The following is a 56,662-nucleotide window of genomic DNA, read 5'->3' as shown; positions in this document are numbered from 1 at the left end:
GCCGGCCGAGATGGACCGGCAGCACCTGGCTGCGGTACCACGCACTGGCGATCGCATCGGTGATCGGCTCGGTACCCTCCGTCGCGACGGCGAGTGCATCGGCGATACCCTCTGATGTCCGCGGCTTGCCGATCAGCGCTGCCTCAACTGACGTAGCGCGCATCGGCCGGTCGGCCATGCAGCCATAGGCCACGCGGGCGCTCGAAATTTTGCCTTCATTCTCCTCGATGACGGCGACGATGGTGACGACCGACACGCCCTTGGGCTTGACGCGCGCGGTCTTGGCGAAGCGCAGCGCGCCCGTCGCGGGCAGATTGAAGCTGACGCTCTTCAGAACCGAGCGCGCATGCACGGTGTCGCGACCCCCAAGAAACTGCCCGAGCGGCAGCGACGTGCCGCCGATCTCGACCGTTGCATCGAGCGCAAGCAGCGCGACGCCGAGATCGCCATAGGGCGCAGGCGCGTAAAGATTGCCGCCCACCGTGGCCATGTTGCGGATCGCCGGGCCGCCGACGGAATGGGCAGCCTTGGCGAGACAGTTCAGTCGCTCGTCGGCGATGATCCGGCCCATCGTGACCGAGGCGCCGAGGGTGGCGCGGCCGCCGTCGAGAGTGATCGCGTAGAGAGCCGGATCGATCGCCCGGACATAGGTCGAGAAGGATATGTCTCCCTCATTGGCGCTGCGGACGACCAGGGTGCCGCCGCCGAGATAGCGGCTCGCGCCGTCGGCGGCGAGCGCCGCACCGGCAGCATCCGTGGTCGGGAAGGTCTGGAGCGTAAGAGCCATCGGATCCGCCTCAAGTATTTTCGGTGAAATGGGTCTTCAGCGCGTTGAAGCCGCCCTGGAACACATTGGTGCCCATGCCTTCGGCGACCTTGTCGGCCTCCTCCGCCGGCGCATCGAAGGTGGCCGACCATTCGGCATAGGTGCGGTCGCCGTCGGTCACTTTGCGCAGCGTGAGTGTCGCCTTGTGATTGCTGATCGGCTGCGGGGTTTCGACGATCGAGTAGCTGACAGAATGGTCGGCGTCGGAAAAGGCGAGCAGCTTCTCGCGCACCGTGGCACCGGAGACGATCTGGAAATTCCGGACGCAGCCGATCTCGGTGGCGGCACGCCCGTCCTCGATCTTGCTCGCGACCATGCGCGGATGCCAGAACGGCAGGCCATTGAAATCACGGATGCGCGCCCAGACCTTCTCGATCGGCGCGTCGATGACGGAAGAAATCGTAATGCTCGGCATGGCTTGGCTTCCCTGTCGTAACCCTTGATGGTCGGATGATAGGGACGGGTGGTCGGAGCGCTTATCGAAGGGTCTGGTCGGCCTATCGCTCAGTCTGAAAATGCGACGGGAGGCTCGTTCCCTCTTCTCCCCGTCGGGGAGAAGGTGGCCCGTAGGGCCGGATGAGGGGGTGCGCGAAGCGCCAAAGGGTGTCGCAAAGACCCCCTCATCGCCTCGCTGCGCTCGGCACTTCTCCCCGCTGGGGAGAAGAGGGAGATCCTATCACGGACAGAGTTCCGCCCCACCACCGCGCTGGGCGGCAACAAACCGCCCCTCGCTGGCTGCCTCCCGATAGACCGTCGGCGGCACGCCGGTATGTTCGCGGAAGAAGCGCGAAAAATTGCCTTGCGAGGTGAAGCCGAGCGTGCAGGCCACCGAGATCATCGTCTCGTCGGAGGACTGCAGACAGCGCATCGCCTCGGCAATCCTGAGCGTGTTCCAGTAGACATTCGGCGTCACGCTCATCTGCTCCTTGAAGAGCGCGAAGAAATGGGGGCGCGACAGGCCGACGGCACGCGCCACCTCATCGAAACAGATGCGCTCGCCGACATTGGCTTCCATCAGGGCAAGCGCCTTGCGGATGCGGAAGTCGCTCGCGGCACGCGGGGGATTCGTGGCATCCGTGGGCCGCGCGGAGTCGGCCGTATCCATGATGTGATCGATGAAGCGCTCGACCTCGTAGCCGACCATGTCGTCCTCGCCGTCGATCAGCCGGTCCGGCAGCATGCGGGCGGAATCGGCAAGCCAGCGGTCGAGCACGATGAGCGGCGCGGCAAAAGCCGGCATGCCCGTCCTGAGGCCGCGTCGGGCGGCGAGCCATTCCCAGTCGATGTAGAAGGCAAGGAACTGGCCCGGCATTTCGCCTTCGGCAAAAGTATGGCTGTGCGGCTCGAAGGAATTCACGCCGACGGCAACGCCGGGCTCCGGCAGCACCGTGCGACCGCCCACCGTCATCGTGCCGGCGGAACCCGCCAGCCACAACACGATATGGACCTCCTGATGCGCGTGGGTGACGAGATTGCCGCCCACATTCAGGAGAGAGACATGCCCGAACGGGCCCCGAAAGAGCCTGATGGATTCCGTCATCCGTTCCTCCCGCGAATGAAACCTCCGGTTTCGACGCGCCGGACTGAGCCCGGATGCGCCGTCATTCGCTTGTGTGAGAGTGTGCGGCGTCGGGACGGTTCCGTCAACCCGGCGTCGCGTGGCACGGGTGGACGAGGGGCCAGAATTTCAGACTGTGCGATCGGCGGCGGGCGCAGAGCGCAGCCGGCCGAGCAAGTCCGAAATGACTTGCGATTCTCGCGGGAATGGTGTGAAGCGAGGCCGAAACCTGCGGGATCGAGAGCATGCGGCTCATCTACATCGCCATCGGCTGCATCGCTGTTGCGCTCGGCGTGATCGGCATTTTCCTGCCGCTCCTGCCGACGACGCCGTTCCTCCTGGTCGCTACCTGGGCTTTCGCGAAATCATCGCCACGACTCGAGGTCTGGCTCACCCATCATCCCAGACTCGGCCCACCGTTGCGCGACTGGAACGAGCGCGGCGCCATTCCGGTCCGGGCAAAGGTCATCGCCGTCGCGGCCATGGCGGCGAGCCTGATCTACATCCTGCTTGTGCCGTCGATACCCGCCTATGGCAAGGGCGCCGCGGCGCTGCTTCTCGCGTGCTGCGCGACCTTTATCGTCACGCGCCCTTCGAATTAGGAGGAGGCGCTCGCCGTCATCTTCTCGCCGAAGGTCGTGAAGAATTTTTCCGCCAGGCTCTTGGCCGTCGAATCGATCAGGCGTGCACCAAGCTGGGCGATCTTGCCGCCAACATCGGCTTTCACCGAATAAGTGAGCAATGTCGTGCCGTCAGGCTGCTCGGCGAGCGAAACATCGGCGCCGCCCTTGGCGAAACCCACCATACCGCCCTTGCCCTCGCCCGAAATCGTGTAGGAATGCGGCGGATTGAGATTGGAAAGCTGCACCGCACCCTCGAACCTGGCTTTCACCGGTCCGATCTTCAGCACCACGGTGGCGGTCATCTCGGTGTCGGAAGTTTTCTCCAGCGTTTCGCAGCCGGGAATACACTGACGCAGGATGTCCGGATCGTTGAGGCCGTTCCAGACCAGATCCAACGGCGCATTGATCGTCGCGCTGCCATTCATATCCATTGATGTCCCTCCCTGTCGTCAGGCTCCGGATCCGCCATCTCCAGGAGACGAAGGCAGATCGATACCTTCACGTCGGACCAAACGCGGCCAATATCAAGCCCTGTCGATGCACTGGGTATCGGAGGCGTCTCAAATCGGCGTCACTCGAAGCATTTTTCGCTGAGTAAGATGGATCCGGGACGATGCAATGCGGATGCCGCCAGGCGGGAGGCATCCCTTTTTTCCGCGGTCGTGTTCAGTGGGAGATGTCACGATCAGGCGACCCGTTCGCGCCAGGCCGTGTGGCCGACGATATGGTTCATGCCGGCGATATATTCGTCCTCCGAGGTCGTCCAGCGCAGCCGGGCATATTCCTCGACATCAGGCCCGATAACATAGCGCAGGCGGTTGGTGGGATCGCTGGCCGCGCGATAGACCGTCTCGACCACGGCCTGTTCCTCCGTCGAGTCGAAGGGATAGTCGATCATCGCCTGCAGGGCGTGGTCGAAATAATCCTTGTACTCGGCTGGCACCGGCGCCTCCTGGGAGAGCGACATGCCGCTGGCGGTGAAATTGGTGGTGCGGATGGCGCCTGACTCGACGAGCTTCACCTTGATATTCTGCGATTCCAGCTCATAGGCGAGGGATTCCGACAGTCCCTCCGTCGCCTGCTTCGAGGCCACATAGAAGGAAAGCAGCGGCACAGCGGCGATGCCGACGCCCGAGGTGACATTGACGATCGCACCACCGCCGCGCTGGCGCAGCCGGGGGAGTGCCGCGCGGATGACATTCATCACGCCGAAGACATTGGTCTCGAAGATCTTTCGGCCGATGTCGTCGGGCGTCGCCTCGAAGATCGACAGGATGGTGATGCCGGCATTGTTGATCACGACATCGATGCCGCCGAAACGCTGGATGCCAGCCTCGATCGCGGCTTCGATGCTGGCGGGGTCGGCGACATCGAGCGGCTGGACCAGCATGTGGTCCGGGAATTCATTCGCCAGCTCCGGATCCGGCTTGCGCATGGTGGCGACGACATTCCAGCCCTGCCGGGCGAAGTGGCGGGCGGCCGACTTGCCGACGCCAGAGGAACAGCCGGTGATGAAAACTGTCTGGGTCATTTGAAATCTCCTGTTTGCGATGACCCATGACTAGCGCGGCAAGCAGAAACGATCTATAACGAAAAATCTTCTTTTCATTACGGATCGTCTCAATGGATGCCCTGACCGATGTGATTCAGTTGCTGCGGCCACAGACCGTGCTGCTCGGCAAGATGGCCGCCTGGGGCCGCTGGGGCGTTCAGGTCCCGCCGCAAACAGGCCCTACCTTCTATTTCGTCACCAAGGGACGTTGCTGGTTCCGGGAATATGAAGGCGAGCTTATCGAACTGGCGGAGGGCGACTACGTCCTTTCCGCCCGGCCCACCGCGGATGTGTTCTTCAGCGAACCCGGCGTGCCCGTCATTCTCTCCGACGATGCCTTCAAGGAGAGCCATAGCGTCGAGGGCGAGATTCACATCGGCGAGGCTGGGGAAGGAAAGATTACGCGCATCCAGGGTGGCCTCATCATCTGCGATCCCGCCAATGCGGACCTGTTGGTCGAACTCATGCCGCGCTATGTCCATCTCTGTGCATCCGAGGAAGGCAGCAGCCGGCTGCACTTCTTGATCAGCGCCATCCTTGACGAGGCGGAAAGCGCGCGCCCGGGCCGCGACGCCGTCCTCTCGCGGCTGATCGAAGTGATGCTGATCGAGACGCTGCGCCGCGAGGCGGACTCGTCGCTCCCCCATCCCGGCGTGCTCGGCGGCCTCGCCGATCCGCGCCTTGCCAAGGCACTGGCCAATATCCACGCCGATGTCGCCCGCCGCTGGACTGTCGAGGATCTCGCGCGTCGCGTCGGCATGTCGCGCGCCGTCTTTGCCCGCCGCTTCGCCGAGGCTGTCGGTTCCGCACCCGTTGAATACCTGCTGCGCTGGCGGATGGCACTGGCCAAGGACGCGCTGCTGCATGGTCGCGGCACGCTCGAGGAGATCGCGCTGAGGATCGGCTACCAGTCGGCAAGCGCCTTCTCCACCGCCTTCAGCCAGAAGGTCGGCTGCCCGCCAAGCGAATATGCCGGACGCATTGCCGCCGCGTAGACGGCCTTTGAAAAGAAATGAAAAATATCCCTTGACCTTCCCATTGTTGGAAGGATTATCTACATATGCAGTTACCTGAAGGGGCCATCCCATGACTGCATTGAAACAACTGGAAAACGTGGCCGTCGACACATCCTGGGCCGACTTCGGCATCGAGGGCATGACCTGTGCCTCCTGTGTCCGCCGCGTCGAAAAGGCCATTGCGGCCGTGCCCGGCGTGCAATCGGCCAATGTCAACCTCGCCACCGAGCGCGCCACCGTCGGCTTCAGCGATCCGGCTGCGGCCGGTGCCGTGCTCGAAGCGATCTCGAAGGCGGGCTATGAGCCTCGCATCGAGACCCGCGACCTCCAGATCGAGGGCATGACCTGCGCCTCCTGCGTCCGTCGTGTCGAAAAAGCCCTTGCCGCCGTCCCCGGCGTGCTCGAAGCCTCCGTCAATCTCGCGACCGAGAAGGCCACCATTCGTTTCACCGGCGGCGATGTCGCTGCGCTCGAGGGCGCAGTCCGCAAGGCCGGCTACGAGGTCATCCATCCGCGCGAGGCGACTGATGCAACCGAGCATGACCACAAGGCGGCGGAGGCCCGCGAGCTCAGCCGGTCCCTCGCTTTCGCGGCGGCGCTGACACTGCCGCTCTTCGCGCTGGAAATGGGTTCCCACTTCGTCCCCGCCATCCATATGTGGATCATGGACAATATCGGCATGGCCGAGAACCGCTATCTGCAGTTCGTCCTTGCCTCACTGGTGCTGTTCGGGCCGGGCCTGCGCTTCTTCCGCAAGGGCGTGCCCAACCTGCTGCGCTGGACGCCGGACATGAATACGCTCGTCGTGCTCGGCACGTCGGCGGCCTGGGGTTACTCCGTCGTCGCGACTTTCTTCGCTGGCGTGCTGCCGGCGGGGACGGTCAATGTCTACTACGAGGCGGCTGCCGTCATCGTCACGCTGATCCTGCTCGGCCGTTATCTCGAAGCCCGCGCCAAGGGCAAGACCAGCCAGGCGATCAAGCATCTTGTCGGCCTCCAACCCAAGATCGCTTTCGTCGAGCGCAATGGCGAACTCGTCGAGATCCCGATCACTGATGTGCGGCTCGGCGAAATCGTCCGCATCCGTCCAGGTGAGAAGATCCCTGTTGATGGTGAGGTCGTCGATGGCGAAAGCTACGTCGATGAATCCATGGTCACGGGCGAACCCGTACCGGTGAAGAAGGCGGCAGGCGCCGAGGTCGTGGGCGGCACGATCAACCAGACCGGCTCCTTCACTTTCCGCGCCACCAAGATTGGCGGCGACACGCTGCTCGCCCAGATCATCCGCATGGTCGAGGTGGCGCAGGGCTCGAAGCTGCCAATCCAGGCGCTGGTCGATCGCGTGACGGGCTGGTTCGTACCGGCGGTCATCGCTGCTGCCATTGTCACCTTCCTTGCCTGGCTGACTTTCGGCCCGTCACCCGCGCTCAGCTTCGCGCTGGTCAATGCCGTGGCCGTGCTGATCATCGCCTGCCCCTGCGCCATGGGCCTGGCCACGCCGACCTCGATCATGGTCGGCACCGGCCGCGCCGCCGAGGCCGGTATCCTGTTCCGAAAGGGTGAGGCGCTGCAGAGCCTGCGCGACGTCACCATCGTCGCACTCGACAAGACCAGCACGCTGACCCGTGGGAAGCCGGAATTGACCAATTTCGACGTCGCCGGCGGCTTTGAACGCAACGAAGTTCTGCGCCTCGTCGCCAGCGTCGAAGCGCGTTCCGAGCATCCGATTGCCACGGCGATTGTCGCTGGCGCCAAGGCGGAAGGCATCGCGACCGCCGATGTCCTGGATTTCGCCGCCGACCCCGGCTCCGGCGTCAGCGGCACCGTCGATGGCCACAAGGTTCTCGTCGGCGCCGACCGCGCCCTGCAGGCAGCCGGCATCGATGTCTCGGCCTTCACGGCGAAAGCCGAGAAGCTCGGCGCGCTGGGCCGCTCACCGCTCTATGCGGCCGTCGACGGCAAGCTCGCCGCCGTGATCGCCGTCGCCGATCCGATCAAGGACACGACGCCTGATGCCGTCAAGGCACTGCATGCGCTCGGCCTGAAGGTTGCCGTCATCACGGGCGACAACGCTCACACCGCCCGCGCGGTCGCCAGCCAGCTCGGCATCGACGAGGTCGTGGCCGAAGTCCTGCCCGGCGGCAAGGTCGATGCGCTCAAGCGCCTGCGAGAAGGCGGCCGCAGGGTGGCCTTCGTCGGCGACGGCATCAACGATGCGCCGGCACTGACCGAGGCCGATGTCGGCATCGCCGTGGGAACCGGTACTGATATCGCCATCGAAAGCGCCGATGTCGTGCTGATGTCGGGCGATCTCGGCGGCGTGCCGCGGGCGATTGCGCTCAGCCAGGCGACCATCCGCAACATAAAGGAAAACCTGTTCTGGGCCTTCGCCTATAATGTGGTGCTGATCCCGGTCGCAGCCGGCGTGCTCTATCCGATCAACGGCACGCTCCTGTCCCCCATCTTCGCTGCCGCCGCCATGGGCATGTCGAGCGTCTTCGTGCTCGCCAATGCACTGCGGCTCCGGCGCCACCGTTTCAACTGACCCGCCTCCGCGTTCTTGCGTGGGCAGACATACAAGCAAGGAGAATCCCATGAATATCGGCGAAGCCAGCCAGGCCTCCGGCGTTTCTTCCAAGATGATCCGCTATTACGAGCAGATCGGCCTGATCCAGCCCGCGCACCGGACGGATTCGAGCTACCGCATCTATGCCGACAACGACATCCACACGCTGCGCTTCATCCGCCGCGCCCGCGACCTCGGCTTTTCGGTCGAGCAGATGAAGACGCTGCTCGCGCTCTGGCGCGATCGCGACCGCGCCAGCGCCGACGTCAAGGCGATCGCGATGGAGCAGATCGCCGAGCTGGAACGCAAGGCGGCGGCGATCGCCGAAATGACGAAAACGCTGAAGCATCTTGCCAGCAACTGTCACGGCGACGGCCGGCCGGATTGTCCGATCATCGAAGGTTTTTCCGGCGGCAAGGGTGCGATCGACAAGGCGCCGGCCAAGGAGGGCCGCAAGTTCGGTCTCGTCAATGTCTGACATACAGATTTCGGGCTCTTGACCTTACCATGGTGGGAAGCCCCATATTGATCTCAATCCCAGGAATCACGGAACACCAGCATGTATGAATATGACATTCCCGATATGAGCTGCGGCCATTGCGTCGCCACCGTGGAGAAAGCGATCAAGGCCGCCGACCCGAAGGCCAGTGCCGAGGTTGATCTGATGAAGCGCCGGGCGCTTGTGACCTCGGCGGTCGACCCCAAGGCGATTGCGGCTGCGATCGATGATGCGGGGTATCCGGCGACTTTCAAAACCGTTTGAGAAGCCGCGGCGATCTCCCTCTTCTCCCCAACGGGGAGAAGTGCCGAGCGCATGCGAGGCGATGAGGGGGTGGCCGAAGGCCCCGAAGTGAAGCCCCCTCATCCGACCCTTCGGGCCACCTTCTCCCCGATGGGGAGAAGGGGAGATCGGCTCTACCGCAACGGCAACCCCTCAAAACTCTTCAGCGTATCCAGCACGATCGACGTCTTCACATGCTGCACGGAATCATGCGGCAGCAGCACGTCGTTGACGAACCGCGACAGCCCCGACAGCCCCCGCGTCGCGACCTTGAGGTGGTAATCCATCTCGCCCGTCAGCGCATAGGCCTCCAGCACCTCCGGCAGGTCATTGACCAGCGCTGAGAACCGCCGGGCATTGTCCCGGTTATGCGTCGCCAGCGTCACCGAGATCACCACCAGCAGATCGAGCCCCATCTTCTGCCGGTCGAGCCGCGCCTGGTAACCCTGGATATAGCCCTCCGCCTCCAGCCGGCTGCGGCGGCGCGAACATTGCGAGGCTGAGAGCGCGATGCGGTCGGCGAGTTCGTTGTTGGTCAGCCGCCCGTCCTTCTGCAAAGCCTCGAGAATCTTCAGGTCGAAGGAATCCAGATTCTCATTCATGCGCAAAAGCTCCATTCCATGCGCGGATCATGCATAGAATGATCTATTGGCGCAGAGATTGCAAAGACATTGCATCATCTGAGGCGCATACTGTGCCAAGAATTTTCCCGAGGAGGAAGCAATATGGGTCCCTTTCCGCACGACGCCCCGCCGGCCGAGATCACCAATGATAATCCCGCCGGCACCGACGGTTTCGAATTCGTGGAGTTCTCCCATCCCGAGCCCGAAAAGCTCCGTGAACTCTTCACCCGCATGGGCTATGTGCCTGTCGCCAGGCACAAGTCGAAGGACATCACCGTCTGGCGTCAGGGCGACATCAACTACATCCTGAATGCCGAGCCAGGCAGCCACGCCATGCGCTTCGTCGATACGCACGGCCCCTGCGCGCCGTCCATGGCCTGGCGCGTGGTCAATGCCCAGCATGCCTTCGATCACGCCGTTTCCAAGGGTGCTCAGCCCTATACCGGCACCGACAAGGCACTCGATGTGCCTGCTATCGTTGGCATCGGCGGCTCGCTGCTCTATTTCATCGAGACCCATGGCGAGAAAGGTTCGGCCTATGACGCCGAGTTCGAATGGCTCGGCGAACGCGACCCGAAGCCCGAGGGTGTCGGCTTCTATTATCTCGATCACCTGACCCACAATGTCTATCGCGGCAATATGGACAAGTGGTGGGACTTCTACCGCAACCTGTTCAATTTCAAGCAGATCCACTTCTTCGACATCGACGGCCGCATCACCGGCCTCGTCAGCCGTGCGATCACCTCGCCCTGCGGCAAGATCCGCATCCCGCTCAACGAGTCCAAGGACGATACGAGCCAGATCGAGGAGTTCCTCAAGAAGTACAAGGGCGAGGGCATCCAGCACATCGCCGTCGGCACCGATGGCATCTATGACGCCACCGACAAGCTCGACGCAAACGGCCTGAAATTCATGCCCGGCCCGCCCACGACCTATTACGACATGTCCTTCGAACGCGTGCATGGCCATGACGAGCCGATCGAGCGGATGAAGAAACATGGCATTCTGATCGACGGCGAGGGCGTGGTGAATGGCGGCATGACCAAGATCCTGCTGCAGATTTTCTCCAAGACCGTGATCGGCCCGATCTTCTTCGAATTCATCCAGCGCAAGGGGGATGAAGGTTTCGGTGAGGGCAATTTCCGCGCGCTGTTCGAGTCGATCGAGGCGGACCAGATCAAGCGCGGGGTTATTGCTGCGGAGTGAAGCTGGCTCCAGCCTTCCCTTCTCCCCTTGGGGAGAAGGTGGCGCATAGCGCCGGATGAGGGGTTCCATGAACGCCGAATATGCCTCTGAAAACCCCCCATCTGCCCTTCGGGCATCTTCTCCCCAAGGGGAGAAGCGAAGCCATACCGCGAAACACATCACCCAAAAACCACTGGCGGCTCAGTCCCCGGGCTGCTAGCTTCCCATCCGGAGGAGTACCATGGAGCAGACCAAGAGAGGCACGCGCCCGGTCGGCAGCCAGAGCACGGAAGCCCCGCGCTACATGCCCGGCTTCGGCAACGATTTCGAGACGGAATCGCTGCCCGGCGCCCTGCCGCAGGGCCAGAACAGCCCGCAGAAGCTGAATTACGGCCTCTATGCCGAGCAGCTCTCAGGCTCTCCGTTCACGGCGCCACGCGGCACCAACGAGCGCTCCTGGCTCTACCGAATCCGGCCGAGCGTGCGCCACGTCAGGCGCTTCTCCAATTCGTCCTACCCCTATTGGAAATCTGCGCCGATCCAGGACGAGCATTCGCTGCCGCTCGGCCAGCTGCGCTGGGATCCGATCCCGGATCCCACGGAAAAGCGCGATTTCCTCGCCGGCATCCGCACCATGACCGCGGCTGGCGATACGCAAACGCAGGCCGGCATGGCGGCGCATGCCTATGCCTTCAACAAGGACATGGTCGACGACTATTTCTTTAATGCCGACGGCGAACTGCTGATCGTGCCGCAGGTGGGCCAGATCCGCGTCTTCACCGAAATGGGCATCATGGATGTCGAACCGCTCGAGATCTGCCTCATGCCGCGCGGCATGATGTTCAAGGTGTCACGGCTGGGCGAGGGCTCCGTCTGGCGCGGCTATGTCTGCGAGAATTACGGCGCCAAGTTCACGCTGCCGGATCGCGGCCCCATCGGTGCCAATTGCCTCGCCAATCCGCGCGACTTCAAGACGCCGGTCGCGGCTTATGAGGACAAGGAAACGCCCTGCCGCGTGACGGTCAAATGGTGCGGGCGTTTCTACATCACCGAGATCGGCCACTCTCCGCTCGACGTCGTCGCCTGGCACGGCAATTACGCGCCCTACAAATACGACCTCAGGACTTATTCGCCCGTCGGCGCCATCCTGTTCGACCATCCCGATCCGTCGATCTTCACGGTGCTGACCGCACCGAGCGGCGAGGAGGGCACGGCCAATATCGACTTCGTCATCTTCCCGCCGCGCTGGATGGTGGCCGAGCACACGTTCCGGCCGCCCTGGTACCATCGCAACATCATGAGCGAGTTCATGGGCCTGATCCATGGCCAGTATGACGCCAAGGAGAAGGGCTTCGTGCCGGGCGGCATGAGCCTGCACAACATGATGCTGCCGCACGGGCCGGATGCGACCGGCTTCGAGAAGGCGTCGAATGTCGAACTCAAGCCGGTGAAACTCGAAAACACCATGGCCTTCATGTTCGAGACCCGCTTTCCGCAGCAGGTCACCAAATACGCCGCCGAACTCGAGACGCTGCAGGACGACTATCTCGAATGCTGGGATGGTCTGGAGCGGAAGTTCGACGGGACACCCGGAATAAAGTGAAACAAAGCCAGAGGGGCAACAAGAGCATATGAAGCTTGCGACATTGAAGGACTCCACGCGTGACGGCCGTCTGGTCGTCGTCTCCCGCGATCTCACCCGCTGCTCCGAGGTCGGCCATATTGCCCGCACGCTGCAGGCTGCCCTGGATGACTGGGAGCATGTTGGCCACCGTCTCGCCGGCGTGGCGGAGGGACTGGAGACCGGAGCGCAGCCTTCGATGCGATTTCATGAGCATGAAGCAGCCTCACCCCTGCCGCGCGCCTACCAGTTCGCCGATGGCTCGGCCTATGTCAATCACGTCGAACTGGTCCGCAAGTCGCGCAAGGCCGAGATCCCCGCGTCGCTCTGGACCGATCCGTTGATGTATCAGGGCGGTTCGGACGGCTTCCTGGGGCCGCGCGATCCAATCGTCATGGCGGATGAGGGTTGGGGTATCGATCTCGAAGGGGAAATCGCCGTGATCGTCGACGACGTGCCGGCGGGGGCGTCGGTGGAAGAGGCGCGCGACGCGATCCAGCTCGTCATGCTGCTCAACGACGTCTCGCTCCGCGGCCTGACCGCGAACGAACTCGCCAAGGGCTTTGGCTTCTTCCAATCCAAGCCCGCCTCCGCCTTCTCGCCGGTCGCCGTCACGCCCGATGAACTCGGCGATGCCTGGAAGGACGGCAAGCTGCATCTGCCGCTGCTTGTCAGCATCAATGGCAAGCCCTTCGGCAAGGCCAATGCTGGCCAGGACATGATCTTCGATTTCGGCCAGCTCGTGGCGCATGCGGCCAAGACCCGCAAGCTTGCCGCCGGCTCGATCATCGGCTCCGGCACCGTCTCCAACAAGGGCGATGGTGGCCCCGGCAAGCCGGTTTCCGAAGGCGGCGCGGGCTATTCCTGCATCGTCGAACAGCGCACGGTCGAGATCCTGTCAGGCGGCGAGGCCAAGACACCCTTCCTCTCCTTCGGCGATGTCGTCCGCATCGAGATGAAGGACAGCCAGGGCCATTCGATCTTCGGCGCGATCGAGCAGAAGGTCGAAAAGCCAGAGGCCGCGTGATGTCAGACGTCGTGTTGCACGATTACTGGCGATCGTCAGCCAGCTATCGTGTGCGCATCGCGCTGGAGCATCTCGGCATCGCTCATCGCAAGGTGCCGATCGATCTCCTGAAGGGAGAACAGCGCGCGGACGATTACCGCGCGATCAACCCTCAAGGCCTCGTCCCGACGCTCGAAATCGACGGCCGGGTGCTGACGCAGTCACTAGCGATCATCGAATATCTCGCCGAGACGCGGCACGAGGCGGGCATCATGCCCGCCGACCCTGTCGACCGCCAGTTCGTCCGGACACTCTCCTATGCCATCGCGATGGAAATCCACCCGATCTGCAACACCCATGTCGTGGCGCATGTCGTCGAGCTGACCGGCAATCCCGAATCCCGGGAGGCCTGGATGCGGCGCTTCATTGGCCAGGGCCTGGCCAATGTCGAACGTCTGCTCGCCGGCAGAGCCGATCGCTTCGCCTTCGGCGACAGCCCCACCATGGCGGATTTCTGCATCGTGCCGCAGCTCTACAATGCCCGTCGCTGGGGTGCGGATATGTCGGCCTGCGCGCGGCTGCTGGCCATTGACGCCGAATGCGCCAAGCTGCCGGCCTTCGAAGCGGCGTTTCCGCGGGAATAGCCTGTTCTTGCGCAACCGACGTCACCGCAATACACATTCTGGATGCATATTTCTTGTTGGCTCCCGCATCGCGGGAGACCTGTTGGTGTCGCATGAACGGCGTGTGGGAGCAGGAGAGGCGAATTCATCGCGAGCGTCAGGCGCGGGCGCTCGCGGCAGATCCGCGGCGGGACGCTCGCATCGAGGTCCTGGAGGAGGCACTCGTGGCGCCGCTGACATTCTATGACCGGGCGTCGTCACCTCAAATCTTCGACGGTGGTGCCTATTATCACGATGGCAAGCCCTGCGAGCTTTCGCTCCATACCAAGAGCATGGCCAGGAATATGCCGCTGCCGGCTATGCAAGCCTCAGCCTTCTTGCCGGGAACGCATCTCTATGGCGGCTTGCTGAAGAACGAGCATTTCGGCCATTTCGTCGCCGAAAGCCTCGCCCGGCTTTGGGCGACACAGGTCACCCGCTTCGATTCCGTGATCTTCTATCTGCGCGACACCAACCTGATGGTGCCATCCTTCGTGCGGGACACGCTCGATTGCATCCGCCCTGAACTTCGCATGCACATCGTGCGGGAACCGACCCGGATCGAGCGCCTGATCGTGCCGGAACAGATCTGCCATCCCGGCATCGGCTTTGCCTCGGGACACCCGCTGCTGAAGCAGGCCTTTTCGGGGGCGGCATCAATAGACCGCGATTTGCCGCGCAAAGTCTATGTGTCGCGCAGCCTTCTGCCGGGCAGCGAGGGCCGCTTCCTTGGTGAATCCTATGTCGAGGAAAAACTGAAGGACGAAGGCTACACCATCATCCATCCGGAGCGGATGTCGATCAGGGATCAGTTCGCCGCCTACGCCGCCGCCGATCGCCTGATCTTTGCCGAGGGCAGCGCGATGCATCTCTACGCGTTGATCGCGAGGCCGGAGCAGCGAGCCTTCATCATCCGCCGACGGCCGATGGGCATCGTCTTCGACTGGCAGCTCGCGAGTTTTTGTGCGCAGCCCCTCGCAGGTAGCAGCCACATCCTGGGCTTCTACATCGACGAACGCGACGGCACGGACCTTCTGAGGGCACAAGCCAAACTTGATATGGCTTCCCTCGCGGCAGAGCTGCGCGAGGAAGGCTTTATCTCAAATTCGGACTGGTCGTGGCAGCCGCCGGACGAGCTGGGCGTATGGCACGGTTACGACCGCTTCGTGCCTCAGCGGATCGCGTAAGGCTCGAAGCCCTCGAAAATCGACGCATCGAGGCGGGTTTCCATCGAGGCCATGTTGCGCTTCAGGCTCGATGCCTTGGTCGTGCCGAGCAGCACGCTGGCGACAACTGGTTCGTGGAACGGAAACTGCAACGCCGCGGTCGCGAGATCCGTGCCGGCGGCAGCTGCCACCTCCTGCATCTTGGCGACGCGGGCGCGAATATCCTCATTGGCCTCGGCATAGTTGAAGGTGGCGCCCGGCACCGGGCCACTGGCCATGATGCCGGAATTGAACACGCCGCCGATGATGAAGGAGGTGCCGCGCTCGCGGCAGAGCGGCAGCAGGTCGCGTTCGGCCGATCGGTCGAGCAGCGAATAGCGGCCGGCCATCAGGATGCAGTCGAGATGGGTGTCCTTCATGACATCGAGGAGCACCTCGACCTCGTTGACGCCAAGACCCCAGGCCTTGATCACGCCCTGGTCGCGCAGGTCGTTTAGGCGCTTGATGCCGCTGTCGCGGAAGGCCTGCATATGGCCGTCGTTCTTTTCCTTGCCGTGGGTGAATTCGCCGATGTCATGGACGAAGAGAATGTCGAAACGGTCGAGCCCCATGCGCTTGTGGCTGGCCTCGAGGCTGCGCATGATGCCGTCGCCGGAATAATCATATTCGAGCTTGATCGGATGGGCGTCGACGAAGGCGTGGTCCTCGGCCTCCTCTTTCGGCACGCGGTGCAGGATGCGGCCGACCTTGGTGGAGATCACATAGTCGTCACGCGTCTTGGTGTTAAGGAAGCGGCCGAGGCGCTCCTCGGCGAGGCCCCCGCCGTAATGCGGCGCCGTGTCGAAGAAGCGGATGCCAGAATCCCAGGCGGCGGCGAGGACGTCCTGTGCCGCCTCGTCCGTAAGCGGGCGATAGAGGTTGCCGAGCGGTGCGCTGCCAAAGCTGATTTCCGACACCTGGAGGTCTATCTTGCCGACTGGGCGGGTCTTCATCGAAATCACCTTTCAATCAATCGAGATGGTAGACGCAATCCATGAAGCTCCACCATTCGCCCGATTTGGCCGAGGCGAGCGGCGATTGGCAGGGGTCGGTCAGCGCCAGCCAGCGTTTGGTGACGGCCTTCTCTCCCAGGCGCTTCATGTCGCCTTCATAATCGTTTCCCCGATAGTCCCAAACCCCGAACAGCAGATTTTCGGGCTCCTTCAGGAAGATCGAATACTGATGGATATTGGCGTCTTTCAACGCTGCATCCATCTCCGGCCATGGCGCGGCATGCAGCGCTTTGTAGTCGGCGACCCGTTCGGGGCGGAGGCCGATTACCATGCCCATTCGCATCAGCGCAGCCTCTGGCCGTCGAGCGCGAAATAGCGCAGATGCGCGGGATCAAAGGTGAGCGTCAGCGTGTCAGCGGGCTTGGCGCCAGAGCGACGCTTCTCGGCGATGACGGTCTCGCCGGTCGAAAGCTGGGCATGGACATAGGTCGTCGATCCCAAATGCTCGACCACCTCAGCCTTGACCTCGAGCGAGATACCCTGGCCCTCGTCGAGCTGTTCCGGCCGGATGCCGACGCGAACCTTCTTACCCGTCTCAAGGGTCGACGAGAGCGCTGGCTTCGGCAGCACGATGCCGCCGACCGCGAGGCCTTCAGCCGTGATCGTGCCTTCCAGAAAATTCATCCGAGGCGAGCCGATGAAGCCGGCGACGAACTCATTGTCGGGATTTTCATAGAGATCCACTGGCGTCCCGATCTGCTCGACCTTGCCGGCGCGGAGCACGACGATGCGGTCGGCCAGCGTCATCGCCTCGGTCTGGTCGTGGGTGACGTAGACGATGGTGTTGCCCAGCGTCTGGTGCAGCTTGGCGATCTCGACACGGGTCTGGACTCGGAGTTCGGCGTCGAGATTGGACAGCGGCTCGTCGAACAGGAAGACATCCGGATTGCGCACGATGGCGCGGCCGATGGCGACGCGCTGGCGCTGGCCGCCGGAGAGTGCTGCCGGCTTGCGGTCGAGCAGCGTGGTCAGTTGCAGGATCTGGGCGGCGCGGTTCACCTTGGCGTCGATCTCGGCCTTGGGGGCCTTGGCCATGCGCAGGCCGAAGCTCATATTCTCGGCCACGGTCATATGCGGATAGAGCGCATAGGACTGGAACACCATCGCCACGCCGCGGTCCGATGGCTCGCGGTCGTTCATGCGCGCACCGCCGATGAAGAGATCACCTCCAGTGATTTCCTCCAGGCCGGCGATCATCCTTAGCAGCGTCGATTTCCCGCAACCGGACGGGCCGACGAAGACGGTGAACTCGCCCTTCTCGATCGCCATCGACACGCCATGGATCACCTTGACGGCGCCATAGGTCTTGGCAACATTCTTCATTTCGATCTGGGGCATGGTTCAGCCTTTCACGGCGCCGGTGGCGATGCCATTGACGATGCGCCGCTGGAAGATGACGTAGATGATGACGATGGGGGCGGCGGCGATGACGATTCCAGCCATCAGGAGCGGCACATTGGTGGTATACTCGCCCTTGAGTGCGGCAATGCCGACCATCAGCGTCCGCTCCTTCTGCAGCACCAGGAGCGAGATCAGCACGTCGTTCCAGCAATAGAGCGTATTGAGGATGCCGAGCGTGATCAGCGCCGGTTTGCCGAGCGGCAGCATGACATGCCACCAGATCTGGATCAGCTTGGCGCCATCCATCCGCGCGGCTTCGACCAATTCCCTAGGCAGCGCGGAATAGAAGGCGGTCATCAGGTAAACGCAGAAGGGCAGGAAGAAAGACGTGTAGGAGATGATCAGGCCGATGCGGGTGTTGATCAATCCGAGCGTGACGATGGTGCGGTAGAACGGCACCAGCACGACCTGCACCGGGATCATCAGCGAGGCCAGGATGACGATGAAGAGCAGCTTGCGATAGGGAAAGCGCAGCATCGCAAAGGCGAAGCCCGCGAGCGAGGAGACGAGCAGAAGCAGTGCCACCGCGCCGGCGGTCGTCACCACCGAGTTCAGGAAATATTCCGAGAGCCGCGACCGGTTCCAGGCATTGATGAAATTCTGGATCGTCGGGTCGGTGACCAGGTTGAAGCGGTTAAGGATATACCCCTTGTCGGTCTTCAGCGCATTGTTAACAGCGAAATAGACGGGATAGAGGCAGGTGAGCGCCAGCAGCCACATCGGCAGTGCCGCGCCCCGCATCATCCATTTCTCGCGCTTCGAGGTGAGTGCCATGGGTCCGCCTCAGAGATTCGCGTTCTTCGACATGATGCGGATCTGGATGTAAGCCAGCCCCGCCATCAGCGAGAACAGCAGCATGGAGATCGCGGCAGCATAGCCCGGACGATTCATCTTGCCCTGCTCGAGCCAGATCAGGAACTCCGGCAGCGTGGTCGAGGTGCCCGGGCCGCCCGCGGTCAGCACATAGATCAGGCCGAACATCGAGGTCAATGCGCCGATCGTGGTGACGACACCGACGAATTCGATGATGGGGCGCAGCACCGGGATCATGACATGCCACCAGATCTGCAAGGGCTTGGCGCCATCGAGGCGCGCGGCCTCGATCAGTTCCTTCGGCACGGTGGAGAGGCCGGCCATGAAGATCAGCAGGCTCATCCCGAAGGTCGACCAGAGATGCACGGAAAACAGCACGAACAGGGCAGTGGTGCCCGAACCGAGCCAGTCGACCGGCACGAGGCCGACGGCCTTCAGCATCGCGTTCAGGCTGCCGTCGAAGCGCAGCACCATATTGAAGATCGAGCCGATGATGACCGATGACAGCACCGCCGGAAAGAAATAGACCGCTCGGAAGAAGCTGCCGCCCGGCACGCCCTGGTGGATCAGGATCGCCAGCAGCATCGGCAGCGCAACCCAGATCGGCAGCGTGGCGATCAGGATCAGCGTGTTCTCGACCGAGTCGCGGAAGGCATTGTCGCTGGCCAGCGCCACATAATTGCCGAGGCCGACGAATTCGAACTTCGTCATGCCGTCGGAATCGAAGAAGCTGAGCACGAAGCCCCAAGCGAGCGGAAAGATGCGGAACACCGCCACCAGCAGCAATGCCGGAGCGATGAAGAGCAGGGCGATCCGTCTTTCTGCGGGGCTTCCCAAGATTTGCTTTCCTATTCAGCTTGGCGCGATTCGTGCCGGCGTTACCCCCTCATCCGACCCTTCGGGCCACCTTCTCCCCGCTGGGGAGAAGAGGGAGCAAGCGTCGGCGTCTCGGAACTCCTCTCCCCTCGGGGAGAGGTCCGCCGAGCAAAGCGGAGGCGGGGTGAGGGGTAGCCCCGCCAAACTGCCTACTTATGCGCCTCGGCCTGCACTTCATCCATTCGCTTCACAGCTTCGTCCACCGTGGTCTCACCGTTGAGCAACAACTGGCTCAGGCGGTGGATTTCTTCAAGTTCCTTGGCGGTCGCATTGGCATGCGCCATCGGCGCGCCCGACGTCGCCATGATCTTCAGGATTTCGATGGCCGCCGGGCTTTTCACACCCTTGGTATCAACCTTGGAATTGGCAGCCACGGCGCCGGCATCGTTGAAGAAGATCTGCTCGAGTTCCGGCGAGGCGAGGACCTTGGCGAATTCCAGCGCGAGATCAGCGTTGGCCGAGGCCTTGTTGACGCCATAGCCGATACCGCCGGAGAGCGGGAATTTCGGCTCGCCTTCCTTCTTGTCGGAGGCGGCAACAGGCGACGGCATCGGGAAGACCCCGTTGTTGTCCGCACCAAGGAACTCGTCGAACTGCTTCCAATGGGCAACGTCGGAGATCAGGCCGATCGTATTGGCCGACTCACCCCGCATGAAACCTTCATATTCGTCCATGAACTTGGCGGTCGAGTTGGCGCCCTGCGGGAACCAGCCGTTCTTGTTGGCATCGACCCAGCTCTGCAGGATCGCCTTGACCGGGGCATCCGACCACTTGAGCTTGCCGGCTGCGAAATCGGCCTGCTCTTGCGCCGTCCAGGATGTCGCGGCGATTGACGAGAACCAGAACTCGATGCCGTAGCCTTCCTTGTTGCCCATGGCGAAGCAGGGGACCGCGCCCTTGGCCTTGATCGCGTCGCAGACCTTGGTCAGCTCTGCCCAGGTTTTCGGCGGATTTGCGGGGTCGAGGCCGGCATCGGTGTAGAGCTTCTTGTTGTAGTAGATGACAAAGCCCTGGATCGAGAGCGGGATCGCATAGGCACCCGAGGCGTCCGAGAATTCTTCCCAGCCGACGAGGTCGCCCTTGATGTCTGTGATCTTGTCATTGAGGTTCTGCAGCGCGCCGAAACGGGCCTTGGCCTGGGCGCCGCCGTTCATCAGGAAGAGGTCGGGGCCGGCATTCGAGGACAAAGCGGTGCCGAGCAGGGTGTAATACTGGTCATGCGGTTGCATGACATAGTTGATGGTGGCGCCGGGATGCTTGGCCTCGAAGACTTCCTTGGCCTTCTGGTAATAGGACGCGGTGGCGGGATCGCCCGACTTCCAGTCCCAGACGGTGATTTCCTGCGCCCAGGCAGATGTGCCGGAGAGAAGGGTGCCCAGCATCAGGGCGGCTTTCAGTGTCATGCGCATGTGGTTTCCTCCCATGGAAGTCTATTGCGGCGAGCCGCCCAAACGTGGTCTTCAGAATATTGGCAGTCTCGGATTGGCCGGGGCAGCGCCCAACTCCTCGCGTTTTAGGATTTCGGGCCGCGCCCATTCCTTCCGCGCCGTCTCGCTCAGCACCAGGCCGTGGCCGGGCCGTTCGGGGGCATAGGCCCAGCCGTCGCGGATCTCGATCGGCTGATCGACCAGATGGTCGAAATTCTGGAACGAATATTCGAGCCACTCGACTTCGGGCAGAGCACAGGCGGCATGGATCCCAACCTCGAGAAAAGTGTTGCCGAGGCTGACGGGGATGGCCTTTTCGGCCGCGAACCAGCCGATGCGCATCACATCGGACACCTGGCCGTGGACATTGATGATGTCGGCACCCTCGGCCTCGAGCAGCAAGCGCTTGCCTGTAAGGTCGAGATATTCGCCGGAATTGATCTGCGTGCGATGGGTGGATTCGCGGAGCGCCTTGAGGCCGGCGAAATCGCTGCGCAGGATCGGATCCTCGACCCAAAGCAGGTCGAAACCGGCCTTCTGGATGGTCTCGATCTTGACCAGGGCTTCCTTGGACGACCACGCCTCGTTGGCGTCGATCATGATCTTCGAGCCCTGCGGGATCACCTTCTTCAAAATGTTGAGCCGGCTAAGGTCTCGTTCGAAATCCTTGTGGCCGACCTTGATCTTGAAGGCGCGGTAGCCGATCGAGGCGGCATAGGCGAAGAGCTTCTCGTGATCGGCATCGCTGAGATGGAAATCGAGCCCGCTCGCATAGGCGCGCACCTTGCTTCGCTCGCCGCCGAGCAGCTTATAGAGGGGCAGCCCCGCTTCCTTGGCCGCGAGATCCCAGAGCGCCACCTGCAGCGCCTCGTGGAAGGGCAAAGAGTAGGGACGAAGATTGCCGCCGCGCGGGCGGGAGACGCGATGGACCAGCGCAATCGCCTCACGGCCGTGAATGCCCGGCATGACCTCGGCGGAGAAGACGCGCGTGATCTCCAACTCCGACGGCAAGGCGGTGAAAAGCGTCTGGATAAAACCCAGCCCAATCTCGCCGCTATCGGAAATCAGCTCCAGTGCTGCTACATTCACGTCGTCCGCCCGCACCTGGCTATCGCCGATGGCGCGGTCGCGGGCGAACTGGAAGCGGGTTATCCGGAAGGATGAAATGGCCATGGCGCGATACTTGATCTATTAGTTCATTGATCTGATCGATCAGATGCGCTATCTAATATGCCAGAATGAGAAAGCGTGCAAGTGGCCCGAAAGATAAAACTCGCCTCCGTCAACGATGAACCGATCCAGTCGCAGCGCCTGAGCGATCTTGCGTATGAGCGCGTCCTGGAAGCTTTGTTCGAACGCCGCGTTCAGGCCGGCTCCTTCGTCTCGCAGGGCGAACTGTCTGAAATCGTTGATATTCCTGTCGCTCCTCTGCGCGACGCACTGCGAGTCCTTGAAGCCGAGGGCATTCTGGCGATCCATCCGCGCTCGGGCATCCAGTTCGTCCGGCCGGGCTTCGAACTCACCCGCTCGACCTACCAGTTCCGCTCGATTCTCGAGCGCGCCGCCGTGCGCGTTTTTGCCGAGCAGGGCGACGAGGACCTGATCGAAGAGCTCAGCCGACGCCACCAGTCGCTGATCTCAACGATCACCGAAAAGGGACTGACCGGCGAGGATCTGGTGGAAATGGAAGAACTGGAGCGGATGCTCCACAATGGCGTTATCGGCATCCTGCGCAATCCGCTGATCGAGAGCAGCTATCGGCGCATGCACACTTATCTCCGACTGCTCAGGCTGGAACGCAAGATCACGGCACCCGTGGCTCTCCGGACGCTGAGGGAACATGTCGAGATCATCGAAGCCTGCCGCAAGCGCGACGCCGATCGCGCCGAGGCCGCCCTCGACGCTCATTTCCAGGCTGCGACGCAGCGCAGCCTAGGCTTCATCTGATCAACCGATTAGCCGTGCATGTAAAGGCTCAGCGCCAAATAGGCAAAAATGACGATCGTTGAGATCGTCATGGACGCACCCCACGGGCGCGGGTTGTAGACTGGATAAAGCTCCGACATCTAATCCTCCTTCGCTTCGTGTCCGGACAAGTAACGACGCGACCTCCCGGAGCGTTCCAAATACTTTCTCCCCGCTATTCGAAGTGGTCGGCCGAACGGCTTGTCGTGAATTTACCGCTTCGCTATAAGCCGCGATCCGTGCAGCGCAGGCTTCGTGCCATGTGTTGCGCGCCGCAGCACAAAGTAAATTTTTACTGAAATAACTATTCCGATTGACCAAGACTTGTGACAAACTGACAGGCAAAAAGAAAGACGGACACTGGGATGGTCACGATCAAGGAAATCGCCAAGGCGGTGGGGGTGTCCCCTGCGACGGTGTCGCGGGTGCTGAACTACGATCCCGCGCTTTCGATCTCCCCGATCAAGCGCCAGGCAATCATCGAGACGGCCGAATCCCTGAACTACGAGACGCCGCGCAACCGCAACAAGGCCAATGGCAACGTCGTACCGAGCTTGCTGACCCGGTTGGCGATCATCCATTTCCTTGAACCCTCCGACGAGATCGCGGACCCCTATTATGTCGGTGTCCGGCTCGGCATCGAGAACCGCTGCCGTGACCTCAAGACCGAAATCGTCAAGGTCTTCCATTCGGATGCGTTGCCCGAGGCGTCGCTATTGTCCGGCGCGTCGGGCGTCATCGTCATCGGCAAGCATTCGGATAACGAGATCGCCTGGTTCCGCCAGCATGCCCAGCATGTCGTCTTCGCCGATTTCGACCCAAGGATCGAGGCGCTGGACAGCGTCTTTTCGGACATGGGCGCGGCCACGGTCAAGATACTGGAGTCTCTGAAGGCCAGCGGATACAGGCGAATCGGCTTCATCGGAAGCCATGAGAATCTCAACGGCGCCGTCCAACAGTTCGCCGAGCGGCGCTGTGCCGCCTATATCGATTGGCAGAAGCGCAACGGCACTTTTGACTCGGATCTGCTCGCGCTCGCGGACTGCAGCTCGGGCCAGAGCCTGAGGCTGGACACCGGTTACCGACTCGCGCGCGATCTGCTCGCGCTTGCCGACCGGCCGGACGTGGTCGTCACGTCCAACGACAATATGGCGATCGGCACCTATCGCGCGATCCAGGAATTCGGCCTGTCGATCCCCGACGATATCGCGGTCATTTCCTTCAACGATATCCCGGTTGCGCAGTTCCTTACCCCGCCGCTTACCACGGTAAAGATCCATGGCGAGCACATCGGCGAGACCGCGGTCGATCTGCTTCTGGAACGGCTCTCGGGCCGAGAATACGGCAAGCAGGTCCGTATTGCCACCGAACTGATCCATCGGGCGAGCTGCCGCAAGCCGCTGGAATCATAATACTTTTCAGGCGTTTTCGCAGGCGCAATAAATATTTACTAAATTTTCCTTGCTCGTTTCCTCTTTTTCGGTAAACTTCGCCTCGCTGGACAGGAGAGGAGAACCTGTCCCTGCCATTCCGAGGGAGGATAATATGACGAACAGCAAGATTCTGTCGCGCTTCGCCGCTGCCGCTCTGGCCGGTGCGAGCATCTTTACGGCCACTGCCGCCTTTGCAGGCGAAATCACCATCTGGTGCTGGGATCCGAATTTCAACGTCGCCATCATGAAGGAAGCCGGCGCGCGCTACACCGCCAAGCATCCGGAAACAACGTTCAACGTCGTAGATTTCGCAAAGAGCGATGTCGAGCAGAAGCTGCAGACCGCGCTGGCGTCGGGCACCACCGATGCGCTGCCTGATATCGTGCTGATCGAGGATTACGGCGCGCAGAAATATCTGCAGTCCTTCGCCGGCTCGTTTGCCGAACTGTCGGGCAAGATCGATTACTCCGGCTTCGCGCCCTACAAGGTGCAGCTCATGACCGTCGACGGCAAGGTCTTCGGCATGCCCTTCGATTCCGGCGTGACCGGGATGTACTACCGCAAGGACTATATCGAGCAGGCCGGCTACAAGCCTGAGGATATGCAGAACATCACCTGGGACAAGTTCATCGAGATCGGCAAGGCTGTCGAAGCCAAGACCGGCAAGAAGATGATGGGCATCGACCCGAACGATGCCGGCCTCGTCCGCATCCTGATGCAGTCGGCTGGCGGCTGGTATTTCGACAAGGACGGCAATCTGACGATCGAGAACAACCCGGCGCTCAAGGCGGCTCTCGAAACCGAAGGCAAGCTCTTGCAGGCCGGCATCTACAAGCCGACGGCGGGCTGGACCGAATGGGTCGGCTCTTTCACCTCGGGTGACGTCGCCTCCGTCGTGACCGGCGTCTGGATCACCGGCACCGTCAAGGCCCAGGCTGACCAGTCCGGCAAGTGGGGCGTGGCGCCAATTCCGAAGATGGATGTCGAAGGCGGCACGCACACCTCCAACCTCGGCGGTTCCAGCTGGTATGTGATCGAAAGCTCGGCCGAGAAGGACGAGGCGATCGATTTTCTCAACGAGATCTATGCCAAGGACGTCGACTTCTATCAGAAGATCCTGGTCAACCAGGGTGCTGTCGGCTCGCTGCTCGCGGCCCGCAACGGACCGGCCTATTCCGAAAAGGATGCCTTCTTCGGCGGCGAACCGGTCTGGCAGAACTTCTCCGACTGGCTGGCCAAGGTTCCGTCCGTGAACTACGGCGTCTTCACCAACGAAGTCGACACCGCGGTTGCGGCCAATCTGCCGGGTCTCGCCAAGGGCACGTCGGTTGACGAGGTGCTGAAGGCGATCCAGAGCCAGGCCGAAGGCCAGATCCAGTAACACCCGATACCGGGTATGATCCTCCCGGCAGGCGGCCCCGCCGCCTGCTCCTCCCGGGGCGCCATGCGATTGGCAGTCGCAGGCGCTTCGGCGGCGCATATTCTCATGGGACAGGGAACGGCCATGACCACGGCAACGCCAGGCGGACTGAAGCGATATTACGACGTCAATGGGTGGCTCTTCATAGCCCCGGCGATCGGCCTGATCTCGCTCTTTCTCATCTACCCCATCTTCCGCTCGCTCTACCTGTCCTTCTTCACCGGCAAGGGCATGATGATGAAGTTCGGCGGTGCCGCCAACGTCACAAGGCTTGCCAACGACCCCGTCTTCATCAAGGCATTGACCAACACGACGATCTTCTTCGTCGTGCAGGTGCCGATCATGATCGTGCTGGCGCTGCTCCTGGCCTCCGCGCTCAACAATCCCGACATGAAGTTCCGCGGCTTCCTGCGCACCGCGATCTTCCTGCCCTGCGTTTCCTCGCTGGTCGCCTATTCGGTTCTGTTCAAGAGCCTGTTTGCCTATGACGGCATCGTCAACGATACGCTGATGTGGGTCGGCCTCGCCGCCCATCCAATTCCCTGGTTCACCGACACGTTCTGGGCGCGCACGCTGATCATCATCGCCATCACCTGGCGCTGGACCGGCTACAATATGATCTTCTACCTCGCGGCGATGCAGAATATCGACAAGTCGATCTATGAGGCCGCCCGGATCGATGGTGTGCCCGCCTGGGGCCGCTTCCTTTACATCACCGTGCCGATGCTCAAACCCGTGATCCTGTTCACGACGATCATCTCGACGATCGGCACGATCCAGCTTTTCGACGAGGTCTACAATCTCTCGAGCGAGGCCAAGGGCGGCCCGGCGGATTCGACGCTGACGCTATCGCTCTATATCTACCACCTGACCTTCCGCTACATGCCGAGCTTCGGCTATGCGGCGACGATCTCCTACGTCATCGTCCTGATGGTGGCGGTCCTGTCCTTCCTCCAGTTTTACGCCGCGAGGGACCGGTCATGAACCTGCGACGCTCTCTCGGCTCTGCCCTGCAATATTTCTTTGTCGGACTCGCTGCCTTCGTCTCAGTTTTTCCCTTCATCTGGATGATGGTCGGCGCCACCAACATTTCGGTCGACATCATGGCGGGCAAGTTCGCCATCGGCTCGGCTCTGATCGAGAATATCACCAAGTTCTTCACCCTGGTCGACGTGCCCCTGGTGTTCTGGAACTCGATCAAGGTCGCAGGCCTTGGAACAATCTTCACTATCGCCATCTCGTCGCTCGCCGGCTATGGCTTCGAGATGTTCCGATCGAAATGGCGCGACAGGGTCTATTCCTTCGTGCTGTTGACGCTGATGGTGCCGTTCGCGGCGCTGATGATCCCGCTCTTCATCTTCATGGCGCGCTCCGGTCTCATCAACACGCACACGGCAATCATCCTGCCCGGCATCGCCTCGGCCTTCATCATCTTCTATTTCCGGCAGTCGACAAAGGCTTTCCCGACGGAACTGCGCGACGCCGCCAAGGTCGATGGCCTCAAGGAATGGCAGATCTTTCTCTACATCTACGTTCCCGTCATGCGCTCGACCTATGCCGCCGCGCTGGTCATCGTCTTCATGACCAACTGGAACAACTATCTCTGGCCGCTGATCGTGCTGCAGTCCAACGACACCAAGACGATCACGCTCGTCGTCTCGTCGCTTGCCTCGGCCTATTACCCAGATTTCGGCGTGGTGATGATCGGCGTCATCCTCGCCACCCTCCCAACCCTCATCGTCTTCTTTGCCATGCAGCGCCAGTTCGTGCAGGGCATGCTCGGTTCCGTGAAGTAGGATTTTGAAATGCGCATTTATGAGAGTTTCAACGGCAACTGGACCTTCCGCCACGGCTTCGAGCCGGGCGCCGTCGGCCGTGCCCAGGACGGCGAGACGGTGCGGCTGCCGCATTCCGCAGTCGAGCTGCCCTATAACTATTTCGACGAGACCGAGTATCAGAAGCCTTTCACCTACCAGAAGAAATTCGACTGGCGCCCCGAATTCGAGGGCCGCGAAGTCTCCGTGGTGTTCGATGCCGCCATGGCCGACAGCGTCGTCTACCTGAACGGCGCAGAGATCATCGCCCACAAGGACGGCTACACGCCTTTCGAGGCGCGGCTGACGCCGCATCTCAAGCATGGCGAGAACCTGCTGACCGTAAAGATCGACGGATCGGAAAACCCTGAAATCCCGCCCTTCGGCGGCCAGATCGATTATCTCTGCTATGCTGGCATCTATCGCGACACCTGGCTCAAGGTCGTGAGCCCCGTTTCGATCCACAACGTCAAGATCGAGACACCGGATGCGCTGGCCGACAGGAAGTCGGCCACCGCGAAGGTCTTCATCCGCAATCCCGCCAAGAAATCCTTCGCCGGCAAAGTTTCTGCCATTATTCGCGCCAAGGGCGGCTCGGAAGTTGCGAGCGGTTCGGCCGAAATCAGCGGCGAGACTGCAACGCTCACCTTCTCAGATCTCTCCGGTATCGAGCTCTGGGATCTCGCCAATCCGGCGCTCTACGTCCTCTCGCTCAAGCTTGAAACCGAGCACGGCACCGATTTCCTCGCCCAGCGCTTCGGCTTCCGCACGGCCGAGTACACACCATCAGGTTTCTTCCTGAACGGAAAGCCCCTAAAACTCCGCGGCCTCAACCGCCACCAGGCCTGGCCGCATACCGGCTATGCCATGGGCCGCCGCGCGCAGGAGAAGGATGCCGACATCCTCAAATACGAGCTCGCCTGCAACATCGTCCGCACCTCGCATTACCCGCAGTCCAAGTGGTTCATCGACCGCTGCGACGAGATCGGCCTCCTGGTCTTCGAGGAAATCCCCGGCTGGCAGCATATCGGCGGCGAGAGCTGGCAGGCCGAATCGATCGAGAATGTCCGCCGCATGATCGAGCGCGACTGGAATCATCCCTCGATCATCATCTGGGGTGTTCGCATCAACGAGAGCCAGGACAACCACGCCTTCTACGCCGAGACCAACCGTCTCGCCCGTGAGCTCGATTCGACCCGCCAGACCGGTGGCGTGCGCTTCATCACCAATTCCGAGATGCTCGAAGACGTCTATACGATGAACGATTTCGTGCTCGGCAACGAGGAAATGCCGGGCAACAACCGCGGCCGCGTCGTTCTGCGGGACCGCGTGGAAACGACGGGCATCACCCGTCCGATTCCCTATATGATCACCGAATATAACGGCCACATGTATCCGACCAAGCGCTTCGACCAGGAGCAGCGCCAGGCCGAGCATGTCACCCGCCACCTGCTGATCCTCGATGCCGTGGCCGGCAATCCGGACATATCCGGCTCCACCGGCTGGTGCATGTTCGATTACAATACCCACAAGGATTTCGGCGCCGGCGACCGCATCTGCTATCACGGCGTGCTCGACATGTACCGGATCCCGAAATTCGCGGCCTATGCCTATGCCAGCCAGGGCGAGCCGGAAGACAATGTCGTGCTGCAGCCGGTCACCTACTGGGCGCGCGGCGAGCGCAATATCGGCGGCGTCCTGCCGCTGATCATCCTGACCAATTGCGACTATGTCGAAGTGAAGTTCGGCGAATGGCCGGCCAAGCGGGTCGAGCCGGATCGCGACAACTACCCGCACCTGCCGCATCCGCCCGTCGTGCTCGATCTGCGCAATGTCACGCCCGAAGAGTTCGGCACCTGGGGCCGCGTCTGGCGCGAGGGCACGATCACCGGCTATGTCAACGGCAAGGCCGTGAAGACGACCGTCCTGCCAGCCGATCCGGTCCCGATCACGCTCGACGTCGTCGCCGACGATACCGAGTTGCGCGCCGGCGAGCGCGATGCGACCCGCGTCGTGATCCGCGCGCTCGACCAGCATGGCAACCTGCTGCCCTTCTTCGAGGAGCCGGTCAACCTGACGCTCGAAGGCGCAGGCCGCATCATCGGCCCGTCCGACCATACGCTGAAAGGCGGCGCGACGGGCTTCTGGGTCGAGGCTGGTGACAAGGCAGGCCAGCTGACACTGACCGCCAAGAGCCGGCGTTTCGATACCCAGACTATCCACTTCAACGTGACCTGAGGAAGAACCATGGCCGAGGTTCGCCTGACCAGTATCCGCAAGAGTTTTGGTGCTCTGGAAATCATCAAGGGCGTCGATCTCTCGATCGAACCGGGAGAGTTTACGGTCTTCGTCGGTCCCTCCGGCTGCGGAAAATCCACGCTGCTCCGCATGATCGCGGGCCTCGAGGATATCACGTCGGGCGACCTCGAAATCGGCGGCGTCAGGATGAATGATGTCGATCCGTCCAAGCGCGGCATCGCCATGGTGTTCCAGTCATACGCACTCTATCCGCACATGACCGTGCGCGAGAATATGGGCTTCGCGCTGAGATTCGCCGGCATGGCGAAGGACGAGATCGATCGCCGTGTTGCCGAGGCGGCCCGCATCCTCGAACTCGATCCGCTGATGGACCGCAAGCCCAAGGCGCTCTCGGGCGGCCAGCGCCAGCGCGTCGCCATCGGCCGCGCTATCGTCCGTCATCCGGATGTGTTCCTGTTCGACGAACCGCTCTCCAACCTCGATGCGGAGCTGCGCGTCCACATGCGCGTCGAGATCGCCAAGCTGCACAAGACGCTCAAGACCACTGTTATCTATGTGACCCACGACCAGGTCGAGGCGATGACGCTGGCCGACAAGATCGTCGTGCTGCGCGCAGGGCAGGTGGAGCAGGTCGGTGCGCCGCTCGATCTTTATGACGACCCGGCCAACATGTTCGTCGCCGGCTTCATCGGCTCGCCGCGGATGAACTTCATCAAGGCCAAGGTGATTGTCGTCGAGGCTGGCCGCCTGACCGTCGGCCTCGTCAGCCAGCCACAGGTGCAACTGACCCTGCCTATCTCCGGGACCGCGAGAGTTGGTGATGAGATCAGCCTTGGCATCCGGCCGGAGAGATTCGTCCTGGAAGGCGCAGGCGATGCCGACCTTCCGGTCGAGGTCGACGTCGTCGAGCACCTCGGCAACACATCCTATGTCTATGCCCATGTGGCCGCCGACGAACGCATCATCATCGAGCGGGAGGGATCCCGCGGCACGATATCCAAGGATCGGCTGACGGTGGGCATCGCCGCAAGCCAGGTCTACCTCTTCGACAGCGCCGGCCAGCGGCTGAGATAGCCCAGGCATCGCCCTGGCCACATGACACAATAATGGGAGAAGACCATGAACGGCACGAAACCGGTCAATTGGGGAATCGTTGGCCCCGGCACCATCGCCCGCACGTTCGCCGGCGGCATCGCCCATTCGCGCACGGGTAAGCTCGTCGCCATTGGAACGCGTGATCCGAACAAGCCGGGCCTTGCCGAACAGTTTCCCGGAGCGCGCATCGTCGCCGGCTATCAGGCCCTGATCGACGATGCAGAGGTCGAGGCGATCTATGTCGCGACCCCGCATATCGGTCATGCCGAATGGGCGATCAAGGCGATCCGCGCGGGCAAGCATGTGCTGGTGGAGAAGCCGATCGCACTCTCGTCGCACCAGGCCGAGGCGATCTATCACGAGGCGCACAAGGCCGAAGTCTTCGCCGGCGAGGCGTATATGTACCGGCTGCATCCGCAGACAGCGAAGCTGGTCGAACTGGTGCAGTCCGGTGCCATCGGCGATGTCAGGCTGATCAAATCGAGCTTCGGCTTCGACATGGGCTCGGTGAAAGCGAACCACCGTCTCTTCGCCAATGATCTCGCCGGCGGCGGCATCCTCGATGTCGGCGGCTACCCCGTGTCCATGGCACGGCTGATCGCCGGCGCCGCGCAGGGCAAGCCTTTCGCCGACCCCGACAAGGTCTATGGCGTCGGCCATCTCGGCGAGACCGGTGCCGACGAATGGGCCTCGGCGCTCCTGCAGTTCCCGGGCGGCATCATCGCCGAAGTCTCCTGCTCGATCATGGCCAAGCAGGACAATGTGCTGCGCATCATCGGCTCCAGGGGCCGGATCGAGGTCGCCGACTTCTGGTTCGCCTCGGGCCATCAGGGCGGGATCGGCAAGATCGAGTTGATCCGCAACGACGGCACGCAGGAGACAGTCGAAATCAGGGAAGATAGCTGGCTATATTCCTTCGAGGTCGATGCCGCGGGCGAGGCAATCCGTGCCGGCCGCATGGAATTCACCACGCCGGGCATGTCCTGGGCCGATTCCATCGCCAATCTTCGCGTCATGGATCAATGGCGCGCCGCCGTCGGCCTGACCTACGAAATCGAGACGGCACCGCGCCTTAATGCGAACCTCGTCGGCGAACCGGTAAAGGCTGGCTCTGCCGTGCCGAAACGTTCGATTCCCGGCCTCGACAAACAGACCTCCGTCGTGGCGCTCGGCTTTGAGTTCTTTAACCGTTTTGCGGATGCATCGCTGACGATGGATCGCTTCTGGGAAGCGGGCGGCAACCTGTTCGACACGGCGTGGGTCTATGGTCGCGGCAAGACCGAAGAGGTCTTCGGCGACTGGCATACGAGCCGTGCGATCCCGCGCGAGGAGGTCGTTCTGATCGGCAAGGGTGCGCATTCGCCGCTCGTCTATCCCGACCAGATCGGCAAACAGCTCACGGAGTCTCTCGCGCGGCTGAAGACAGACTATGTCGACGTCTACTTCATGCATCGCGACAATCCCGAAGTGCCGGTCGGCGAGTTTGTTGACGCCATGGACGCTGAGGTGAAGGCCGGCCGCATCCGCGGTCCCTTTGGTGGGTCCAACTGGTCGCGGGAACGCCTCGCCGCCGCTATCCGCTATGCCGAGGCAAACGACAAGACGGCGCCGTCGGCGATGTCCAACAACTTCTCGCTCGCCGAGATGATAAGCCCGGTCTGGGACGGCTGCGTCGCCGCCTCCGACGATGACTGGAAAGACTGGCTGAAAGCCCACCAAATCACCAATTTCGCCTGGTCGAGCCAGGGCCGCGGCTTCTTCACAGATCATGCCGGCCGCGACAAGCTCGACAACGAGGAACTGGTGCGCTGCTGGTACAGCGACCGCAATTTCGGCCGCCGCGACCGGGCGATCGAGCTGGCCGAGAGCCTCGGCCGCAAGCCGATCCATATCGCCCTCGCCTATGTGCTGGCCCAGCAGTTTCCGGTCATTCCGCTGATCGGCCCGCGCAATGTCGCGGAGTTGGAGGACAGCCTTTCGGCGCTCGATATTCGGCTGACGCCCGATGAGGTGAAGTGGCTGGAGGGGTGAAGGCTCGCTTCCGCTTCTCCCCTTGGGGAGAAGGTGGCCCGCAGGGCCGGATGAGGGGTTCTCAAAAGCGTAGTGGAAGAGGATGAGAACCCCTCATCGCCTCGCTACGCTCGGCACTTCTCCCCAAGGGGAGAAGCGGGCCTGCAGCATGCGCGTCACTTCAACCGAGATCCTAACCCAGCGGCGCCCGCGTCGCGTCCTTCAGCCCCGACCACTTGACCACCAGCCGCGCAAGCGCCGGCCCCGCGATCAGGATCACCAGGAAACGCCCGAGTTGCATGGCCATCACGAAGGGCACGTCGACATCGACAGAAGCCGAGATGATGGCGACGGAATCGGCGCCGCCGGGGCTGGTGGCGAGATAGGCCGTCAGCGGATCGATGCCGGCGAAATAGACGAGGCCGGCCGCAAACGTGCCGCAGATCGCGATCAGCGCCAGGATCGAGGCCAGCACGCGCGGGAAGGCACGCGTCGCGTGCCTGAGGATAGGTCGGGTAAAGCGCGAGCCGATTGTCCAGCCGACCATGGCGTAGGAGATTGCCAGCAACCATGGCGGCAGCTCCATCTTCATCACGCCCGTGTTCAAGAACACGATGCCCACCAGCATCGGCAGCAGGAACATGCCCGATGGAATCCTGCGCCAATAGGTCAGGGCATAGCTGACTGATATCAGCGCCAGCGTCGCTGCGAACCAGAACCAGTCGACGGGCGGGAACCACACGGTCGCGTGCCGGGGCGCACCCGTGTGGCCGACCCAGATCGCGGCGATGCTGGAGGCCACGACAGAGACGCAGACGACGCGCAGATACTGCATGAAGGCCACGAGCCGCATGTCGGCGCCAAAGGATTCCGCCATCAGCGTCATCGCCGAAGCGGCGCCGGGAAACGAGCCCCAGATCGCCGTCGTGCCGGGCAGGATCTGGAATCGTGCGAGCAGCCAGCCCATGATGCAGGCCGCGACGATCGCCGAGCCGATGCCGGCGATGAAGATCGGCCAGTCCTTCGCCAGTTCGCCGAGAATGGAGATCGGGATCGAAGCGGCGATCATGCAGCCGATCACACCCTGGGCCAGCGAAAAAGCCGCTGGGGGCACAGCCACATTCTTCTCGAAGCCGGCGAAGACGATGGCCGCGAGCATCGGGCCGAGCAGCAGGGTCGCCGGCATGCCGATCAATTCGAAGAAGGCAACAAAAGCCGCCGACAGCGCGAGCACCCCGGCCCAGCGCAGCGCCTGAACGCCGGCACGACTCATCAGGACATCGCCTTGTCGAAGGTGGGATCTCGCATCGGGTTCCGCCGGAAGGTGGCGCGAGACGGGTGCCCACGCCTTAAGTGGTCGGTCGACCAGATAGACCCATCCAGCCCTACGGGCAACCCTATTTCAGCCGTTCGATCAGCGCCATGGCAGCGGCCGGGTTCAATTCCTTGTGTCCGCTGATGACGTAGAGATAGACGTCGCGCGGCGTCTTCGTGGCCTCGTTATCCGAAGCAATCTTGAGATCGTCCGGGGCCCCGCCCGCGGCATAGGCTTGCGCCCGCTTTGCCCAGGCATCGAGCTCGGCTTCTGAATAGCCTTTCTTGTGCTTCTCGTCGGTGCCCATGATGCGGAGATAGATGAAATCCGCGGTCGGGTCGGCGATCTGCGGGAACTTCGAGTCGCCCGCGGTGATCACGGCGACATTGTGCTTGCGGGCAAGCTCGATGAAATCCGGCGCGACAAAACTGTCGTTGCGCACCTCGACGGAGTGTTTGAGCCTCCGCCCTTCGACCGTCTCGGGCAGGAAATTCAGGAAGGCCTCGAAATCCCCGGGCTCGAACTTCTTGGTTTCCATGAATTGCCAGTTGATCGGCCCAAGCTTGTCCTTGAGCTCGAGGATACCGCTTCCAATAAAGCGCTCGACCGACTCCTTGGCCAGCGCCAGTTCCTTGCGGTTGGTGGTGAAGCGTGAGCCCTTGAGCGAGAAGACGAAATTTTCCGGTGTCTCGTCATGCCATTTGCGGAAGCTTTCGGGCTTCTGCGAGCCGTAATAGGTGCCGTTGATCTCGATCGAGGTCAGGTTCTGACTGGCATATTCCAGCTCGCGCTTCTGCGGCAGCTTGTCGGGATAAAAGGTGCCGCGCCACGGCTCGAAGGTCCAGCCGCCGATTCCGACATAGATGTTTCCGCTCTTGCTACCAGCCATCGTCCTGCCTCCATTTTTGCCCGAACCTTAGTCCGGCATAGCGGATTGGCAACCCGATTTCGTCAGTGGCTGGAGCCATTGGAGCAAAACGCAAAACGGACCACGTGGGAAACCCACGGGCCGACGGGTCTACTGGAGAGCTGAGGCTTACTCGGAATAGGACAGGTACAGGCTCTCGACGGCGCTCGAAGTCGAAGCGTCGTCTTCGGTGCCGCGCTGGATGGCCCAGAGGGCTTCTGCGAGGGACGAACTGAGGACCGTCTGGCTACCGGTGATCGCGTCGTCGCGACGGTTGATCACCTCTTCCTCGGTCTGTTCAGTCGGAGCAATGCGGCGGTCGTAGACGTAGGTCTTCGGCGCATTCTCATAACTATGCAGGCTTGAAGAGATTTGCATGGTTCTGGCCGATTGTGAGTACTGTTAAGAAAGAATTAACCCTCGAACCTTGTGCGAGGCTGATTTGGTTGCGATGGCGGATGGCCGCTGCTGCCTTAGCGCGAGCTGCAGTGCAGCATTCGGTGGAAATCAGCCATTCTCTTGCGGAACTTCGGCGATCTCTTTTAGGTCTGGCCGGTCATCGACAAGGCCGCAATCCCGCGCCAGCTCCAGCGGAACATTGTCTGGTTGCGACGTCGCGGAAATTAATATAAACACATAACGATATCTTTATGCGATTTCTGCGGAGGCCGACATGGATGAACTCTTCGGAGAGGTCAGGGACAATTCCCGCGACCCGCGTCAGGAACTGCTCGCTGCTGCGCGCGAGCGAATTCTTGTTCTCGACGGTGCCATGGGCACCCAGATCCAGGGCCTCGGTTTCGATGAGGACCATTTCCGCGGCAATCGCTTCGGTGGCTGTACCTGCCACCAGCAGGGCAACAACGACCTCCTGATCCTCACCCAGCCGGCGGCGATCGAGGAGATCCATTTCCAGTATGCCATGGCCGGCGCCGATATCGTCGAGACCAACACCTTCTCATCGACCGCCATCGCCCAGGCCGATTACGCCATGGAGAACATGGTCTATGAGCTGAACCGAGATGGCGCGCGGCTGGTGAAGCGCGCGCTGCGCCGGGCCGAGCAGATCGACGGCAAGCGCCGCTTTGTTGCCGGCGCGCTCGGTCCGACCAACCGCACCGCTTCGATCTCGCCCGACGTCAACAATCCGGGCTACCGAGCCGTCACCTTCGATGATCTCAGGCTGGCTTATGGCGAACAGCTGCGCGGCCTGATCGATGGCGGTGCCGACCTGATCCTGATCGAGACGATCTTCGATACGCTCAACGCCAAGGCCGCGATCTTCGCCTGCCTCGAGATCTTCGAGGAAAAAGGTGTCGACCTGCCGATCATGATCTCGGGCACGATCACCGATCTCTCCGGCCGCACGCTATCCGGCCAGACCCCGACCGCCTTCTGGCATTCCGTGCGGCATGCCCGGCCGCTGACCATCGGCCTCAATTGCGCGCTCGGCGCCGACGCGATGCGGCCGCATCTGGAGGAACTGTCTTCCGCCGCCGACACGCTGACCTGCGCCTATCCCAATGCCGGTTTGCCCAACGCTTTCGGCCGGTACGACGAAAGCCCCGACGACATGGCCCGGCAGATCGAGGAATTCGCCAAAAGCGGCTTGGTCAACGTCGTCGGAGGCTGCTGCGGCTCGACGCCGGAGCATATCCGCGCCATCGCCGACGCCGTCGCCAAATACCCGCCGCGCGCGATCCCGGAACAGCCTGTCCTGATGAAGCTCTCTGGGCTCGAACCATTCACGCTCACCAAGGAGATCCCCTTCGTCAATGTCGGCGAGCGCACCAATGTCACGGGCTCGGCCAAGTTCCGCAAACTGATCACGGCGGGCGATTATGCTGCCGCGCTCGGTGTCGCCCGCGACCAGGTCGAGAACGGTGCCCAGATCATCGACATCAACATGGACGAGGGCCTGATCGACTCGCAGCAGGCGATGGTCGAGTTCCTCAACCTGATCGCCGCCGAGCCGGACATTGCCCGGGTGCCGGTCATGATCGACTCCTCGAAATGGGAGATCATCGAGGCGGGCCTCAAATGTGTGCAGGGCAAGCCGCTGGTCAACTCGATCTCGATGAAGGAGGGCGAGGAGGCCTTCCTTCATCACGCGAAACTCGTGCGCGCCTATGGCGCGGCCGTCGTGGTCATGGCTTTCGACGAGCAAGGACAGGCCGATACCCATGCCCGCAAGGTCGAGATCTGCACCCGCGCCTACAAGCTGCTGACCGAGAAGGCGGGTTTCGCGCCCGAGGACATCATCTTCGACCCGAACATCTTCGCCGTCGCGACCGGCATCGAGGAGCACAACAATTACGGCGTCGATTTCATCAACGCGACGCGCGACATCATCGCCAACCTGCCGCATGTCCACATTTCCGGCGGCGTCTCCAACCTGTCCTTCTCCTTCCGCGGTAACGAGCCGGTGCGCGAGGCGATGCATGCGGTGTTTCTCTACCACTGCATCCAGGCCGGCATGGACATGGGCATCGTCAATGCCGGCCAGCTGGCCGTCTACGACCAGATCGAGCCGGATCTGCGCGAGGCCTGCGAGGACGTGGTGCTCAATCGCCGCGCCGACGCGACCGAGCGCCTGCTCGACATTGCCGAACGCTTCAAGGGCGCCGCGGGCAAGGAAGCAAAGGAGCGTGACTTGAAATGGCGCGATTGGCCGGTCGAGAAGCGGCTCGAACACGCGCTGGTCAACGGCATCACCGAATTCATCGACATCGATACCGAAGAGGCACGGCAGAACGTCGAACGGCCGTTGCATGTCATAGAAGGCCCGCTGATGGCGGGCATGAATGTCGTCGGCGACCTGTTTGGCGCGGGCAAGATGTTCCTGCCGCAGGTCGTCAAGTCGGCCCGCGTGATGAAGCAGGCCGTCGCCCTGCTGCTGCCCTACATGGAGGCCGAGAAGGCAGCCAATGCCGCCAAGGGCATCATCGGCGAACGGCAGACGGCGGGCAAGATCCTGATGGCCACCGTCAAGGGCGACGTCCATGACATCGGCAAGAACATCGTCGGCGTCGTGCTCGCCTGCAACAATTACGAGATCATCGACCTCGGCGTCATGGTGCCGGCGACGAAGATCCTGGAGACCGCCAGGACCGAGAAGGTCGATATCATCGGCCTCTCAGGTCTCATCACGCCCTCACTCGACGAGATGGTGCATGTGGCGGGCGAGATGGAGCGGCAAGGTTTCGATATCCCGCTGCTGATCGGCGGCGCCACCACGTCGCGCGTCCATACCGCTGTGAAGATTCACCCGCGCTACGAGGCGGGGCAGGCGATCTATGTGACCGACGCCTCGCGAGCCGTCGGCGTGGTCGGCAGCCTGCTGAGTGCGGAGATGAAGCCCGCCTATGTCGAGACTGTGCGCGCGGAATACCGCAAGGTCGCGGATGCCCATCACAAGGCCGAGTCCGCCAAGCAGCGCGTCAGCCTTGCGGCCGCCCGCGCCAATGCCCACAGGATCGACTGGGCAAACTATCAGCCGCCGAAGCCATCCTTCCTTGGTACAAAAGTCGTCGAGACCTGGGCCCTCGCCGACCTTGCGCGCTATATCGACTGGACGCCCTTCTTCCAGACGTGGGAACTCAAGGGCCGCTATCCGCAGATCCTCGAGGATGAGAAGCAGGGTGCTGCCGCCCGCCAGTTGTTCGAGGACGCACAGGCGATGCTGCAGCAAATTATTGAGGAAAAGTGGTTCGCGCCGAAAGCCGTGATCGGATTGTGGCCGGCCAATGCCGTCGGCGATGACATCCGCCTCTTCACGGATGAAGCCCGCACGGCCGAACTCGCCACCTTCTTCACACTGCGCCAGCAGCTCTCCAAGCGCGACGGCAAGGCCAATGTCGCGCTCGCGGATTTCGTAGCACCACTCTCGTCGGGAAAGCGCGATTATATCGGCGGTTTCGTCGTCACGGCGGGCATCGAGGAGGTGGCGATATCAGAGCGCTTCGAGCGCGCCAACGACGACTATTCCTCGATCATGGTCAAGGCGCTGGCCGACCGCTTCGCAGAAGCTTTTGCCGAGCGCATGCATGAAGTGGTGCGGAAGGACTATTGGGGATACGCACCAGATGAGAATCTTGCGCCAGAAGACCTGATCGGCGAGCCCTATCAGGGCATCCGTCCTGCGCCGGGTTATCCCGCCCAGCCCGACCATACCGAGAAGGCCACGCTGTTCCGGCTGCTCGATGCCGAACGCAATTCCGGCGTCACGCTGACGGAGAGCTACGCCATGTGGCCGGGCTCGTCGGTCTCCGGCCTCTATCTCAGCCATCCCGAAAGCTATTATTTCGGCGTCGCCAAGGTCGAGCGCGACCAGGTCGAGGACTATGCCAGGCGCAAGACCATGGCCGTCACGGAGGTCGAACGCTGGCTCGGCCCCGTGCTCAACTATGTGCCGGCGCCATCAGCCGAAGCTGCGGAATAGAGGCTATTTGAGCGTCGCCTGCTCGATGCATTCGATCGCGGGCAGGTCGTAATAGTCGCCCGCCGACTCGGCATAGAGCTGGCTCTCCATCTTGAGACCGGTCGGCCCGTCGAGCCCACCGGCATGGATCGAGACATGGTCCCCGCCATGCTTGCGCCAGAAGAGGTTGCTGCCACAGGTCGGACAGAAGCCGCGTTCGGCGACGTCGGACGACCGGTACCAGGTCAGTTCGCCCGTGATCTCCATGTCGCTGGCCAGCGCCTGCGTCGCCGCCACATAATGACCCGACGCCTTGCGGCACTGGTTGCAGTGACAGGCCACGACCGGGCGCAAATCACCCGAGATCCTGTAAGTAATTTTGCCGCAGAGACAGCTGCCGCCAATATCCGCCATGAAATCCTCCATCCACTACATAGGCAGGCTAGGGCGGCAGCAATCGGAAGTCTGTCATCGGAACGACGTGGGAAGTCGAATGCGGATCCGGCGGTGCCGCGGGTCAGCTGAAAAATCTTGAACTTTTCCGCGCGTCGCTGTCGGATCGGACTCGGCTCGCTCGTCGCTCACTGGGCCGGGGCGTTCGGCCGGCAGACAGGGAGAGATGCATGTTGCTCAAGGACAGGACGGCGATTGTCTATGGCGGAAGCGGCGCGGTCGGAGGCGCCGTGGCGAAAGCCTTCGCGCGCGAAGGCGCCCGGGTCTTCATCGCGGCGCGCGGCCGGGATGGACTGGAGGCTGTGGCGCAAGAGATCCGCGGGCAGGGCGGAAGGGCCGAGGTCGCGCCGGTCGATGCGACGGACCAGCAGGCGGTCGAGGCGCATCTTGCCGAGATCGCCCAGAAGGCTGGCCCGGTGAAGATCATGTTCAACGCCGTGGAATGGGGCGACACCCAGGGCGCGGAGCTCACCGACATGACGCTGGAGCGCCTGATGCTGCCGATCCGGACGTCGCTGACGAGCTGGTTCTACACCGGCACGGCTGTCGCCCGTCACATGGCCCGGAATGGCGGCGGTGCCATCGTCGGCATCACCGCCAATGCGGCACGCGAGGCCTATTCTCATGTCGGCGGCTTCGGTATTGCCTGCGCCGCGGTCGAACATTTCCTGCGACAGCTTGCGGTCGAGAACGGGCCGATGGGCGTGCGCGTCACATGGGTCCGCTCGCCGGGCTCACCCGATGCGCCCGGTGTCCGCGAGGCCTGGATGCTGCGGGCCGAAGAGCAGGGCGTTACCTTCGAGGACGTCCATCGGGAATTCGCCAGGAACACGCCGCTCCGCCGCATCACGGCGCTCGCTCAGGTCGCTGACGCCGCGGTGCTGATGGCGAGCGACCTGGCCGCCGGCATGACGGCGACTGTCGCCAACGCAACGGGCGGCGCGCAAGTCGACTAGGTGACGGGCAACCGCCGGCGCACGATCGCGGCGTGAAAATTCATGCCGTGCATAAGGCCGTCATCGTTGAAATCATAGCTCGAATTGTGCAGCGGCGCCGAATCCTCGCCATTGCCGAGGAAGGCAAAGCAGCCGGGCACGTGGTCTAGGAAGCGGGCGAAATCCTCCGAGCCGGTCATCGGTTCGGCAGCGAGACCGACATTCTCTGCCGGCAGGAAGGTGCGCGCGGCGGCGAAGACCTCCTCGACGAGCTCGGCGTCGTTCATCAGCGGCACGAATTCGCGGCTATAGGTCACCTCGGCCGTCACATTATGCGCCAGCGCCGTGCCTTCGGCGATAACACGCATCTGCTTCTCGATTTCCGCACTCACCTCGGGCCGGAAGCTGCGGGCATCGCCGAGGATTCGCGCCAGGCCGGGCAGCGCATTGCGCGTGCCGTCGGTGATTAGTTCGGTCACCGAGACCACACCGATATCCGTCGGGCTCAGCCGCCGTGACACGATCGTCTGCAGGTTGGTGACCACAGCGCAGGCGGCGACCAGTACCTCGTTGCCCCAATGCGGCCGGGCCGCATGCCCGCCAACGCCGCGCAGCACGATCTCGAAATTGTCCTCCGCCGACATGAAGGAGCCCGGCTTGGTCTCGAAGCGGCCGACCGGCAGGCCGGGCATATTGTGCAGGCCATAGATCTCATCGAAGGGAAAGCGCTGAATCAGCCCGTCGTCGAGCATGGCCAGTGCACCCTTGCCCCATTCCTCCGCCGGCTGGAAGACGAAGCGCACGGTGCCATCGAAGCCGCCCTCGGCTGCCAAGAGCTGCGCTGCGCCCAGCAGCATGGTCGTATGCCCGTCATGGCCGCAAGCATGCATGGTGCCGGGGTTCTGCGAGCGATAGCCAAGCTCGCACTGTTCGGTGATCCTCAGCGCATCCATGTCGGCGCGGAGAGCAATAGCGCGATTGGAAGTCCCGCGCTTGAGCGTGCCGACCACGCCGGTGCCTCCGACGCCTTCGGCGACGTCATCCAGCCCGAATTCCCGCAGCTTCTCCGCCACGAAGGCGGCCGTCCGCTTCTCCTCGAAACCGAATTCTGGCTGGGCATGCAGGTCGTGGCGCCACATGATCAGGTCATGCTTGAGTCTGTCGATATCAATGGTCATGCCGGCGCGCCCTCCCGCTTGCGGGCCAGAACATCGGCCGGCGATTTGCCGACAAGTGCCGCATATTTGGCGGGGTCGGTGGCGCCCTCCGTATTGATCACGAAGACGGACGATGTGCCATTGAGCCCGAGTTTCAACCGGCAAACCGGATCCGCCGCTGCGCGCAGCAATCCGGCCAGCCCAACGCCGCCACTTTCGCCCGCCACGATGACGGGATCATTGCCGAGCGGATTGGCCAGCCGCCGCATGACATTGATCGCATCATCCTCGTCGACGGTCATGAAGCCATCGGCGACGCGGGCCAGGATGCGCCAGGCGACCAGCGACGGCTCGTAGCATTCCAGCATCGCCATTACGGTCGGCTCGCCATGCGGCACTTTCACCGGATGGCCGGCCCGGGCTGTCTCGACGATGCAGGCGGATCGGGCGGGATCGACGACGGTGAAGACCGGCCGCTTGTTGCCGAGCGCAATGGCGAGGTGTCCGGCGGCCGCGGCGGCAATGCCGCCGACGCCCGATTGCACGAAGACATGGGTCGGCGGCGCAGGCAGCGCACGCAGCGCCTCGCGGATGATCGCTGTGTAGCCCTGCATCACAAGGCCGGGGATCCGCTCATAACCAGGCCAGGACGTATCGGAGACGATGGTCCAGCCCTTCTCCCCGGCGACGCGTGCTGCCTCGCGCACCGAGTCGTCATAGGTCCCGGCGACGCGAATCATCTCTGCACCATAGCGGCCGATCGCGGCGACCCGCTCGTCGCTGACCCCGCCATGCACGAAGATTGCGGCCTTGGCGCCGACCAGTTGCGCGCCTTGCGCGACCGATCGCCCGTGATTGCCGTCGGTGGCGCAGGCGAAGGTCATGGCCTTGGCGATCGCCCGGATCTCCGGCGCGGAGAGTTCCGAGATATCGACGTTTCGGCCAAGCCTTCGCCCCGCCTCCTCCAGCACCAGCCGGATCACGGCATAGGAACCGCCCAGCGCCTTGAAACTGCCGAGCCCGAGCCGCCGGCCCTCGTCCTTGATGTGGATGGAGGCGACACCGATGCTCCGGGCCAGTGCAGGCAGGCCATGCAGCGGCGTCTCGGCATGGGTGTCGCGGAAACCGAGATAGCGCTCGACCTCCTTGGCGGCGGTGCTGCCGAGCGTTTCAGCGTCTTCCGGTGTCAGCGGCTTGCGATAGTCGGGGTTGGTGTTGCGCAGGAACATGATCGTCTCCTCTGATGTCCCTGAATATTATTGCAGGCGAGGCAAGATTTGCGCTCTATATTGGTCGTCACCATGCAAGTTTGTTTCGTGGATCGCCGCTCATGCGCAAGTTCGAGCTATCAGTCGCCCTCGATGAATTCGACCGCAAGATTCTCGCGATCCTGCAGCAGGACAACATGACGCCGCAGCGGACGATCGGCGAGGCGGTCAATCTCTCCGCTCCCGCGGTCCAGCGCCGGATCAAGCGGCTGACGGAGACCGGCGTCATCCAGGCCAATGTCGCGATCGTCGATCCTGAAGCCGTGGGCCAATCGATCACCATCTTCGTCGAGATCGAGGTCTTCAGCGAAACCGCGGAACAGATCGAGAGCGCCAAACGCGAATTCGCGAACACGCCCGAGATCCAGCAATGCTACTATGTCACCGGCGAGGCCGACTTCATCCTCGTCATCACAGTGCCCACCATGGCCGATTATGAAGTGCTCACCCGCCGCCTGTTCTTCGGCAACAATAATGTGAAGCGCTTCCGCACCTTCGTCGCCATGGATCGCGTCAAGATCGGGCTCGGCCTGCCGATCTAGCGCTTCTTTTTTGAACAGTTCGAAATTTTGTTTCCACACCGCCATGGCGATGTCGCAGATGATGTCGCCATGTCGCAATGACTATGGTTCAATTCCCCTCGTAAGGTGCCGGCCGCTTCGAGAGATGTGAGCCGGAGAATTGGGAAGCCGGTGGGATGCCGGCGCTGCCCCCGCAACGGTAGCGAAGTCAAAGCGCGATGGGAGTCCACTGGGCGTAATGCTTGGGAAGGAGTCGCGACGGGCCGGTCCGCATAGCTACGGACCTGCCGCTTCGAAGCCCGGAAACCAGCCTTGCCTATTGATACTCGACTGATCGCGGTGGGCGGTCGCGGGGCGGATGACCATTGCGACACGGGCGGAGACCCGGTTGCGCGATGTTCCATGCTCCCCCGAACCCTTTGGACCAGTCCCCTGGAAACGAGGACCGAAATGGATATTCGCGCAGATATGCTTAGCCGGCTGAACAACCGCAAACCCGGTTACAGCCTCGACCAGCCCTTCTATATCGATCCGGCTTTCCACCAGCTCGATCTCGAGCATATCTGGTACAAGGACTGGCTGTTCGTCGCCCACGATTGCGAAATCCCGAATGCCGGCAACTACACGACCGTTGAGGTCGGCGCCTATTCCGTCGTCCTCGTCCGCGGCCATGACGGCAAGATCAACGCGCTGCACAATTCCTGCCGCCATCGCGGCTCCCGCGTCTGCCAGGAACATCGCGGCAATGCCGCCAAGCTCGTCTGTCCTTATCACCAGTGGACCTACGATCTCGACGGCTCGCTGCTTTTCGCGCGCCAGATGGGCGACAATTTCGATGTGTCCGGCTTCAGCCTGAAGCCGGTCGCCTGCGAGAGCGCCGGCGGCTACATCTTCATCTGCCTTGCCGACGAACCGATGGATTTCGCGCCCTTCCGGGCGATGATGGAGCCCTATTTCCTGCCGCACCGCCTGCGCGACGCCAAGATCGCCTATGAGAGCACGATCATCGAGAAGGGCAACTGGAAGCTCGTCTGGGAAAACAACCGCGAATGCTACCATTGCGCCGGCAACCATCCGGAACTTTGCAAGACTTTCCCGGAAGCGCCGAGCGTAACCGGCGTGAACGGTGCTGCCGAGGATCCTGAAATCGCCGCGCATTGGGAAAAATGCGAGGCCGTCGGCCTGCCGAGCGCCTTCGTGATGGACGACGAGGGCCAGTTCCGCACCACCCGCGTGCCGTTGCTGCGCGACGCGATCAGCTACACGATCTCCGGCCGCAAGGCGGTGCAGATGCGCCTGTCGGACAATGTCAACATGGACCGCATCGGCACGCTGCTGCTGTTCCACTATCCGACGACCTGGAACCACGTGCTCTCCGACCACGCCATCACCTTCCGGGTGATGCCGCTCAGCGCAACCGAGACTGCGGTGACGACCAAATGGCTGGTCCACAAGGACGCCGTCGAGGGCATCGATTATCGCCTCGACGAACTCATCCATGTCTGGACCGAGACAAACGACCAGGACCGCCAGATCGTCGAGGAGAATGCCCGCGGCATCCATTCCCCGGCTTACCAGCCCGGCCCCTATTCGGAGATCCATGAAGGCGGTGTCGCCCAGTTCGTCGACTGGTATTCGAATTTCATGCAGGAACGCCTGACCGGCCAGAGCCGGCCGGCGCTGCGTTCCGTCGCCTGATCCGGAGACCGATGACATGAACATGATGGTGACGGGTCCAACGCTTGCCGGTCCAACGCTGGCCGGCACAGTGCCCGCGGCGCTGCCGCTCGACGAGATGAAGCCGTGGAATTCGGCGCGGCAGATGCTGGTCTGCACCAGCGTTGTCGACGAAGCCCCCGATGTGAAGACCTTCTCCTTCGCGGTCGAGGGCGGCGGCTGGTTCCGCTACATGCCGGGCCAGTTCATGACTGTCGAGCTCAGGGCCAAGGGCGGCGACCTGCATCGTACCTACACGATCTCGTCCTCGCCCTCGCGGCCCTATTCGATCTCGATCACCATCAAGGCACAGGTCAACAGCATCGGCACGCGCTGGATGTTTCACAATATCGTGCCCGGCGCGCGCCTGCGTGCCTATGGCCCGAGCGGGCATTTCACGCTCGCCCGCAATCCGGCGAAGAAATACCTCTTCATCTCCGCCGGTTCCGGCATCACGCCGATGATGTCGATGCTGCGCTGGCTCGCCGATTGCGATCCGAGCGCCGATGTCGCCTTCCTCAATTCGGCGCGCCGGCCGGAGGAGATCATTTTCCGCGACGAGCTCGAAATGCTGGCCCGTCGCATGCCGAACCTGTCGCTCGGCTTCCTGCCCGAGGCGCGCTCTGCGGCAGCGCCCTGGGGCGGACTGATGGGCCGCATCGATCGCAACAAGTTCGCGATGCTGGTGCCCGACTTCATGAACCGGGAGATCTTCTGCTGCGGTCCCGAGCCCTTCATGAAGGCCGTCAGCACCATTGCCCGCGCCGAAGGCTTCGACATGGGCCACTTTCACCAGGAAAGTTTTGGCGCGACCTCGATCGCCGAGGCGGTGCACAAGCAGGCGCCGGATGTCTCCGTGGACGGAACGAGCGCCGGCCTGACGGTCAGCTTCCTCGGATCGAACGAGAAGACCGCCTGTGTGCCCGGCCAGACCATCCTGGAGACAGCGCGCGCCGCCGGTGTCCGCATTCCCGCCGCCTGCGAGTCCGGCATCTGCGGCACCTGCAAGGTGCTCAAGCGCTCGGGCGACGTCGACATGCGCCACAATGGCGGCATCAGCGAGCAGGAAATTGCTGGCGGCTACGTGCTCGCCTGCTGCTCGCGACCACGCACGCCGGTCGAGGTCGAGGCCTGATCAGGCTACCGCTCGCGATTGGAGCGCTGACGGCCCGGCTCGCTCCCGCTTCTCCCCTTGGGGAGAAGATGCCCGAAGGGCAGATGAGGGGTTTTCAGCGGCAAACTCGACCTTGATGGGAACCCCTCATCCGGTCCTACGGACCACCTTCTCCCCAAGGGGAGAAGAGAGAGCACGCATCTCCTGATCACGCCGCTTCGGCGAAGGCATGCGCCATCGCCGGATTGAACCGCAGCGACACGGCCTGACCCGGCGCCAGGCCCGTCAGCGCGCCATGGCCGAAGGGCAGCCGCACCGAAAGCGGCGCGATGCCCGATGGCTCGACCATCACATGGATATTGTTGCCGAGGAAGGTGATGTCGCGCACTGTGCCATTGAGTTGGCCGGCCTGCGTGCCCGCTTCGAGCTCGATGCGCTCGGGCCGCAGCAACAGTGACGCACGGCCCCTGGCGACCGCGCCATGCAGCGGCACCCCCTCAACCACCACGCCGCCGGGCAGCGAAAGCTGTGCCTTGCCGGCACTGCTCGCCACCACATCCGCATCGATGAAATTGCTGTCACCGATGAAGCCGGCGACGAAGCGGGTCGTGGGATTGGCATAGAGTTCCGGGCCGGTGCCGATCTGGTCGATCTCGCCCTGGCTGAACACGGCGATGCGGTCGGAGAGCCGAAGCGCCTCCTCCTGGTCATGGGTGACATAGAGGATGGTCACGCCGGTCTCCTGGTGGATGCGGCGGATTTCGAACTGGATTTCCTCGCGCAGCTTCTTGTCGAGCGCCGAGAGCGGCTCGTCCATCAAGAGCACCGGCGGATTGTAGACCAGCGCGCGGGCAAGGGCGACGCGCTGCTGCTGGCCACCCGACATCAGAGCCGGCTTGCGGTCCTCGAAGCCTTCAAGCCGCACCAGCTTCAGCGCGGCCTTGACCCGCTCGGCGATCTCGGCCTGCGGACGGCGGCGGATGCGGAGCGGGAAGGCGACATTCTCGCCGACGGAAAGGTGCGGAAACAAAGTATAGCGCTGGAACACCATGCCGATGTTGCGCTTATGGGAGGGGATGCTGAGCAGGCTCTGGCCCTTGAGCAGAATATCGCCATCGGTCGGATCCTGGAAGCCGGCGAGGACGTAAAGCGTCGTCGATTTGCCCGAGCCCGAGGGTCCGAGAAAGGTCATGAACTCGCCCTCGGCGATATCCATTGTCACGCTCTTCACCGCGGTGACTGCGCCATAGACCTTGCTGATGCCGCGGATGCTGAGAAAGGCCTGGGTCATGATTTCTTTCCCTTGCGGAAGAGTGCGGCGAGAACCATCAGCAGGATGGTGAAGGCGATGAGCAGCGTGGAGGCGGCGGCGATCACGGGCGTCAGATCCTGTCGCAGGGTCGACCAGATCTTGACCGGCAATGTCTGGAGCGTGGGGCTTGCCATGAAGATCGCCAGCACCACCTCGTCCCATGAAGCGAGGAAGGAGAAGACCGCGGCGCCGAAAATGCCGTGGCTGATGGAGGGCACCGTGACACGCAAACGCGCTTCCCAGGGGCTCGCGCCGCAGAGGATCGCCGCATCCTCGATCGAACGGTCGAAACCCTCCAGCGCATTGCCGATCGAGATGATCGAGAAGGGCAGCGCGATCAGCAGGTGGGCGATGACGAAAGCGATCGTGGTGCCGGCCAATCCCAGCTTGAGGAAGAGCGCGTAAAGCGCCACCGCCAGCACCACGACGGGGAGAATCATAGGGGTCAGGAACAGCGCCCGCAGCGCGTCGCGCCCCGCGAAGGTACCGCGATTGAGGCCAAGCGCGGCGAGGAAGCCGATCACCACCGACAGCACGGTGACGATAGCAGCGATCTTGAGGCTGGTCAGCGCCGAATATAACCAGCGCGGATCGGCGAACAGGTCCTGATACCATTTGAAGGTCCAGGACGGTGGCGGAAAGATCAGCCATTGCGACGAGCCGAAGGACAGCGCGGCGATGAAGACGATCGGCAGGATCAGGAACAGGCAGACCGCGACGGTCAGCCCGATGAGAAAGATGCGAAGCCCGCCGAGCTTGTCGAAATCGAGCAGCATGGCCTACCTCGCCTTGTTGGGGTTGAAGTAGCGGAGCTGCACGGCATAAAGCGCGAGCGTGACCACCAGCAGAACCAGTGCCGCGGCTCCGCCCATGCCCCAGTTGACCAGCGACTGCACGAATTGGGCGACGAGTTCGGCCAGCATCATGTTCGCCGTGCCGCCGAGCAAAGCGGGGGTTACGAAATAGCCGAGCGACATGACGAAGACCATCAGCGCGCCGGCGGCGATGCCGGGCAGCGACAGCGGCAGCAGCACGCGGGTGAAGCATTGCAGCCTGGTGGCGCCGCAAAGCGCCGCAGCCCGCAGGATGGCGGGATCGATGGTGCGGATCACGCCCATCAGCGGCAGGATCACGAAGGGCAGCATGATATAGGTCATGCCGATGGTGACGCCGACGAGATTGTTGACCAGCGGCAGCGGCTGGTCGGTCAGGCCGAGGCCCATCAACGACTTGTTGATCACCCCGGTCCGCTGCAGCAGCACCATCCAGGCATAGGTCCGCGTTAGCAGGTTGGTCCACATCGACAGGATGATGATCGCCAGCACCAGCCGCGACCATTTCTCCGGCATGATTGCGAGCAGCCAGGCGACCGGATAGCCGATCACGATGGAGATCGCGGTCACCACGCCGGCGACAAGGAATGTGTTAAGGAAGATGCGGAGATAGGTGGTGGAGCCGAGCAGCGTCTTGTAGTTCTGAAGACCCAGTTCCGGCTCCAGCACGCTGCGCATCAACAGCATCAGCACCGGTATGATGAAGAAGATGACGACGAGGATCAGCGCCGGCAGGAGATAGGCAAAGCTGCCGCTCCGTCTCACTTTGGGCGCTCCCCCTCTTATCGCTGCCGATAGTGCCATGTCTTCGTTGTCCGGTTGGTGATGAATTCTTGCATGTCAGAGAATGTCTTGTGGCCCGCACGGCGCCGCGCCCGTAAAGCCTAGGCCATCGCATATGGATTTGCCGCGGCGGAGGTCCTCGCTCCCGCTTCTCCCCTTGGGGAGAAGGTGGCCCGAAGGGCCGGATGAGGGGTTCCCACAAATGCCGAGTATGCCTCTGGGAACCCCTCATCGCCTCGCTATGCTCGGCACTTCTCCCCAAGGGGAGAAGGGAGGCCGGCGCACCTCACTGTGCCTGCCAGGCGTACCACCGCGTCCCGATCTCGTCGCGATGCTGTGCCCAGTAGTTCATGTCGGCATTGACCTGGGTGTCGGCCTGCATGTCAGGCAGGGTCTGGCGCAGCGCGCCGTCCATCAGTTCGGTCGAGCCGAGATTAACAGGCGCATAGCCGGTCGCGGTGGCGAAACTCGCCTGCGAGGCGGCATCGGTGGCATGGGCGATGAACTTCATTGCCGCTTCCTTGTTCTTCGTGCCCTTCGGCACGACCAGCGAGTCGGCGGCGGTAATGTTGTTGGTCCAGGAGGTCTCGACGGTGACGCCCGTTGCCGCAAGCGCGGTCAGGCGGCCGTTCCAGAAGGAGCCGAAGCCCGCTTCGGCCGAAGCCAAGAGCTGCTGCGATTGCGCACCGCTATCCCACCAGATGATGTCGCCCTTGATCGTGTCGAGCTTCTTGAAGGCGCGGTCGAGATCGAGCGGATAGAGCTTGTCGGCCGGCACGCCGTCGGCGAGCAGTGCGGCTTCGATCACGCCCGGCGCGGACCACTTGTAGAAGGCGCGCTTGCCCGGGAATTTCGCGGTGTCGAACAGGTCGGCCCAGGTCTTGGGGCATTCCTTGACGGCGTCCTTGTTGCAGCCGATGACGAAGGAATAATAGAAGCTGCCGACCGAGAAGTCGGTCACGAAACGCGGGTCTAGCTTGGTCTTGTCGATGATCGAGAAGTCGAGCGGCTCGAGCAGGCCGAGCTTGCCGGCTTGCACCGCATAGTCGCCTTCGACGTCGACCACATCCCAGGTCACGTTGCCGGCTTCGACCATGGCCTTGATCTTGCCGTAGTCGGTCGGGCCGTCCTGGGTGACGGTGATCTTGCTCGCCTCGGTGAAGCCGTCTGCCCAATTGGCCTTCTGGGCATCCTGCGTGGTGCCGCCCCAGCTGGTGAACACCATATCCTCAGCTTGTGCCGCGCCGGCAAAGCCGATGGCGGCGGAGAAAAGAGCTGCTGCAATCCTGTTTTTCATGTTCCCTTGTCCTTGTTTTGGTCGTCGATGTCTCAGGCAGGCGTCGTCCCGCCGAGCGGCGAAAACGCCGCCGGCGACATGATCTTGTTGTCCGCAGTCACGATGAGATCGCGTATCCTGGGCAGGAAGGCCTGCCAGTCCGGATCGGCCGCAAGCCGCGCACGGCGGGCCTGGCGGTCATCCAGCGTCGAAAAGCCCCAGATATGGACGATCTCGTTTACCGGCCCGATCTCGGAGGAGAAGTAGCCGACCAGATTGCCGAGATGCTGTTTCTGGATGGCAATGGCTTCCTCGCCGACTACCCTCAGATATTCCGGGATGGCGCCGTTCTTCAGCCGGTAGGTGCGGATCTCGTAGAACATCGGCCTCACCGCATCACGAAGGGATCGGGAAACGGATCGTCCGATGTCCGCAGCCAGACGGTCTTGGTCTTGGTGTAATCGAGCGCCGCGGCCAGCCCACCCTCGCGGCCCTGGCCCGACTGGCCGTACCCGCCGAAAGGCGCGATGGGGGATACGGCGCGATAGGTGTTGACCCAGACGATGCCGGCGCGGATGCGCTTGACCATGCGATGCGCCCGGCCGAGGCTGCGGGTGAAGACGCCGGAGGCGAGGCCATAGGGCGTCGCATTGGCCAGCGCCACGGCTTCGTCCTCGGTCGTGAATGACAGCACCGACAGGACCGGCCCGAAGAGCTCCGTCGCTACCGAAGGCGCGTTGACGCCATCGCAATCGAGAATGGTCGGCAGGTAATAGAAGCCTTCTCCGTTGCCTGGACGGCCGCCGGTCACGAGTATCGCGCCTGCCTCGACCGAGGCGGCAACGACCTTCTCGATATGATCGCGCTGGCGCCGCGTGCAGAGCGGCCCGACCTCGGTCGCCATGTCGAGCGGCGTGCCGATCCGGATCGCTTCAGCCTTGGCCTTGAGCAGCGCGAGGAACTTGTCCTTGACCGAGGCCTCGATGATCAGCCGTGAGCCGGCAACGCAGCTCTGGCCCGTCGCCGCGAAGATGCCGGCGACCTGGGCATTAACGGCACTTTCGAGATTGGCATCGGCGAAGACGATGAACGGCGACTTGCCGCCAAGTTCGAGCGAAGTCGAGGCGAGGTTTTCCGCCGAATTCCGCACCACCTGAGCCGCGGTCGACGGGCCGCCGGTAAAGGCAATATGGGCAACGCCGGGATGCCGGGTCAGCGCGCTGCCGCAGGTTGGGCCGAAGCCGGTGATGACATTGACCACACCCTTGGGGAAACCGGCCTCATGCACCAGCCGGGCAAATTCCAGCATCGGCGCGGGACCATCCTCGGAGGCCTTGACCACAACTGTGCAGCCCGCCGCGAGCGCCGGACCGATCTTGACGGCCGCGAGAAAGAGCTGGCTGTTCCAGGGCACGATCGCCGCGACGACGCCGATTGGCTCGCGCCGGGTCCAGACCTCCATGTCGGCCTTGTCGATCGGCAGCGTCGCGCCTTCGATCTTGTCGGCCAGGCCGGCATAGTAGCGATAATAATCCGCGACATAGGCGATCTGCGCCGAGGTCTCGCGGATGATCTTGCCGGTATCGCGGGTTTCGAGCTCGGCGAGCCGGGGTGCATTGGCCTGCACGAGATCGGCCAGCTTGTAGAGCAGTTTTCCGCGCGCCGTCGCCGTCAGCGCCGGCCACGCTCCATTCCACAGCGCCTGTTCCGCCGCCTTCACCGCGCGGTCGACATCGGCCTCACGCGCCTCGGGCATCGAGGCCCAGCCCTTGCCGGTCGCGGGATCGATCGAGTCGAAGCGGGCAGAACCCGCCTCGAATATACCGTCTATATATTGCTCGAAGTTCTGCATGGCCGCCTCACCCGAAAGCCGGCATGACATCGGCGATGAAGCGCTCCAGCGACGCCTTCTTGCGTGCAAAGCTCATGCCGGTGTCGATCCAGAACGAATATTCGTCGTAGCCCTGCTGTTCGTAGACCTTGAGGCGATCGATGACCGTGCCGGCATTGCCGATCGGCATGTTGGTGATCATCTTCTCCGGCGACAGGTTGCCGTTCGCCGCGAGCTCCTCCTCCGTCAATTGCTGGATCAGCCCCTGATGGATCGGCCGCTCGTTCTTGAACCAGGCGAAGAAGTAGTTGTAGTAGGTGCTGATTTCCTTCGCGGCTCTCGCGATGTCGGCCTCGTCGGAGCCGACATAGGTGTGCTGCAGCAGCATGATCTTCGGACGCATGACGTCGGGTGCCTTCGCGCAGGCAGCCTCGAAGCGCTCCATCAGGCTGGCAATCTCGGCCTCGCCATTGGCGAGCGGCGTGCACTGCACATTGCAGCCATTGGCGACCGCGAATTCGTGGCTGTTGGGATCGCGGGCCGCGACCCAGATCGGCGGATGCGGCTGCTGCAGCGGCTTCGGCGCCGAGGTGGTCGAGGGGAATTTCCAGAATTCGCCGTCATGGGCATAGTCGCCCTGCCAGATGCCCTTCACCGCCGGGATCAGTTCGCGCATGCGCTGGCCGGCGCCCCAGGCGTCGAGGCCCGGCAGGATGCGCTCATATTCGAAACCATAGGCGCCGCGCGCGATGCCTATATCGAGCCGGCCATCCGATATGATGTCGGTCATCGCCGCTTCACCGGCGAGCTTGATCGGATGCCAGAAGGGCGCAATCACCGTGCCGGTGCCGAGCCGGACATTCTTGGTGCGGCGGGCGAGATCGGCGATATTGACGAAAGGATTCGGCGCGATGGTGAAATCCATCGCATGATGCTCGCCGGTCCAGATCGCATGCATGCCGCCCTGATCGGCGATTTCGCAGAGCTGGATGAACTCGTCATAGAGCTGCTTGTGGTTCTGGCTGGCATCCAGCCTTTCCATATGAACGAACAGCGAGAATTTCATGGGCATCACCCTTTCGCGGCCACGGCGTGAACGCGGCCCTTTTCCTGATTGCCGACATAGACGCCGAAATTGCCCAGCGTGCTCTCGGCACCATAGCGCTTGACGAGATCGCGCACCGCCGAATCCGGAATATCGGCCAGCGGGAGCGCCTGGACCGGGAAGAACCGACCGCTCGTCGGCACGCCTTCGCCGAGTGCCGCGCGATAGACGACATGCTGCCGGCCGGTCTTGGTGTCCTCGTAGACGGAGTAGAGCAAGCCCGGCTGCAGGCTCAGCCCGATGCTGTCCGTGATATGCCGTTCCAGCGCCTCGAGGCCTTCGCTCTCGGCCTTCTCGACAAAGGGCAGCGTCCAGCCACCCTTGCCATCCTCGACCATCAGGATCTCGCCGTCACGCTCGGCCACGGCGCCGAGCAGCAGCTTGCCATCCGCATTGGCGAGCAGGCTCTTCTCGGCCAGCGCCGGCGTAAAATAACCGCCGCGGGCATAGCCGAGCCCGGTCTTGCCGCTGTTCTCGAATGCTTCCACCCGGCCGATCAGCACCACATGGTCGCCCGCATCGATTAGCTCATGCATCGCGCAGTCGAACCAGGCCGCAACATCGGCAAAGACGGGCGAACCATGCGGCCCCTTCTTCCATTCGACGGCGGCAAAGCGATCCTCAACCGGGCGGGCGAAGGTGTTGGACACATCTTTCTGACCCTCAGCGAGGATGTTGACCCCAAAACCCTTGGCACCGGTCAGCGTCGCATAGTTGCGCGAGGTCTTGGCGAGGCAGACGAGCAGCAGCGGCGGATCGAGCGACACGCTGGTAAACGAATTGGCGGTGAAGCCGATCGGTGCACCGTCTTCGTTGTGCGTCGTGACCACGGTCACGCCGGTCAGGAAGGAACCGAAGGCGTCGCGCAGCGCTCTTGCATCAAAGGTCATGCATCACCTCCCGAGGTCAGCCATCGGCAGAGCCCATCATTCACTTGATCAGATGCGGTGAGGTTCACCATGTGACGATGGCCGGCAATGACCACCGCCTTGCCGCGCGGCGTCGCGGCGGCCATTTCGCGGGCCATGTCAGGCGTAGAATTCAGGTCGCCGTCGCCGGTTAGAAACAGCGCCGGGCAGCCGACGGACGGCCAGCAATCCGAATAGACCGCATCGCCAGTGGCAAAAGCGCGATAGGCCGCTGCATAGCCCTCGGCGTCGACCGTCGCGAGCAGCTCTTGCACCAGCGCATAGGCCCCGGTTGCCTTCTCGGCACCCGAGAACCAGCGCCCCAGCGGTGCTTCGCGGTCGAAGCAGCCGGTCACGATTTCGTCGGCGCGCGCCTCGACGGCCGCCCTCGCCTCGGCGCTGCGGCGATGCACGCCATTGAGCAGCGCGACGCGCTTCACCTTTTCGGGCGCCGTCGCCACGATCCCGGTCGCGATCAGCGCGCCCATGGAATGGCCGGCGACATTGACCGGTCCGAGATCGAGCTCGTCGAGCAGCGTCTCGAACCAGCTTACGAAATTCTGCAATTGCGGCGGCTGCCCGAGCGGCGCCGAGAAGCCATGGCCCGGTAGATCGACGGCGACGACGCGGAAATCCTCCGCCAGCCGCTCGATCTGCGGCGCCCAGGCCTCGATCCGCATCCCCACGCCGTGGATCAGGACGACGGTTTCGTCGCCGCGACCACGGTCGAGATAGGCGGCGCCTGACGGCGTCTTAGACCGCTGCAGGGTTTGCAACATCGTGGCCCAAATCCTTGAGGTCCTGGTAGCGGTCGCCGATACGGTGATGCGGTCGGCCGCCGATCGATGCGCCGAGTGCCACGACGATCTCGTCGGCAGCCGGTGCATCCGGAATGGCGCATTGGATCGTCAGGTAATGCGAGCGGCGGCCCTCGTCGTTCTTGTCCATCAGCGGGATCATGATCGGCGCATTGGCCGGACCGCGCGTGTTGCAGAAGGCGAGATAGGATTTTGCCCCGACGGCAGTGCGGTAGTGATTGCCGAAGCGCAGCGTGTGGATCAGGGCCGAGGCATGTTCGATCTCGCCATCGAGACCGACCACGGCCGCCTTGCCATAGGCTTCCACCGCCCCACCCGAGCCAGCTGTCTCGATAATCATCTTCGTCAGCAACTCGCCCAGTATGGGCGCGACCGCATGGATCTCCGGCTTGAGGTCCTCAACGAAACCGCGCCCTGCCCAGGGATTCTTCACCACCGCCATCGCCGCGATCAGCTTCAGCGGCGTCGGCGCTTGCCGTCCGCCTTCGATCAGCGTGGTCTCCACATGCAGCAGGGTTTTGCGAATGGTCGCGACCACGGCATTTCTCCGGTCAATTTGTCTTGTCATATGTTGGTATACCATAAGACCGAGTGTCAAGACCTTGTGCGAAAGTTTTTTTGCGGCTACAGGGTAAGCATGACCAAGACTGCCGAGAATCTCGCGGCCCTCCGCATCGAAACCCAGCCCGTGACGCTTCGCGAAATGGCGCTCGATCGCATGCGCCGCGCGATCATCAGCGGCTTGTTCGAACCGGGGGAGCGGCTGGTGGAGCGCACGCTCTGCGATCAGCTCGGCGTATCCCGCTCGGTGATCCGCGAGGTGATCCGTCATCTCGAGGCGGAAGGGTTGGTGGAAATGCTGGCCAAGCAGGGACCGATCGTCGCCCGGCTCAACTGGGACGACGCACGCCAGATCTATGACATCCGCGCCGCGCTCGAATCGACCGCCGTCGCCGATTGCGCCCGCGTCGCCGACGACAGAATCAAGGCCAAGCTGAGGAAGGCGCTCGACGAACTCGACCGCACCTCCAAGCAGGACTCGCCCCCGGGTATCCTCGACGCGACCACCGATTTCTACGGCACGATCTTCGCGGCCAGCGGCCACAATATCGCCTGGGAAATCGTTAGCCGGCTCAACGGTCGCATCTCGCGGCTGAGGGTTATGACGCTCTCCACCACCAACCGAACGACATCAGGCCCTGCCCAGATCCGCAAGATCTTTGCTGCCATCGAGCGTAAC

The 56,662-nt window shown here is 62.7% G+C and carries 53 protein-coding genes and 1 riboswitch (2 of these 54 cut by a window edge); of the genes, 24 read left to right on the top strand and 29 right to left on the bottom strand.

Annotation, left to right across the window (positions count from 1 at the left end):
* The 3 genes from AC2YI2_RS23795 to AC2YI2_RS23785 form a co-directional block, all read right to left on the bottom strand.
* Positions 1-787 carry the 5' portion of an FAD binding domain-containing protein gene (locus AC2YI2_RS23795; RefSeq protein ID WP_487388992.1) on the bottom strand. 14 nt of this gene lie to the left of the window's left edge, so the window shows 787 of its 801 coding nt (coding positions 1-787); it begins with the start codon at positions 785-787; its stop codon lies beyond the left edge, outside the window.
* 10 nt (positions 788-797) lie between these two features.
* Entirely contained in the window at positions 798-1,241 is a 444-nt protein-coding gene (locus tag AC2YI2_RS23790; RefSeq protein ID WP_487388991.1) for an SRPBCC family protein, read from the bottom strand.
* 261 nt (positions 1,242-1,502) lie between these two features.
* Positions 1,503-2,366, bottom strand: coding sequence for an AraC family transcriptional regulator (locus AC2YI2_RS23785; RefSeq protein WP_487388990.1), 864 nt, complete (start codon positions 2,364-2,366; stop codon positions 1,503-1,505).
* 263 nt (positions 2,367-2,629) lie between these two features.
* Between AC2YI2_RS23785 and AC2YI2_RS23780 the strand changes: the two genes are divergently transcribed.
* The gene (locus AC2YI2_RS23780; protein WP_487388989.1) at positions 2,630-2,986 is read left to right on the top strand and encodes a YbaN family protein; all 357 of its coding nucleotides are present in this window, start codon (positions 2,630-2,632) and stop codon (positions 2,984-2,986) included.
* Here the strand turns inward: AC2YI2_RS23780 and AC2YI2_RS23775 are convergent.
* Positions 2,983-3,438 carry an SRPBCC family protein gene (locus AC2YI2_RS23775; RefSeq protein ID WP_487388988.1) on the bottom strand — a complete coding sequence of 152 codons (456 nt, stop codon included), beginning with the start codon at positions 3,436-3,438 and terminating at the stop codon, positions 2,983-2,985. The genes AC2YI2_RS23780 and AC2YI2_RS23775 overlap by 4 nt on opposite strands.
* A gap of 254 nt (positions 3,439-3,692) precedes the next feature.
* Positions 3,693-4,538 (bottom strand): SDR family oxidoreductase, encoded by an 846-nt coding sequence (locus tag AC2YI2_RS23770; protein WP_487388987.1) that lies wholly within the window; start codon positions 4,536-4,538, stop codon positions 3,693-3,695.
* 92 nt (positions 4,539-4,630) lie between these two features.
* Here AC2YI2_RS23770 and AC2YI2_RS23765 point away from each other — a divergent pair, with 92 nt between their 5' ends.
* The 4 genes from AC2YI2_RS23765 to AC2YI2_RS23750 all read left to right on the top strand — a co-directional run bounded on the left by AC2YI2_RS23765 (position 4,631) and on the right by AC2YI2_RS23750 (position 8,904).
* Positions 4,631-5,554: an AraC family transcriptional regulator gene (locus AC2YI2_RS23765; protein ID WP_487388986.1), complete on the top strand. Its 924-nt coding sequence runs from the start codon at positions 4,631-4,633 to the stop codon at positions 5,552-5,554.
* 91 nt (positions 5,555-5,645) lie between these two features.
* The gene (locus AC2YI2_RS23760) at positions 5,646-8,120 is read left to right on the top strand and encodes a heavy metal translocating P-type ATPase (protein ID WP_487388985.1); all 2,475 of its coding nucleotides are present in this window, start codon (positions 5,646-5,648) and stop codon (positions 8,118-8,120) included.
* Positions 8,121-8,169: 49 nt separating this feature from the next.
* Positions 8,170-8,619 (top strand): Cu(I)-responsive transcriptional regulator, encoded by a 450-nt coding sequence (gene cueR, locus AC2YI2_RS23755; RefSeq protein ID WP_487388984.1) that lies wholly within the window; start codon positions 8,170-8,172, stop codon positions 8,617-8,619.
* An 81-nt stretch (positions 8,620-8,700) separates the two neighbouring features.
* Entirely contained in the window at positions 8,701-8,904 is a 204-nt protein-coding gene (locus tag AC2YI2_RS23750) for a heavy-metal-associated domain-containing protein (RefSeq protein ID WP_487388983.1), read from the top strand.
* Positions 8,905-9,056: 152 nt separating this feature from the next.
* On the opposite strand, the gene AC2YI2_RS23745 is transcribed toward AC2YI2_RS23750, so the two are convergent.
* Positions 9,057-9,524, bottom strand: coding sequence for an Lrp/AsnC family transcriptional regulator (locus AC2YI2_RS23745; protein ID WP_487388982.1), 468 nt, complete (start codon positions 9,522-9,524; stop codon positions 9,057-9,059).
* 123 nt (positions 9,525-9,647) lie between these two features.
* Between AC2YI2_RS23745 and hppD the strand changes: the two genes are divergently transcribed.
* The 5 genes from hppD (at position 9,648) to AC2YI2_RS23720 (ending at position 15,206) form a co-directional block, all read left to right on the top strand.
* Positions 9,648-10,751 (top strand): 4-hydroxyphenylpyruvate dioxygenase, encoded by a 1,104-nt coding sequence (gene hppD / locus AC2YI2_RS23740; RefSeq protein WP_487388981.1) that lies wholly within the window; start codon positions 9,648-9,650, stop codon positions 10,749-10,751.
* Positions 10,752-10,971: 220 nt separating this feature from the next.
* On the top strand, positions 10,972-12,333 hold the full coding sequence (gene hmgA, locus AC2YI2_RS23735; protein ID WP_487388980.1) for a homogentisate 1,2-dioxygenase: 1,362 nt from the start codon (positions 10,972-10,974) through the stop codon (positions 12,331-12,333).
* 28 nt (positions 12,334-12,361) lie between these two features.
* The gene (locus AC2YI2_RS23730; protein WP_487388979.1) at positions 12,362-13,378 is read left to right on the top strand and encodes a fumarylacetoacetate hydrolase family protein; all 1,017 of its coding nucleotides are present in this window, start codon (positions 12,362-12,364) and stop codon (positions 13,376-13,378) included.
* The gene (gene maiA, locus AC2YI2_RS23725; protein WP_487388978.1) at positions 13,378-14,001 is read left to right on the top strand and encodes a maleylacetoacetate isomerase; all 624 of its coding nucleotides are present in this window, start codon (positions 13,378-13,380) and stop codon (positions 13,999-14,001) included. The genes AC2YI2_RS23730 and maiA overlap by 1 nt, the downstream gene beginning before the upstream one ends.
* Positions 14,002-14,093: 92 nt before the next feature.
* A complete protein-coding gene (locus tag AC2YI2_RS23720) occupies positions 14,094-15,206 on the top strand; it encodes a glycosyltransferase family 61 protein (protein ID WP_487388977.1) in 1,113 nt (370 codons plus the stop codon).
* On the opposite strand, the gene AC2YI2_RS23715 is transcribed toward AC2YI2_RS23720, so the two are convergent.
* From AC2YI2_RS23715 to AC2YI2_RS23685, 7 genes are all read right to left on the bottom strand, one after another.
* A complete protein-coding gene (locus AC2YI2_RS23715) occupies positions 15,191-16,177 on the bottom strand; it encodes an aldo/keto reductase (RefSeq protein WP_487388976.1) in 987 nt (328 codons plus the stop codon). The two genes, AC2YI2_RS23720 and AC2YI2_RS23715, sit on opposite strands and share 16 nt — an antisense overlap.
* Before the next feature lie 16 nt (positions 16,178-16,193).
* Positions 16,194-16,508, bottom strand: a complete 315-nt coding sequence (locus tag AC2YI2_RS23710) for an L-rhamnose mutarotase (RefSeq protein WP_487388975.1) — start codon at positions 16,506-16,508, stop codon at positions 16,194-16,196.
* Between the two features lie 11 nt (positions 16,509-16,519).
* The gene (locus AC2YI2_RS23705) at positions 16,520-17,575 is read right to left on the bottom strand and encodes an ABC transporter ATP-binding protein (RefSeq protein ID WP_487388974.1); all 1,056 of its coding nucleotides are present in this window, start codon (positions 17,573-17,575) and stop codon (positions 16,520-16,522) included.
* Positions 17,576-17,578: 3 nt separating this feature from the next.
* A complete protein-coding gene (locus tag AC2YI2_RS23700; RefSeq protein WP_487388973.1) occupies positions 17,579-18,412 on the bottom strand; it encodes a carbohydrate ABC transporter permease in 834 nt (277 codons plus the stop codon).
* A 9-nt stretch (positions 18,413-18,421) separates the two neighbouring features.
* Positions 18,422-19,288, bottom strand: coding sequence for a carbohydrate ABC transporter permease (locus tag AC2YI2_RS23695; protein WP_487388972.1), 867 nt, complete (start codon positions 19,286-19,288; stop codon positions 18,422-18,424).
* 188 nt (positions 19,289-19,476) lie between these two features.
* The gene (locus tag AC2YI2_RS23690; RefSeq protein ID WP_487388971.1) at positions 19,477-20,736 is read right to left on the bottom strand and encodes an ABC transporter substrate-binding protein; all 1,260 of its coding nucleotides are present in this window, start codon (positions 20,734-20,736) and stop codon (positions 19,477-19,479) included.
* A gap of 51 nt (positions 20,737-20,787) precedes the next feature.
* Entirely contained in the window at positions 20,788-21,927 is a 1,140-nt protein-coding gene (locus AC2YI2_RS23685) for a mandelate racemase/muconate lactonizing enzyme family protein (RefSeq protein WP_487388970.1), read from the bottom strand.
* A gap of 81 nt (positions 21,928-22,008) precedes the next feature.
* On the opposite strand from AC2YI2_RS23685, the gene AC2YI2_RS23680 reads away from it, so the two are divergent.
* From AC2YI2_RS23680 to AC2YI2_RS23645, 8 genes are all read left to right on the top strand, one after another.
* Positions 22,009-22,701 (top strand): GntR family transcriptional regulator, encoded by a 693-nt coding sequence (locus AC2YI2_RS23680; protein WP_487388969.1) that lies wholly within the window; start codon positions 22,009-22,011, stop codon positions 22,699-22,701.
* 383 nt (positions 22,702-23,084) lie between these two features.
* Complete coding sequence (locus AC2YI2_RS23675) at positions 23,085-24,131, top strand: LacI family DNA-binding transcriptional regulator (RefSeq protein ID WP_487388968.1); 1,047 nt, start codon at positions 23,085-23,087, stop codon at positions 24,129-24,131.
* 133 nt (positions 24,132-24,264) lie between these two features.
* Positions 24,265-25,533 carry an ABC transporter substrate-binding protein gene (locus AC2YI2_RS23670; protein ID WP_487388967.1) on the top strand — a complete coding sequence of 423 codons (1,269 nt, stop codon included), beginning with the start codon at positions 24,265-24,267 and terminating at the stop codon, positions 25,531-25,533.
* Positions 25,534-25,656: 123 nt separating this feature from the next.
* Complete coding sequence (locus AC2YI2_RS23665) at positions 25,657-26,556, top strand: carbohydrate ABC transporter permease (protein WP_487388966.1); 900 nt, start codon at positions 25,657-25,659, stop codon at positions 26,554-26,556.
* Positions 26,553-27,368 carry a carbohydrate ABC transporter permease gene (locus AC2YI2_RS23660; RefSeq protein WP_487388965.1) on the top strand — a complete coding sequence of 272 codons (816 nt, stop codon included), beginning with the start codon at positions 26,553-26,555 and terminating at the stop codon, positions 27,366-27,368. Before AC2YI2_RS23665 ends, AC2YI2_RS23660 begins: the two co-directional genes overlap by 4 nt.
* Before the next feature lie 9 nt (positions 27,369-27,377).
* Entirely contained in the window at positions 27,378-29,624 is a 2,247-nt protein-coding gene (locus tag AC2YI2_RS23655; RefSeq protein ID WP_487388964.1) for a glycoside hydrolase family 2 protein, read from the top strand.
* A gap of 9 nt (positions 29,625-29,633) precedes the next feature.
* Positions 29,634-30,719, top strand: coding sequence for an ABC transporter ATP-binding protein (locus AC2YI2_RS23650; RefSeq protein WP_487388963.1), 1,086 nt, complete (start codon positions 29,634-29,636; stop codon positions 30,717-30,719).
* A gap of 45 nt (positions 30,720-30,764) precedes the next feature.
* On the top strand, positions 30,765-32,771 hold the full coding sequence (locus tag AC2YI2_RS23645; protein WP_487388962.1) for an aldo/keto reductase: 2,007 nt from the start codon (positions 30,765-30,767) through the stop codon (positions 32,769-32,771).
* Positions 32,772-32,943: 172 nt separating this feature from the next.
* On the opposite strand, the gene AC2YI2_RS23640 is transcribed toward AC2YI2_RS23645, so the two are convergent.
* The 3 genes from AC2YI2_RS23640 to AC2YI2_RS23630 all read right to left on the bottom strand — a co-directional run bounded on the left by AC2YI2_RS23640 (position 32,944) and on the right by AC2YI2_RS23630 (position 35,350).
* Positions 32,944-34,023: an AbrB family transcriptional regulator gene (locus AC2YI2_RS23640; RefSeq protein ID WP_487388961.1), complete on the bottom strand. Its 1,080-nt coding sequence runs from the start codon at positions 34,021-34,023 to the stop codon at positions 32,944-32,946.
* Positions 34,024-34,147: 124 nt separating this feature from the next.
* A complete protein-coding gene (locus tag AC2YI2_RS23635; protein WP_487388960.1) occupies positions 34,148-34,954 on the bottom strand; it encodes a DUF72 domain-containing protein in 807 nt (268 codons plus the stop codon).
* A gap of 147 nt (positions 34,955-35,101) precedes the next feature.
* Positions 35,102-35,350, bottom strand: a complete 249-nt coding sequence (locus AC2YI2_RS23630) for a hypothetical protein (protein ID WP_487388959.1) — start codon at positions 35,348-35,350, stop codon at positions 35,102-35,104.
* Between the two features lie 295 nt (positions 35,351-35,645).
* Here AC2YI2_RS23630 and metH point away from each other — a divergent pair, with 295 nt between their 5' ends.
* Positions 35,646-39,413, top strand: a complete 3,768-nt coding sequence (metH, locus tag AC2YI2_RS23625) for a methionine synthase (protein ID WP_487388958.1) — start codon at positions 35,646-35,648, stop codon at positions 39,411-39,413.
* A gap of 3 nt (positions 39,414-39,416) precedes the next feature.
* On the opposite strand, the gene AC2YI2_RS23620 is transcribed toward metH, so the two are convergent.
* Positions 39,417-39,806 (bottom strand): GFA family protein, encoded by a 390-nt coding sequence (locus tag AC2YI2_RS23620; RefSeq protein WP_487388957.1) that lies wholly within the window; start codon positions 39,804-39,806, stop codon positions 39,417-39,419.
* 209 nt (positions 39,807-40,015) lie between these two features.
* Between AC2YI2_RS23620 and AC2YI2_RS23615 the strand changes: the two genes are divergently transcribed.
* Complete coding sequence (locus AC2YI2_RS23615) at positions 40,016-40,801, top strand: SDR family NAD(P)-dependent oxidoreductase (RefSeq protein WP_487388956.1); 786 nt, start codon at positions 40,016-40,018, stop codon at positions 40,799-40,801.
* Here the strand turns inward: AC2YI2_RS23615 and AC2YI2_RS23610 are convergent.
* Together AC2YI2_RS23610 and AC2YI2_RS23605 are read right to left on the bottom strand one after the other, a co-directional pair.
* Positions 40,798-41,958 (bottom strand): amidohydrolase, encoded by a 1,161-nt coding sequence (locus AC2YI2_RS23610; protein ID WP_487388955.1) that lies wholly within the window; start codon positions 41,956-41,958, stop codon positions 40,798-40,800. The two genes, AC2YI2_RS23615 and AC2YI2_RS23610, sit on opposite strands and share 4 nt — an antisense overlap.
* Entirely contained in the window at positions 41,955-43,166 is a 1,212-nt protein-coding gene (locus AC2YI2_RS23605) for a diaminopropionate ammonia-lyase (RefSeq protein WP_487388954.1), read from the bottom strand. Before AC2YI2_RS23605 ends, AC2YI2_RS23610 begins: the two co-directional genes overlap by 4 nt.
* 101 nt (positions 43,167-43,267) lie before the next feature.
* Here AC2YI2_RS23605 and AC2YI2_RS23600 point away from each other — a divergent pair, with 101 nt between their 5' ends.
* The 3 genes from AC2YI2_RS23600 to AC2YI2_RS23590 all read left to right on the top strand — a co-directional run bounded on the left by AC2YI2_RS23600 (position 43,268) and on the right by AC2YI2_RS23590 (position 46,577).
* Positions 43,268-43,747 (top strand): Lrp/AsnC family transcriptional regulator, encoded by a 480-nt coding sequence (locus tag AC2YI2_RS23600; RefSeq protein WP_487388953.1) that lies wholly within the window; start codon positions 43,268-43,270, stop codon positions 43,745-43,747.
* Between the two features lie 86 nt (positions 43,748-43,833).
* A riboswitch (cobalamin riboswitch) is annotated at positions 43,834-44,055 on the top strand.
* 121 nt (positions 44,056-44,176) lie between these two features.
* A complete protein-coding gene (locus AC2YI2_RS23595) occupies positions 44,177-45,424 on the top strand; it encodes an aromatic ring-hydroxylating oxygenase subunit alpha (protein ID WP_487388952.1) in 1,248 nt (415 codons plus the stop codon).
* Positions 45,425-45,521: 97 nt separating this feature from the next.
* On the top strand, positions 45,522-46,577 hold the full coding sequence (locus AC2YI2_RS23590) for an FAD-binding oxidoreductase (protein ID WP_487389086.1): 1,056 nt from the start codon (positions 45,522-45,524) through the stop codon (positions 46,575-46,577).
* A gap of 187 nt (positions 46,578-46,764) precedes the next feature.
* Here AC2YI2_RS23590 and AC2YI2_RS23585 read toward each other — a convergent pair whose 3' ends face one another.
* The 10 genes from AC2YI2_RS23585 to AC2YI2_RS23540 all read right to left on the bottom strand — a co-directional run bounded on the left by AC2YI2_RS23585 (position 46,765) and on the right by AC2YI2_RS23540 (position 55,960).
* A complete protein-coding gene (locus AC2YI2_RS23585; RefSeq protein WP_487388951.1) occupies positions 46,765-47,847 on the bottom strand; it encodes an ABC transporter ATP-binding protein in 1,083 nt (360 codons plus the stop codon).
* Complete coding sequence (locus AC2YI2_RS23580; RefSeq protein WP_487388950.1) at positions 47,844-48,644, bottom strand: ABC transporter permease; 801 nt, start codon at positions 48,642-48,644, stop codon at positions 47,844-47,846. Before AC2YI2_RS23580 ends, AC2YI2_RS23585 begins: the two co-directional genes overlap by 4 nt.
* Positions 48,645-48,647: 3 nt before the next feature.
* The gene (locus tag AC2YI2_RS23575; RefSeq protein WP_487388949.1) at positions 48,648-49,505 is read right to left on the bottom strand and encodes an ABC transporter permease; all 858 of its coding nucleotides are present in this window, start codon (positions 49,503-49,505) and stop codon (positions 48,648-48,650) included.
* Positions 49,506-49,770: 265 nt separating this feature from the next.
* Positions 49,771-50,781, bottom strand: coding sequence for an ABC transporter substrate-binding protein (locus AC2YI2_RS23570; RefSeq protein ID WP_487388948.1), 1,011 nt, complete (start codon positions 50,779-50,781; stop codon positions 49,771-49,773).
* Positions 50,782-50,813: 32 nt separating this feature from the next.
* Positions 50,814-51,143 carry an NIPSNAP family protein gene (locus AC2YI2_RS23565; RefSeq protein WP_487388947.1) on the bottom strand — a complete coding sequence of 110 codons (330 nt, stop codon included), beginning with the start codon at positions 51,141-51,143 and terminating at the stop codon, positions 50,814-50,816.
* A gap of 5 nt (positions 51,144-51,148) precedes the next feature.
* Entirely contained in the window at positions 51,149-52,612 is a 1,464-nt protein-coding gene (locus AC2YI2_RS23560) for an aldehyde dehydrogenase (protein ID WP_487388946.1), read from the bottom strand.
* 7 nt (positions 52,613-52,619) lie between these two features.
* Positions 52,620-53,657, bottom strand: coding sequence for an LLM class flavin-dependent oxidoreductase (locus tag AC2YI2_RS23555; protein ID WP_487388945.1), 1,038 nt, complete (start codon positions 53,655-53,657; stop codon positions 52,620-52,622).
* 5 nt (positions 53,658-53,662) lie between these two features.
* Positions 53,663-54,586: a flavin reductase gene (locus AC2YI2_RS23550; RefSeq protein WP_487388944.1), complete on the bottom strand. Its 924-nt coding sequence runs from the start codon at positions 54,584-54,586 to the stop codon at positions 53,663-53,665.
* On the bottom strand, positions 54,583-55,383 hold the full coding sequence (locus AC2YI2_RS23545; protein WP_487388943.1) for an alpha/beta fold hydrolase: 801 nt from the start codon (positions 55,381-55,383) through the stop codon (positions 54,583-54,585). Before AC2YI2_RS23545 ends, AC2YI2_RS23550 begins: the two co-directional genes overlap by 4 nt.
* Positions 55,358-55,960 (bottom strand): amino acid synthesis family protein, encoded by a 603-nt coding sequence (locus AC2YI2_RS23540; RefSeq protein ID WP_487388942.1) that lies wholly within the window; start codon positions 55,958-55,960, stop codon positions 55,358-55,360. The genes AC2YI2_RS23545 and AC2YI2_RS23540 overlap by 26 nt, the downstream gene beginning before the upstream one ends.
* Before the next feature lie 99 nt (positions 55,961-56,059).
* Here AC2YI2_RS23540 and AC2YI2_RS23535 point away from each other — a divergent pair, with 99 nt between their 5' ends.
* Positions 56,060-56,662 carry the 5' portion of a GntR family transcriptional regulator gene (locus tag AC2YI2_RS23535; protein WP_487388941.1) on the top strand. Its footprint extends 99 nt past the window's final position, so the window shows 603 of its 702 coding nt (coding positions 1-603); it begins with the start codon at positions 56,060-56,062; the stop codon falls past the right edge of the window.

Source organism: Rhizobium sp. SRI_017 (assembly GCF_057586295.1).
Note: the sequence above shows the minus strand (reverse complement) of the source record. Positions and strands in the feature narration are given on the sequence as shown.

Coding starts and splice junctions, on each gene's coding strand:
- AC2YI2_RS23790 (WP_487388991.1), bottom strand. CDS start 1,241: ATGCCGAGCATTACGATTTCTTCCGTCATCGACGCGCCGATCGAGAAG.
- AC2YI2_RS23785 (WP_487388990.1), bottom strand. CDS start 2,366: ATGACGGAATCCATCAGGCTCTTTCGGGGCCCGTTCGGGCATGTCTCT.
- AC2YI2_RS23780 (WP_487388989.1), top strand. CDS start 2,630: ATGCGGCTCATCTACATCGCCATCGGCTGCATCGCTGTTGCGCTCGGC.
- AC2YI2_RS23775 (WP_487388988.1), bottom strand. CDS start 3,438: ATGGATATGAATGGCAGCGCGACGATCAATGCGCCGTTGGATCTGGTC.
- AC2YI2_RS23770 (WP_487388987.1), bottom strand. CDS start 4,538: ATGACCCAGACAGTTTTCATCACCGGCTGTTCCTCTGGCGTCGGCAAG.
- AC2YI2_RS23765 (WP_487388986.1), top strand. CDS start 4,631: ATGGATGCCCTGACCGATGTGATTCAGTTGCTGCGGCCACAGACCGTG.
- AC2YI2_RS23760 (WP_487388985.1), top strand. CDS start 5,646: ATGACTGCATTGAAACAACTGGAAAACGTGGCCGTCGACACATCCTGG.
- cueR (WP_487388984.1), top strand. CDS start 8,170: ATGAATATCGGCGAAGCCAGCCAGGCCTCCGGCGTTTCTTCCAAGATG.
- AC2YI2_RS23750 (WP_487388983.1), top strand. CDS start 8,701: ATGTATGAATATGACATTCCCGATATGAGCTGCGGCCATTGCGTCGCC.
- AC2YI2_RS23745 (WP_487388982.1), bottom strand. CDS start 9,524: ATGAATGAGAATCTGGATTCCTTCGACCTGAAGATTCTCGAGGCTTTG.
- hppD (WP_487388981.1), top strand. CDS start 9,648: ATGGGTCCCTTTCCGCACGACGCCCCGCCGGCCGAGATCACCAATGAT.
- hmgA (WP_487388980.1), top strand. CDS start 10,972: ATGGAGCAGACCAAGAGAGGCACGCGCCCGGTCGGCAGCCAGAGCACG.
- AC2YI2_RS23730 (WP_487388979.1), top strand. CDS start 12,362: ATGAAGCTTGCGACATTGAAGGACTCCACGCGTGACGGCCGTCTGGTC.
- maiA (WP_487388978.1), top strand. CDS start 13,378: ATGTCAGACGTCGTGTTGCACGATTACTGGCGATCGTCAGCCAGCTAT.
- AC2YI2_RS23720 (WP_487388977.1), top strand. CDS start 14,094: ATGAACGGCGTGTGGGAGCAGGAGAGGCGAATTCATCGCGAGCGTCAG.
- AC2YI2_RS23715 (WP_487388976.1), bottom strand. CDS start 16,177: ATGAAGACCCGCCCAGTCGGCAAGATAGACCTCCAGGTGTCGGAAATC.
- AC2YI2_RS23710 (WP_487388975.1), bottom strand. CDS start 16,508: ATGGTAATCGGCCTCCGCCCCGAACGGGTCGCCGACTACAAAGCGCTG.
- AC2YI2_RS23705 (WP_487388974.1), bottom strand. CDS start 17,575: ATGCCCCAGATCGAAATGAAGAATGTTGCCAAGACCTATGGCGCCGTC.
- AC2YI2_RS23700 (WP_487388973.1), bottom strand. CDS start 18,412: ATGGCACTCACCTCGAAGCGCGAGAAATGGATGATGCGGGGCGCGGCA.
- AC2YI2_RS23690 (WP_487388971.1), bottom strand. CDS start 20,736: ATGCGCATGACACTGAAAGCCGCCCTGATGCTGGGCACCCTTCTCTCC.
- AC2YI2_RS23685 (WP_487388970.1), bottom strand. CDS start 21,927: ATGGCCATTTCATCCTTCCGGATAACCCGCTTCCAGTTCGCCCGCGAC.
- AC2YI2_RS23675 (WP_487388968.1), top strand. CDS start 23,085: ATGGTCACGATCAAGGAAATCGCCAAGGCGGTGGGGGTGTCCCCTGCG.
- AC2YI2_RS23670 (WP_487388967.1), top strand. CDS start 24,265: ATGACGAACAGCAAGATTCTGTCGCGCTTCGCCGCTGCCGCTCTGGCC.
- AC2YI2_RS23665 (WP_487388966.1), top strand. CDS start 25,657: ATGACCACGGCAACGCCAGGCGGACTGAAGCGATATTACGACGTCAAT.
- AC2YI2_RS23660 (WP_487388965.1), top strand. CDS start 26,553: ATGAACCTGCGACGCTCTCTCGGCTCTGCCCTGCAATATTTCTTTGTC.
- AC2YI2_RS23655 (WP_487388964.1), top strand. CDS start 27,378: ATGCGCATTTATGAGAGTTTCAACGGCAACTGGACCTTCCGCCACGGC.
- AC2YI2_RS23650 (WP_487388963.1), top strand. CDS start 29,634: ATGGCCGAGGTTCGCCTGACCAGTATCCGCAAGAGTTTTGGTGCTCTG.
- AC2YI2_RS23645 (WP_487388962.1), top strand. CDS start 30,765: ATGAACGGCACGAAACCGGTCAATTGGGGAATCGTTGGCCCCGGCACC.
- AC2YI2_RS23640 (WP_487388961.1), bottom strand. CDS start 34,023: ATGAGTCGTGCCGGCGTTCAGGCGCTGCGCTGGGCCGGGGTGCTCGCG.
- AC2YI2_RS23635 (WP_487388960.1), bottom strand. CDS start 34,954: ATGGCTGGTAGCAAGAGCGGAAACATCTATGTCGGAATCGGCGGCTGG.
- AC2YI2_RS23630 (WP_487388959.1), bottom strand. CDS start 35,350: ATGCAAATCTCTTCAAGCCTGCATAGTTATGAGAATGCGCCGAAGACC.
- metH (WP_487388958.1), top strand. CDS start 35,646: ATGGATGAACTCTTCGGAGAGGTCAGGGACAATTCCCGCGACCCGCGT.
- AC2YI2_RS23620 (WP_487388957.1), bottom strand. CDS start 39,806: ATGGCGGATATTGGCGGCAGCTGTCTCTGCGGCAAAATTACTTACAGG.
- AC2YI2_RS23615 (WP_487388956.1), top strand. CDS start 40,016: ATGTTGCTCAAGGACAGGACGGCGATTGTCTATGGCGGAAGCGGCGCG.
- AC2YI2_RS23610 (WP_487388955.1), bottom strand. CDS start 41,958: ATGACCATTGATATCGACAGACTCAAGCATGACCTGATCATGTGGCGC.
- AC2YI2_RS23605 (WP_487388954.1), bottom strand. CDS start 43,166: ATGTTCCTGCGCAACACCAACCCCGACTATCGCAAGCCGCTGACACCG.
- AC2YI2_RS23600 (WP_487388953.1), top strand. CDS start 43,268: ATGCGCAAGTTCGAGCTATCAGTCGCCCTCGATGAATTCGACCGCAAG.
- AC2YI2_RS23595 (WP_487388952.1), top strand. CDS start 44,177: ATGGATATTCGCGCAGATATGCTTAGCCGGCTGAACAACCGCAAACCC.
- AC2YI2_RS23590 (WP_487389086.1), top strand. CDS start 45,522: ATGAAGCCGTGGAATTCGGCGCGGCAGATGCTGGTCTGCACCAGCGTT.
- AC2YI2_RS23585 (WP_487388951.1), bottom strand. CDS start 47,847: ATGACCCAGGCCTTTCTCAGCATCCGCGGCATCAGCAAGGTCTATGGC.
- AC2YI2_RS23580 (WP_487388950.1), bottom strand. CDS start 48,644: ATGCTGCTCGATTTCGACAAGCTCGGCGGGCTTCGCATCTTTCTCATC.
- AC2YI2_RS23575 (WP_487388949.1), bottom strand. CDS start 49,505: ATGGCACTATCGGCAGCGATAAGAGGGGGAGCGCCCAAAGTGAGACGG.
- AC2YI2_RS23570 (WP_487388948.1), bottom strand. CDS start 50,781: ATGAAAAACAGGATTGCAGCAGCTCTTTTCTCCGCCGCCATCGGCTTT.
- AC2YI2_RS23565 (WP_487388947.1), bottom strand. CDS start 51,143: ATGTTCTACGAGATCCGCACCTACCGGCTGAAGAACGGCGCCATCCCG.
- AC2YI2_RS23560 (WP_487388946.1), bottom strand. CDS start 52,612: ATGCAGAACTTCGAGCAATATATAGACGGTATATTCGAGGCGGGTTCT.
- AC2YI2_RS23555 (WP_487388945.1), bottom strand. CDS start 53,657: ATGAAATTCTCGCTGTTCGTTCATATGGAAAGGCTGGATGCCAGCCAG.
- AC2YI2_RS23550 (WP_487388944.1), bottom strand. CDS start 54,586: ATGACCTTTGATGCAAGAGCGCTGCGCGACGCCTTCGGTTCCTTCCTG.
- AC2YI2_RS23545 (WP_487388943.1), bottom strand. CDS start 55,383: ATGTTGCAAACCCTGCAGCGGTCTAAGACGCCGTCAGGCGCCGCCTAT.